Genomic DNA, 53,737 nt, shown 5'->3' with positions numbered 1-53,737 from the left:
TTCGCTCGCTTCGATCCGCTGCTGCGGACGTTCTCCGCCGAGGTCGTGCACGTGGGACCCGTGGGTGCGGGCCAGCACGCCAAACTGCTGAACAACGCCATGCTTGCCGCGCACCTCGCCCTCGCGGCGGACGCCTTCCGGATCGCCGAAGGCCACGGGCTCGATCCCGTGGCCTTCGGAAAGGTGCTCGCGGGCGGATCGGGCCGGAGCTTCGGCGTCGAAATGTACGCTCGTGTCGGCGGACTGGCGGCCGTCGCCCGGTCCCAGGCCCGGCCGACGCTCGGCAAGGACGTCGCACTGCTGGCCGACTCGATGGTGTCCGACAGCGAGGGCGGGCTTCTGCTCTCGGCAGCCCGAGCGGCGATCGCCGCGTTCGACACGGCCGCCGACGACTGAAGGACGACGCCGGCGGCCGCGTGATTGCGTGCTCAGGAGCTGAGCGTGATGGCGCGCTCCGGGCAGTTGGCGGCCCCGGCGCGCGCCGCGGCCTCCAGCTCCGGGGGCACCGCCTTGTCGGTGCCGATGCTGCAGTAGCCGTCGTCGTTCACGGTGAAGACCTGCGGGGCGACCGCGTTGCAGCGCGCGTGACCGGTGCACTTGGCTGAGTCGACGGATGCTTTCATGTGCTGTGTCCTTTCCTGGGGGCGGCCGGGCGTGTGTCGGACCCGCGCCGGGTGATATCGAGTGGATCAGGCCCCGGCGCCGACCTGCGGTGGCTGCGCCGCGACGAGCGGGGTGTCGGCGCCGACCGGACCCACGGATCGCGCTCCGCCGGGATTGCCGAGCGGCGCCCCGTCGACCAGCGGAAGGGAGAAGAAGGCGGCGTTGTCGGCGATCGACGCCTGAAGGGCCCCTGGCACTTCCTGATCGAAGTAGATGGCGTCGTTCGGGCACACCGGTGCGCAGGCGCCGCAGTCGATGCATTCCTCCGGATTGACGTACAAGGCTCGGGCGCCCTCGTAGATGCAGTCGACCGGACACTCGCGCACACACGCGCGATCCTTGAGGTCGACGCACCTGGTGGTGATGACATACGGCATGACGGACTGCCTCCTCACGTTCGTGGCGCGAGCCGCGCCGAATCCGAAACCGCGTCGGCGCGCGCCCGGTCGACGACGGCGTGCATCTGCGCGAGCGAGGTGAGCTTGACGCGCGGTCGCCCGAGCGGTTCGCCGCTCGCCCGCTCGTGACGGTCGATCGACAGCCACGCGTCCCAGCCGAAGGAGGCCGGAACACCACGGCGGATCCATGCCCGCACCTCGTCCGGCGCGGCACTTGGACGCCCGTTGAGCCGTCCCCGGCGCAGGTCGTCGAGAAGGGCCGTGACGGTGTTCTCGGCGTCCGACTTGTTCGTGCCGATCACCCCCGAAGGCCCGCGTTTGGCCCAGCCGACGACGTATTCACCGGTCAGGGCCACGCTGTCGCGGCCCACGAGCCGGCCGGCGACGTTGCGCAGGACGCCGGTGCGGGGATCCAGCGGAAGGCCCTCGACCGGGCGCGCGCGATAACCGACCGCGCGTATGACGAGGTCGCATGACTGCACCTCGTGCCGGTGGGTCGGCCGCGCGACGACGCGCCCGTCCAGATCGGCTTCCAGCACGTTGTGCGCGGTGCGGACCGCGCTCACACGCTCGCCGGCAGGATCACCCAGGAGTTCGACGGGCGAGCGCAGGAAGCGGAGTTCGATGCGCCGGTTGCCCGGCGAGGCCGGGCGCCGGGAGAACTCGGTGAGCAGCGCCAGCCGCCGTGCCGCCGGTGAGTTGGCCCCGTGAGCGGCCAGCTCCCGGGCACTGTGCGGGTCGAGCCGGAGCTCGGCCGGATCGACGACGACATCCACGCCGTCGAGCCGGCCCAGCTCCAGCAACTCCGGTGTGCTGAAGGCGGACTGGACCGGGCCGCGCCGGCCGAGCACGCTCACCCGGCGCAGCGATGAGGCGGCGAGCACGTCGATCGCCTGGTCAGAGGCGTCGGTTGTGCGAAGGGTCTTCTCGGGCAGTACGAGCATGCGTGCAACATCGAGCGCGACATTGCCGTTTCCCACGACCACGGCATGGGCGCCGCCCAGGTCGAACCTCCGGTGCGCGTGGGCCGGGTGGCCGTTGTACCAGCAGACGAAGTGCGTGGCCGGATGCGATCCGGACAGGTCCTCGCCGGGGATGCCCAGCCGTGCGTCGAGTTCGGTGCCCATCGCGTACACGACCGCCGTGAACCGTTCGAGCATCTCGGCGCGGGTGATCGCCTCGCCGAACTCGACGCCGCCGAAGAAGCGGACAGCGGGGTGTGCGGCCGTGCGCTCGAAGACGCGGGCCACAGACTTGATCTTGGGATGGTCGGGTGCGACGCCGGCTCGCACCAGCCCGTAGGGGGTCGGCAGGCAGTCGAAGAGATCGACGGCCATGCCCGCGCGCACCAGGTGGTCGGTCGCGTAGAACCCTGAAGGGCCGGCGCCTATGACGGCGATTCGGGGCGGGGGAGTCTGGGCCACGTCTCGGACCTTTCCGGCGACGACGTCGAGCGGAACCTGATCCGTTCCGGGCCTCGAAGGGGCTGTGGAGCACCATACCGTATCAATTACGGGAAGCTCCCTCGAGCGGTGGTGCGCAGTGCTGTCGGCCGAAGTTCGGGCGTGTTGACGCAGAGGGCTCCCACTCCTTGCCCCGGTTCGACGAGGTGGTTACAGTAGGGTTATCGGTATCGTCGATGAGGACGGAGGGCCGCCATGCGGAGGCCTCTCGCGGTCGAACGTCTCGGGCAGGTGAACCTGTTCGCGCAGTCCTTGGACGCGGAGCTGAATCTGCAGCAGGACGTTTTCGGCGCACGGGTTCTCCGGCGGTGGGGGGACGGGCCGGCGGGCAGCAGGCATGCCCTGGTCCTGATCCATCGCACCGGTGTCGAGACGTTCGCCCCGACCACGCCGGGCGGGGCCGTCGCACTCCGGTCCGACGGCAACGGCCCCGGCTGGGAATCGCTGCAGTGGCAGGTGTCCTCCCTGGGCGACGCCGTCACGGCGCTTCGAGAGCACGGCGTCCGGGTCGGCGAAGACGCCGCCGGCCGCGCCTTCGTGCGGCCGCAGGACATGCACGGCCTGGCGATCGGGCTCACCGACCGCCGCGCCGAGAGCCACGACCGCGATCTCGTGGACCGCAAACCCACCTTCCGGTCGGACGAACATGCCCTCGGGCTCGTGGGCGGCGCGACCGTCAAGGTGGTCGCGGCACAGCCGGAGAAGGCCGCGGCCGATCTCGCCGCGCTGGTGGGCCGGGAGGCATACGCCGTCGAGCGACGGCACCTGAACATGGCCGGGCACGGAGTGCGGTTCGACGACCATGCCGTCGAGTACGTCGGCTCGGCGACCGGCTCGCGGGCGGACCTTGCCGGTGGCCACCTCGTCGAGCGCGGGGAGCGGATCTTCTGCCTGACCTTCACTGTGCGGGATCTGCTCGCGGCGCGGACGTTCCTGGTGGGAAGGGATGTGCGGTTCCAGCAGTTCGGCCGGCACAGCCTCCTCCTCGCCCCGGTCGACGCCGGGGGAGCGCGCATCGAGATCACCGACACCGACTGAGCCGCCTCCGCGTGCGATCGCGGAGTTCCGGCGAGGTGGGCGACACCTTGCTGACTGGAATTGGAGGACCGCATGCTGCCACCTGATGCCCAGATCGTCTCCGTGGACGACCACGTCATCGAGCACCCGAACGTCTGGACCGACCGCCTGCCCAAGAAGTACCAGGAGGCCGGCCCCCGGATCGAGCACCGACCGGACGGCAGCGACGTATGGATCTACGAGGGCGAGCTCGCCGGCACCCTGGCCCTCAACGCGGTCGCCGGCAAGGATCCCAAGGACTTCGGGCTCGATCCGCGCAGCTTCGACGACATGCTTCCGGGCTGCCACGACATCCACGACCGCATCCGGGACATGGACCTTGAGGGCGTCTGGGCCCAGATGTGCTTCCCGAACATGGGCGGATTCGCCGGCAGCGGATTCGCGGGGTCGAAGGATCTCGACCTTGCGGCCGCGTGCGTCCGGGCCTACAACGACTTCATCCTGGACGAGTGGTGCGCGGCCTATCCCGAACGTCAGATTCCGCTGGTGATGGTGCCGTACTGGAACGTCGAGCAGACCGTGGCCGAGATCGAGCGGACCGCGGCCAAGGGTGCCAAGAGCGTGACCTTCCCGGAACTGCCCGACCGGCGCGATCTGCCGTCATGGCACAGCGACCACTGGGACCCGGTGCTCGCGGCCGCCGCCGCCCACGACCTGCCGCTCTCGCTGCACTTCGGGTCGGGCGGTAACCCGCAGGCCTCACCGGAGGCGATGACCACGAACTTCACCGTGGCCATCTCGCTGTTCGGCCTCAACTCGATGTCCGCGACCGCGGAACTGCTGCTCTCGCCCGTCTTCCACAAGCACCCGAACCTCAAGGTCGCGCTGTCCGAGGGCGGGATCGGCTGGATGCCGTACATGCTCGAGCGCATCGACACGGTGTGGGAGCGGCACCGCTGGTACAACGAGGTCAACAGGGACGTCCGTCCCTCGGAACTGTTCAAGGACCACGTCTACGGGTGCTTCATCTCCGACCGGGCCGGTGTGTTCACGCGCCATCTGATCGGCGTGGAGAACATCATGTTCGAGAGCGATTACCCGCACTCCGACAGCAACTGGCCCCAGAGCCGCAAGTTGCTCGAGAACGTCATGCTCGACGTTCCGGACGACGAGGTCCGCCTGATGGTGGAACTCAACGCCCGCCGTCTGTACAACTTCCCGCGCTCCGACGCCTGAGGCACAGCACAGCCCCGCCCGGCCACCGACATGTGAGGGGACAGTGTCGGTGGCCGGGCGGGGCTGCGTCTGACGCCCGCGGCTGCGCCGTACTTGAAGAGCAGCGCGGGCCGGCGGATGCGCCGTGCACGCACCGGAAAGGCACGTCCGCGAGGAGTCACAGCGTGATGCCGACCAGCTTGGTGTCGAGGTACTCGTCGATGCCCTGCGGTCCGCCCTCGCGACCCAGCCCGCTGTGCCCCGTGCCGCCGAACGGCGCGGCGGCGCTCGTCGGGTTGATGTCGTTGATCCCCACGATGCCGAAGCGCAGCGCCTCGGTGACCCGGAGGGCGCGCGAGAGGTTCTCGGTGTAGACGTACGCCGCGAGACCGTAGGCCGTGTCATTGGCCATGGCGATGGCCTCGTCCTCGTCGTCGAAGGCGATGACCGGGGCGATCGGGCCGAAGGTCTCCTCGTGGTAGATGTCCATCTCCGGTGTCACGTCGGTCAGGACGGTGGGGGCGAAGAACCGGCCGCCTGGCAGGCGCGGGTCGGTGAGCCGTTCGCCGCCGGTCAGTACCTTCGCTCCGTGGTCGACGGCGTTCGTCACCTGCCGCCGCATCTTCGTCATGGCGGCCTCGTCGATCAGCGGGCCGATGGTGACGTCCTGGTCGAGGCCGTTGCCGGCCTTCATCGCGCTCACCCGCTGGACCAGGACGTTGAGGAAGTCGTCGACCAACTCCCGCTGGACGAACACCCGGTTGGGGCAGATGCACGCCTGACCGGTGTTGAGGAATTTCACCAGGCCGAGTCCCTTCGCGGCGCGCCGCGGGTCGGCGTCGCCGAAGACCAGGAACGGGGCGTGGCCGCCGAGTTCGAGCGACACCCGCTTTACGGTGTGCGCGGCCTTGGCGCCCAGCATCATGCCGACCTCGGTCGACCCGGTGAACGTCAGCTTGCGGACGGCCGGGCTGTCCAGCAGGGCGTCGCCGACCGGCGCCGGGTCGCTCGTGGTGACCAGGTTGACGACACCCGCGGGCAGGCCTGCGTCGTGCAGCACCTGGAAGACCGCGACGGCGCAGAGCGGGGTCTGCTCCGCCGGCTTGAGCACGATCGTGCATCCGGCGGCGATCGCCGGTGCCACCTTGCGTGTGATCATGGAGACCGGATAGTTCCACGGCGTGATCGCGGCGACCACGCCGACCGGCTGACGCATCGTCATGAAGCGGTGGCCGGCCCGCGAACTCGGGATGGTCGCGCCATAGACCCGCTTGGCCTCCTCGGCGTACCAGCTCAGGAAGTCCGCGGCGTAGCGCACCTCGTTGCGGGCCGCCTTCAGCGGCTTGCCCTGCTCCTTGGTCATGAGGACGGCGAGGTCCTCCGCGCGCTCCAGCATCAACGCGTGCGCGCGCTCCAGGTACGCCGCCCGCTCGTAGGCGGTCGTGCGCGACCACCAGGCGAACGCCGCCGCGGCGGAGTCGACCGCGCTCCGCGCCTCGGACGCCGATCCGTCCGAGGCCGCGCCCAGCACGGACCCGTCGGCGGGGTTGAACACGTCGAACTCCCGGCCCAAGGCGGCTGCCCGCCACGCTCCGTCGATGTACAGCGTGGCCGCGGAGGTCGACCGGGCGGAGTTCTCGGCAGTCATGGAGCGGGCCTCCAGTTGGTAGTCGTATGGGCTTTACGGTATACCTTTCGGGATGCCTTGTCAGTGCGTTTGACCAGCATTTTCGGATGTCGCGGGTGTGACGTTTGCCGCGTTGTCGGGCGGCTCGGGAATTGAGATGGTTGGTGGACCATCAATCTGTTCGCCCGAGCCCCACGCTCGATGGCACCCCTTCGATGGGAACTCCACCATGACCGTCGAGCGCAATCATGTGTGCCTGTCCATGCCTCCGCTGACGCACGAGTGGGATGTCGATCTGGCCTCGGCGAACCCGCTCCGATTTCCCGGCTACGACGCTCCGGCCCCGCAGGACGAGTCCGTCCGTACGGGTGTCACCGAGCATCCCCGTGGTCCCCTCGTGGTGATCGAGTGCCGGTTCGACCGGCACGGCGGCACGATGGGTGTGGCCGCCGGTGAGCGCATCGTGCGCGCTTTCGACAGAGCCCGAGAGGAGCGGCTGCCGGTCGCCGCGTTCGTGGCCAGCGGCGGTGCGCGGCTGCAGGAGGGCCTGGTCTCGCTGACCCAGATGGCGCGCACCGCCGGCGCTGTCGGGCGCCTTCGCCGCGCCGGCCTGCCGTTCGCCGCGGTGCTGCGGCCGCATACGACCGGCGGCGTCTACGCGTCCTGGGCCTCCCTCGCCGACGTCCTCGCCGCCGAGCCTGGGGCCACGATCGGATTCGCCGGTCCCCGGGTGGTCGCGCAGGTGACCGGCTCCTTCCCGCCCGCCGACTCGCACACCGCGGAGGCCGCCTACACGCAGGGGCGGGTCGACGCACTCGTCGGACCCGAGGCCCACTGGGTATGGCTGGGCAACGCGCTGTACGGTCCCGGGCCGGCGCTGCGACTCCCGCCCGGGCGTCCGCTGCCGGCTCCCCGCAAGCCGGTGCCCCGCGACCCCTGGGCCGCCGTCCTGCACGCGCGGGATCCCCGCCGCCCCTCGGGGCTGGAGTGGAGTGCCCTGCTGACCGAGGGCTGGGTGGAGCTGCGGGGAGGCGACCCGGCCGTCCGGGCCGGCCTGGCCGTCATGGCGGGCGAACGCCTCGTCGTCGTGGCGATGGACCGGCACAGCCGACCTGACGCGGCCGCGCGCGTACTCCCGGCCGGATTCCGCCTGGCCCAGCGCGCGTTCGACCTCGCCGAACGGTTGCGGCTGCCGGTGCTCACCCTGATCGACACTCCCGGCGCCGAGCCCGGACCGGCGGCCGAGGCCGACGGTGTGGCCGGTGAGATCGCCCGGACGCTGCTGGCGATGTCCGGCCTGACCGTGCCCACGGTGGCCGTGTGCGTCGGGGAGGGCGGCAGCGGAGGAGCCATGGCCTTCGCGTACACCGACCGCCTGTTCCTGCTGGAGGGATCGGTGTTCTCCGTCATCGGTCCGGAGCCGGGAGCCGCGGTCCTCTTTCGCGACGCGTCCCGGGCGGCAGAGCTGGCGCGGTCGTTCCGGCTGACCGCCGTGGAGCTCGCACGGCTGGGCGTGGTCGACGACGTGCTCCCGGACGGTGACGTGGACGCGGTCCGGTCCGCGGTCCTCGCGGCCCTGCGCGAGGCGCACCCCGGCGAGCGGGACGCACGCATGGACAGGCTCGCCCGCAGCCACCTGCGAAGGCCCTCGATGATGTGCCGCCCGGAGTGAGTCCGGGCGGACAGAGCACACCCGGCACACCGTGAAAGGAATGGTGGGATGAGCACTGCGATGTTCCTGGCCTGGAGCAGCCCGGCGGGCCCCGAGGCGGAGGACGAGTTCAACGACTGGTACGTCAACACGCATGTCCCGCAGGTGCGCGAGGCCGTCCCGGCCGTCACGGCCGTGCGCCGCTATGCCGTCCTGGGCGCCGGTGAGGAGTCCGGGCCCCGGCGGTACCTGTGCTGCTACGAGCTGAGTGACGCCGATGCGGCGAGCGCGGCGCAGGCGCTGGCCGCGGCCTTCGACAACGGCCGGTTCGACATGTCCCCGGCGATGGACACGACCACCGCGCCACCCGACCTCCAGTTCCTCGTCCCGGTCGACTGACCCCTCGGTCCGATGTGCCGCGCTGACATGTCCGGGCGCTGGCAAGACGAGACTGTAAGCCTTACGATAAGTAATACGGAAGGGTTACCCGTCGGAAGGACGGTCGTGCGGAAGCAGGCGAAGAAGACCGGTGACTTCGGCATCGGCATGATGATCCACGCGGTCCACATGACCGATGACGTCACGAAGCTCAACCAGTTCTACGAGGACGTGTTCGGCGGCCTGGTCTACATGGGCGTCGACGAGCCCAACTTCCTCCCGCCGGAGGACAGGTGGGCCGGTCTGATCATGATCAGCGACCTGTGCATCGAGACGATGGCGCCCAATACACCGGTCGATGCGACCAAGCCGGTCGGGAAGTTCTACACCAAGTTCGGTCAGCACCTTCACTCGGTCGGCTACCTGGTGGACGACCTGGTCGGGCTGGGCAACCGGATGATCGACAAGGGCGTTTACATGGGCAGGCCGGGCGGCGGCAAGATCGAGGAGATGGACCCCGACACGCAGTACTTCTACCCGAGCCCACGCGACACCGCGGGCCTCATGGTCGAGCTGTGCAAGGTCCACATGCCGAACGACCCGCGCGAGCTCGGAACCTGGTCCTCACAGCGCAAGTTCTGGGAGACCAGCCACCCGCTCGGCATCAAGCGCATGCTGTACGTGACCCTCGGGGTGAAGGACCTCGAATCGGCGGTGAAGACCTACGTCGACGTCATGCAGGCCATGCCGATCGCCGAGGGCGTCGACGACGGCGGGCAGTACAAGTTCGCGACCCTCCACCTCGGCGACTGCCTGCTCCAGCTCGCCGAACCGCTCGGGCCTCACTCGCCGCTGGGCCGGCACGTCGCTCAGTGGGGCAACATGATCTACTCGATCACCTTCCGGGTCAACGACCTGGACTCGGCTCAGAAGTGGCTGAACGGCAAGGGCATCAGGACCTCCCGCCCGCGCCCCGGCCTGCTCGCCGCCGACCCCCAGGACACCTTCAACGCGCCGTACTTGTTCACCACGGACGTACTGGAGGGCGATCCGTTCGAGGAGTGATCCCGCGTATGCGTCGGGCCCGTGCGGAGTCCCTCCGCACGGGCCCGACGTGTCGGGTACGCAAGGCGCGTCATTCGGCGGTGATGAGGGCGCAGCCGGAGAACGGGCCGACGGCGTTGCTCACCACGCCGGCCGTCGGCCGGCCCGGCAGCGCGCGCTCGCCCGCGGTACCGCGCAGTTGACGGGTGACCTCGATGAAGTAGTTCGCGCCGTGCCGGCGTCCGACGTTGCAGGCGCCGCCGTCGGTGTTGGTCGGGATGACCCCGTCGGCCCGGGTGTGCCCGGACGACACGAACGGACCGCTCTCGCCGATGCCGCAGAAGCCGAGCGCCTCCAGCCACTGCAGCGCGATGAAGGAGAAGCCGTCGTACAGCCCCGCCACGCCCACGTCCGACGGCTTCAGGTCCGTGCGCGACCACACGCGCCGGGCGGCCCGGAACGGGGACGACTGCGTCATGTCCTCGACCAGGCTGAAGTCGCTCTCCTGGGTGGTGCCCATCGCCCAGGACTCGAAGAACACCGGCTTCTGGCGCAGGTCGCGCGCCCGCTCCTCGGTGGTGAAAATGAGTGCCGAGCTTGAGTCGACCGGGTAGTCGCAGTCCAGCAACCGCAGTGGCGCGGCGATGTAGCGCGCGCTCAGGTAGTCGTCGATGGTGAGCGGTTCGGTGAAGAAGGACTCGGACGGGTTGGCGATCGCGTACTCGCGCTGGGCGACGGCGAAGGCGCCGAAGTCCTCCTCCTTGGTGCCGTACATCGCCATGTGCCGCTGCATGTACAGCCCGGCCCAGTGGGAGCCGGTGAAGGAGCCGTAGGGCATGGTGAACTGGAAAGGCCCGGGCGCGCCGCGTTCCATGCCCGGGACCAGCGAACTGCCACCCGCCGCGCCCGCGCGATGCACGGTGCGCAGGGTCAGGACGGTCTCGGCGCTGCCGGAGGCGATGGCGGCGATGGCGTGCAGCGCGGCCATCGAGTAGGCGGCACCGTCGACCGACCCGGAGTAGAACGCCAGGTCGGGGATGCCCAGCATCGCCGCGGTGTGTGTCGCCGACACGTACTGGTGCGGAAAGCTGTGCACGACGACACCGTCGATGTCGGCCGGCTTGACGCCGGCATCCTCCATCGCGGCGATGGACGCCTGGGCGGTGAGGGTGTCCAGCGACAGGCCGGTGTCGCGGCCCACCGTCGAGTAGCCGACGCCGACGATCGCGACGCGCTGTTTCTTGGGCACGGGAGTCCTTTGGGGATGGTTGTCGGTCAGGCCCGTACCAGACGGAAGACGGGCAGGTCGATCGCGTCGCTGAGGGCGCGGAAGCACACCTCGACCGGATCACCCACGTTCACGCCGTCGGCCTGGAGATCGACGATGTTGGTCAGGAGCTTCAGCCCCGGTTGGTCGTCGAGTTCGACCACGGCGATGCAGAACGGGAGCTTGTCGGCGAAGGAGGGGTGGAACGCCTGCGTCGCCATCGTGTAGCTGTAGACGGTCCCGCGGCCGGACACCTCGGCCCCGCCGAGGTCGAAGGAAAGGCAAGAGTGGCACACCGGCTCGGGCGGATGCTGGTAGGTGCCGCAGGCCGAACAGCGCTGGATCATCAGCTCACGGCGACGGGCGGCCTCCCAGAAGAAGCTGGTCAGCTCGTCCGGAGCGGGCAGCAGGGGCGGTGACTCGGTCATGCCCGGTCTCCCTGTCGGTGGTGGGGAACGCATTGCTGGCGTGTCATACAGTAAGCCATGCCGTATCCTTGTCGAGGTCTCTGGTCGCCTTCTCGAGTGCCTCGCGCTCAGTCCCCCCGGTGAGGATCAGATCGTGCCGAACGAAAAGCGGCAGACGACCCGGCACCGTCGCAAGCGCGGGTCGATCAGTGCCGACGAAATAGTGGAGGGCGCCTTCGCGGTCGCTCGTCGGCGCTCCCTGGACCAACTGAGCATGCCGCGTCTCGCCGAGCATCTGAGCGTCGGTGTGACCAGCCTCTACTGGTACTTCCGGAAGAAGTCCGACCTGCTCGGCGCGATGACGGACGTCGCGGTCGACCGGTTCCTCACCCGGATGCCCGCGGTGCGTACCGAGGACAGCTGGCAGCGGGCCATGCTTGAGCATTTCACCGCGCAGCGCACCCTCCACCGGGAGGACGAGGTTCTCTCCGACCTGCTGCTGACCCGGACGTCCAGCTACGGCGCCGAGGCGACGCGGCGGACCATGGAGCTGATCGAGGCCGTGGTCGGCAAGCTCGTCGACGCCGGTTTCGACCATGACAACGCCATGCTGGCGTACAACGCCTTCTCGGTATACACGCGGGGCCACATCATCCACGACCGCATCCTGCGCCGGTCGAACACGCCCACCCTGGACCAGCGGCAACAGCGCATGACCGACTGGTCCTCCATGCCGGTCCTGGCGAGTCTGCTCGACCGGCATCCGCTCGCCGGCACCACGGACGAGGACTTCGCCTTCTCGGCCGCCCGGTTGCTGTGCGGCTTCGAGGTGCTGCTCGCCGAGCAGGGCGAGCCGGCCTGACCCGCCGGGCCGACCGGGCGTGGGTCAGAGGTTGAACCGCAGCGCGCCGTCGATGCGGATCACGGTGCCGTTGAGGTAGTCGTTCTCGGCGATGTGCACGGCGAGCCGGGCGTATTCGTCGGCGCGTCCCATGCGCTTGGGGTTGGGCACCCCGGGCCCCCATTTGGCCTGTGCCTCCTCTTCGGCCATGCCGTAGGCGGGCGTGAAGAAGGTGCCGGGGGCGATGCACATGACGCGCACCCCCGCCGGGGTGAGGTCCCGTGCCGCGGTGAGGGTGAGCCCGATGACGCCGCCCTTGGCCGCGGAGTAGTCGCTCTGCCCCACCTGGCCCTCGAAGCCGGCGATGCTCGCGGTGGAGATGACGACGCCGCGCTGGCCGGAGTCGAGCGGTTCGTTGTGGGTCATCGCCGCGGCGGCCTTGCTCATCACGCGGTAGGTGCCGGTGAGGAAGATGTCCATCGTCCGGGCGAAGACGTCGGCCGAGTACGGGGTGCCGTCCCGGCCGACCATCCGGCGCCCGGCCGCCGGACCGCCGTGGACGACGACGGCCGTGCGCAGCGGGCCCAGCTCGGTCGCGGCGGTGACCGCCTGGTCCACCGACTCGTCCTTGGTGACGTCGGTGGGCACGAAGACCACGGCGTCGCCGAGTTCGGCGGCCAGGGCCTTGCCCTTGTCCTCGGCGAGGTCGGCCACCACCACCTTCGCGCCGGCCTCCACCAGGCGGCGGGTGGTCGCCTCGCCGAAGCCGCCGGCGCCGCCGGTCACGAGTGCGGACGATCCGGAAAGATCCACAATTCCTCCTTGGGTGACGCGCTCCGGCGGCGTTCCGTCGGGCGGCGGCGGGTCGATGCCCCGACTGGAAACAGCAGGGTTCGATTCACCGAAAGTACTGTACTGTTGCGACAACAGTATTGACTACTGTTTCGCGTCGGCCATCAGGGCGCCGCAGACCCGAGGCCATCACCCCAGAAGAGGTGCACGTGTCCGCTCCAGTCATCGTCAGCGCAGTGCGCACGGCCATCGGCACCGCCCGCAAGGGCACCCTTGCCAACACCGACGGCGAGACCCTCGCCTCGGCGATCGTCGAGGAGACGGTGTGCCGATCGGGGCTCGAACCCCACCGGTTCGACGACATCCTGCTCGCGGAGAGTCAGTACGGAGGCGGTGACCTGGCGCGCTACGCCGCCGTCGTGAACGGCATGCTGGACGTGCCCGGCGTCGCGCTCAACCGGCACTGTGCCGGCAGTCTCACCTCCATCGGCCTGGCGGCCGCGTCGGTGAAGTCCGGCATGGAGTCGGCGCTCGTGGCCGGTGGTGTGCAGGCGACCTCGATGGCGCCGCGGCTCAGGCAGCGGGTCGCCGGCACGGCCGACGAGTACGCCGACTGGTATCCCGCGACGCACCCTGACTCGCCCACGGCGCCGAACCTGGACGTGTCGATCACGGTCGGCTGGAACACCGCCAAGGCCGTCGGCATCACCCGCGAGGAACAGGACGGCTGGGCCTGCCGGTCGCACCAGCGCGCGGTCGCGGCGATCGACGCCGGCAAGTTCGCCGACGAGATCGTGCCGCTCAAGTTGGACGGCCCGGGCGACGCCCCGGTCGAGTTCGCCGTGGACGAGCACCCGCGGCGCGACACCTCGCCGGCGAAGCTGGCCTCGCTGAAGGTGCTGCACCCCGAGATCCCGGGCTTCTCCATCACCGCGGGCAACTCCAGCGGCATCAACGACGCCGCTGCCGCGGTGGCCGTGACCAGCGCGGAGCTGGCCTTGGCCGAGGGGCTCACGCCACTGGCGAGGATCCTCGCCTGGGGCGCGGCCGGGGTCGACCCGGCACTGATGGGCTTCGGGGCGCTGCGCGCGGCCGACAAGGTGCTGCGGCGAGCCGGACTGACGTACGCCGATGTGACGCTGTGGGAGATCAACGAGGCGTTCGCCTCCGTCCCGATCGCCGCCTGCAAGGAGTTCGGGCTGGACGAGGAGCGGGTGAACTTCAGCGGCAGCGGGTGCAGCCTCGGCCACCCGGTGGCCGCGTCCGGTGCCCGCATGGTCGTCACGCTCGTGCACGAGTTGCGGCGGCGCGGCGGCGGTCTCGGGCTCGCGACCATGTGCGCCGGTGGTGGCCAGGGCGGCGCGGTCCTCATCGAGGTCTGAATCGGCTGAGCGGTCACCTGAATTTCCTACTGTAAGTCATACAGTATAAGAAGTGGCCGACGGTGGGTCGGCCGGTTCCAGCATCGAGGAGTCGCCCGATGGGGCTTGCCATCACCGAGGAACACCAGGCGCTCGCGGCCGTCGTCCGCTCCTTCGCCGCCGATCAGCGGGTCAGGAGCGGCGCGCGCGCCGCGCTGGACGCGGACGCTCCCGCCGTACCCGAGACGTGGAAGCGGATCGGCGACCTGGGCTGGCTGAGCCTGCACCTGTCGGAGCAGGCGGGCGGCTCCGGATTCGGCCTTCCTGAACTCGCCGTCGTCGTCGACGAACTGGGTCACGCGATCACGCCCGGCCCGCTGCTGGCCACCGCCACCGCCTCCGCGGTGCTGTCCGCGACCGGGGGTGACTCGCTGCACGAGTTCGTCACCCGGCTGGGCAACGGCTCGGCCGTCGCCGGACTCGGGCTCACGGCCGGACTGACCCGCGACGACGACGGCGCGTACAGCGGCGAGCTGACGGTGCTCGCCGGGCGATGGGCCGACGTGCTGCTCCTCGCGGCCGGCGACGACCTGCTGATGGCCCCCACCACCGACGCGGCGGTCGACGTGGTCCCGGTGAAGGGCCTGGATCCGTCGCTGGGGCTCGCCAAGGTCTCCGTCACCGGGCTGGTCCCGGCCGACGGCCATGTCCTCGCCGGCGCCCTCGGCCCGGCGGTCGCGGTGTTCCGGACGCTGGCCGCCGCCGAGGCCGCCGGCGGGGCGCGGGGCTGCCTGGACCTCGCGCTGGAATACGCCCGGGTACGAGAGCAGTTCGGCCGGAGCATCGGCAGCTTCCAGGCGGTCAAACACCACCTGGCCGACATGCTGGTCGCCGTCGAGCTGGCCACCGCGCTCGCCTGGGACGCGGCCCGAGGAGCGGCCACGCCGGCCGAAGCGGAGCTGGCGGCCGCGGCGGCGGCCGGCCTGGCCATGCGCAGCTACCAGGAGTGCGCGCAGAAGGCCGTCCAGATCTTCGGCGGCATCGGCTTCACCTGGGAGCACGACGCCCACCTCCACCTCAGGCGCGCGGCGGCGCTCCGGGCCGTGGTGGCCGCCCTGGGCTCGGCCGAGGACGACGTCTACGAAGCCACCCACGCCGGCGTACGGCGGCAGTTCGCGGTCGAACTGCCGGAGGAGGCCGACACCTATCGTGCCGAGGCCCGCGCCTTCCTCGACCGGTACCGCGCCGCCCCGGAGGAAGAACGCCGGGCGCTGCTCGTGTCCTCGGGATACCTGGTGCCGCACTGGGCCGAGCCGTTCGGACGCGGGGCGGGCGCGATCGAGCAGCTCGTCCTGGAGGAGGAGCTGGCCGGGATCGAGATGCCCTCGCTGGGCATCGGCGGATGGGTGCTGCTGACGCTCACCCAGACCGCGGACCAGGAACAGGTCGAGCGGTGGATCACCCCGAGCCTGCTCGGCGAGCTGCAGTGGTGCCAGCTGTTCAGCGAACCGGACGCCGGCTCCGACGCGGCTGCCGTGCGCACCCGCGCCGAACGCGTCGAGGGCGGCTGGCGGGTGACCGGCCAGAAGGTGTGGACCAGCAACGCGCAGGACTGCAACCGGGGCCTCGCGACGGTACGGACCGACCCGGAGGCGCCCAAGCACCGGGGCATCACGGCGATGGTCGTCGACCTCACCGCGCCCGGCGTCGAGATCCGGCCGCTGCGCGAGATCACCGGGAACGCGCTGTTCAACGAGGTCTTCTTCGACGACGTGTTCGTCCCCGACGCCGACATCGTCGGTGAGCCGGGCGGCGGCTGGAAGGTCGCCCGGGCGACTCTCGGCAACGAGCGGGTGACGATCGGCGGCGGGTCGCCCGAGCGCCTGTCGGCCTTCGAACTGACCGACCTCGCGCTGCGGCACGGCGCGCTCGACGCCGAAAGCCGGCGGGCGATCGCCCGGCTCCTCGTCGAGGCGCAGGCGATGCGGGTGATCAACCTGCGGCAGGCGACGCGTGCCGTCACCGGGGCGGGGCCGAGCGCGGAAGGCAACGTGACCAAGCTGCTGTCGGCCGAGCACGCCCAGCGCGTGAGCGAGCTGGCGCTGCGGCTGTGCGGCACGGCCGCCATCATCGGGGACGAACCGGAGATCGCCGTGGAGTACCTGTTCGACCGGTGCCTGACGATCGCCGGCGGCACCTCGGAGATCACCCGCAACGTCATCGCCGAACGCATACTCGGCCTGCCCCGCGACCCACTGGTGCGCTGAACGGGCAGGGAGCGGGACACGGCGGGCCCGTCCCCGGTCACCGGGGACGGGCCCGCCGTGTGACGACGTCAGTCGAGCTCGACGACGGCCTTCCCGGGAGCGATCTGGTTGCCGTCCTGGTCCTCGGTCCACACATCGAGGTCGACCAGGCGCACGCCGTCCTCGACGCGCACCGCGGTGACCGTGCCGCGTGCGCAGACGGTCATGCCGCGTGTGTTGACGGCCCGGAACTGGCAGCGCAGCGACACGATGCGGCCGGCGCCGCCGAGCCAGTCGCGCACCAGGTTGTGCAGGTAGGCCCACTGCAGATTGCCCATCCCGAAGGCCCCCGAGTAGCCGGCGGCCCGCCCGGCCTCCTCGTCCATGTGGATTGGGACGAACTCGTCGTTCACGGCGGCGTAACGGTTCCAGTGGGCGAAATCGGTCGTGCGGGTGAACTCCGGCAGACTGTCGCCGACGGCCGGACTGAGCATGGTGGTCATGATTCCTCGACGCGGTCAGTAGCGGATGAGAGTCGTACGGCTGCGCTTGACGAGCTCGCCGTCCTGGTTCGTCCAGGTGTCCTCGGTGACGGTGAACAGCATCAGACCGAGCCTGCCGGGGCGCTCGGCGTACGACATCAGCCGGTTCTCCGAGGTGATCACGTCACCCGGCCGCATCGGCACGCCGTAGTCGACCTCCAGGCCCCCGTTCAGCTGGAACTCCAACGGTGGCGGGGTGATACCGAGCAGGCGCTCGAGGGAGCCGGGATCGTTCTCCTTCCCCCCGGACGGAGCCGCGCTCTGCAGCGCCGCCAGCCAGGCGAAGGGGTTGAAGTCCTCCGGTGCGGTGATCCCGCCGTGGCGCGACTTCGCGGCGGTCTCCGACTCGATGAAGCGCTCGGGTGGGGCGTCGGGGTAGTAGACCGCCAGCGCCCAGCGGCGGATGTCCGACTCGGAGACGCGGAAGGAGACGCGGCGGGACAGGGTGCGGCCGATGGCCGTCAGCATCTCGCCGGAGATGTGACTCACCTCGGCCTGCGCTGGTTTCGTGGTGTCCGTCATGACTGCACTGCTCCTGTGGGGTTACGGTGCCCGTTCGGCAGGAAGGCCTTGCTGCCGGGGTACGTCGGCCGGAGCAGGCCCAGCACGTCACCTGCCATGCGGGTCACCTCTCTTCGGTCTGTGGTGTGGACGGCATGGGGTGGCTCAGGCGAGGCGCTCGACGAAGGCGCGCAGCTGCCGCAGGTTGCGGCACTCCACCACCTCGTCGCAGTACCCGGCGTACCGCCCGATCACGGAGTCGCCGCTGTCCCAGGCGGCCCGTGGCTCGGGGTTGAGCCAGAACAGGTGCCCGCAGCGGCCGGCGATCCTGCCGAGCGCGTCGGCGCGCGGTGCGTGGTAGTTGGAGCGGGCGTCGCCCAGGACCAGGACCGTGGTGCGGGCGCGCAGCTCACCGGCGTGATCCCGGCAGAAGGTCTCGATGGCGTTGCCGTAGTCCGAGCGGCCGTCCAGCCAGACGCCGAGCCCGAGCCGGTTGATCTCGCTCGCCACCTCCAGCACGTTCGCCGACCGCTCGATCAGGTCGGTCACCTCGTCGAGGCCGTCGACGAACACGAAGCACCGCACGCGGGCGAACCGGCTGCGCAGCGCGTAGGTGAGCTGGAGGGTGAAAGCGGCGAAGGCCGAGACCGATCCGGAGATGTCGGCGAGCACGACGAGTTCCGGCTTGGCCGGGCGCGGCGTGTGGTGGCGCAGGTCGACCGGTATGCCACCGGTCGACAGGGACGCGCGCATGGTCCGGCGGACGTCGATCCTGCCGCGATGGCCGTGCCGACGCCGGTGGACCATACGGGCGGCGAGCTTGCGGGACAGCGGCTGGATCGTGTCCCACAGCTCGTGCAGTTCCGCAGTGGCGGCGGTGAGGAAGCCGACGTCCTCCGGCAGCGGCCGGCGCAGGGTCTTCGCCACGGCGTCGGCGCCGCGGTCGGCCACGAGCCGGCGCCGGATCTCGGCCTCGACCTCCAGCCGGAACGCGGCGAGCCGCCGCTCGACGTCCTCCAGGAACAGACGCCGGGGGAGAGGACCGGCGAGGGTGGCCGGGGTGCGCGCCTCGGCTCGCCGCACGAGGGCGGCGGTGACGCGGTCGACGTCCAGGGCGCGCATGGCGCGGAACAGGTAGGAGGTGCCGGCGACGGCCCTGCCCGGCTGGATGCCCGCGTGCCGGTCGACGAGCAGGCCCGCGAGGTGGCGTTGCATCAGGGATCCGTTCTCACCGGCCTCGATCGACTCGGCGAGGAGGCGGCGGATCGTGGCGTCGTCCGGCTCGCCGAGGCCGACGCCGCCGGTCGCCCGGTCCGGCACGCGCTGTCCGAAACAGACGTCGAAAACCCTGTCGAAGGCGCTCAGATGGCCGGCCGACTTCACCAGGGTGACCACGAGGCCGCTTCTGACCTCCTCCCGGTCGGCGAGGTCGGCGTGGCCCAGTGCCGCGGCGGCGTCGGCTTTCTCGGACGCCGACACCGGGACCCCGAGGGCCCGCAGTTCGTCGACGAGAGCGTCGAGAGTCGTGATCAGGGACACCGCTCAACCCCCCCCGAAAGCATTACAGTAAAGGCATGCGGAAGCGTTCGGTGTTGCTGATCCACGGCATGGGTTCGTCGTACGAGCACAACTGGGTGGCCCCCGGTTGGGCCGACCTCCTGCGCGAGAGCGGGCGTGAGGTCGTCGGGGTGGAACTGCCCGGCCATGGGGCCGACGGGCGGACCGGCGACCCCACGCGCGAGGCGGCTCAGGTGGTGCTCGACGCCGCATCGGACAGCGCTCGGGTCGACGCGGTGGGATTCTCGGCGGGCGGTTACGCGCTGGTGGTCGCCGCGGCCAGGAAGCCCGAGGCCTTCGGCTCGGTGGCACTGCTCGGTGTCCCGGACAGCGGCCTGCGCGGGAACCACGCGGGACCGGCGGCGATGAACGCCGTCGCGGACGCTCTCCTCGCCGCCGAGGAACCGGCCGTCGGCGTGCCGCGCCTGATCCGCCGTCTCGTCGACGTGGCGGGCAACGACCGGGCCTCGGTCGCCGCGTTCGCCCGGTCGAGTCAGCCACGCGCCGGAACGGCCGATCTCGCGGCGATCACCGCTCGCTGCCTGGTCGTGGAGGGTGGCGCCGACCGCGGCGGCCCGTCCGAGCAGGTCGCCGCGGCGATACCGCGCTGCTCGCGGGTCATTCTGAAGGGTGTCGACCACTTCGCGATTGCGCGCGACATCGGATGCGTCGATGCCGTACTCCGCTTCCTCGACGCGGACTGACCCTGTGGGGCGGGGTGTCACTCGCCGAACTCCTTCAGGGCGAGAGCGATGTCGCTCTCGTTCTTGAGAAGCACCGGAAGGGTGTCGGCGAGCAGTTCGGTCGTGACGTCGTCGGCGCCGAGCAGGACGAGGGTGCGCGCCCAGTCCAGGGTCTCCGCCACGGAGGGCTTCTTCCGCAGTTCCAGTGAGCGCAGCGACCGCACCAGTTGGCCGACCCTGCCGGCGAGGACCGCCTCGATGCCGGGGACCTGCGCCAGCACGATGTCCCGCTCGTGCTCCGCGGTCGGATAGCCGATGTGCAGGTAGAGACAGCGGCGCTTGAGCGCCTCGGAGAGCTCACGGCTGTTGTTCGAGGTGAGGAAGACCAGGGGAGTGGTACGCGCCCGCAGAGTCCCCAGCTCGGGGATGGACACCTGATACTCCGACAGCACCTCCAGCAGCAGTGCCTCGGTCTCGATGTCGAGCCGGTCGACCTCGTCGACGAGGAGCACGACCGGTTCCTCGGAGCGGATCGCCTCCAGCAGCGGACGGGTGAGCAGAAAGCACTCGTGGAACAACTCGGTCTCCACGCCGTCCCCGCCCGCGGTCCCGGCCCGCGCGATGTGCAGGAGCTGCTTGCGGTAGTCCCACTCGTACAGCGCCTTCGCCTCGTCGAGGCCCTCGTAGCACTGCAGCCGTATCAGCCGCAGCCCGCAGGACTCGGCGACGCTCTTGGCCAGCTGCGTCTTGCCCGTGCCGGCCGGACCCTCGACGAGGACCGGCTTGCCGAGGCGTTCGGCCAGGTGGATGACGCCCGCGATGCGCGGACTCGGGACATAACCGGTGCCCCGCAGCCGGTCCGCGACCTGCTGGGAGGAGGCGAAATGCGGCGAGTCGGGCATCTGCGGCGCTCCCGTCCTGGGGTGGCGTGCCGACCCGTCAGTCCTGCGTCCGGCCGCACGTTGCTTTTACTGTATGCATTACCGTAATGGCGTGTAGACTGCCGGTCAAGGCAGCTCCGGCGCCATGGCCGTCGGCTTCGCAGTACATCGTCGGGAGGACAAGGTGCCGTCATGAGATTCGAACTGACCGCCGACCAGCGCTTGTTGCAGACGGCGACAGCGGACTACCTGGAGAAGTCCGCCCCGCTCGGCGTGATCCGCGCGTTGCACGACGAGGGCCGCACGTTCGACCGGGACACCTGGCGGCGTGGGGCGGAACTCGGGTGGACGTCGCTCGTCGTGCCGGAGGAGACGGGCGGCGGCAGCGTCTCCGGCGAGGGGGTCGTCGACGCGACGGTCATCGCCGAGCAGTTCGGACGCGGGTGCGCGCCCGGACCGCTCGCCGTGGTCAACGTCGTCGCCGCCGCCCTCGCCGAGGCGGCCGGCGCGGACCGGCACGCCGGACTCCTCGGCAGGCTGCTCGACGGCTCGATGGTCGCCGCCTGGGCCTGCTGTGCGCCGGGACGGGGCTGGGACCCCGAAGCGGGCGCGATCGAGGCACGGCCCGACGGGGACGGTTACGTCCTTGACGGCACGCACGACGGCGTCGAGCACGGCGGCGACGCGGACGCGTTCCTGGTACTCGCCCATACCCCCGAGGGCCTGAGCCAGTTCGTCGTCGAGCGCGACGCGGACGGCGTGTCCGTCCTCCCGCTGGAGAGCCTCGACATGGTGCGCGGCTTCGCACGCGTCGACTACGCCGGCGTACGCGTCCCGGCCACCGCGCTCGTGGGAGCGGCCGGCGGTGCCGCGGCCGCCGTCGAGCGCCAGTTCCAGCTCGCCGTCGTGCTGCAGTGCGCCGAACTCGTCGGTGTCGTCGAGCGCGTGCTGGAGTTCACCCGGCAGTGGATGTTCGACCGCTACTCCTTCGGCCGGCCGCTCGCCTCCTATCAGGAGCTCAAGCACCGGATGGCGGACATGACGCTGTGGTCGGAGTCCGGCCAGGCGACGATGGCCGCCGCCGCCCGCGCGGTGCAGGAGCGCCGGGCCGACGCCGGTGAGCTGGTCAGCGTCGCGAAGTCCTACCTCGGCCAGCGGGCCACCGACATCATCCAGGACTGCGTCCAGTTGCACGGCGGCCTGGGAGTCACCTGGGAGCACGACATCCACATCTACCTGCGCCGGGCGACGGTGAACCGGCTCATGTGGGGCACGCCGTCCGCGCACCGCCGCCGTATCGCCGATCTGCTGAACGTCTGAGGAGATTCGAGATGACCGCGACCACGACGGCCGTGTCAGACGCCACCGGCATGGAGAGCGTCGACAGCTTCCGCCTGCGGGCCCGCGAGTGGATCCCGGCGAACCTGCGGCGCCTGGCCGACCTGCCCGCCGACGAAGGTGCGCAAAGGAACGTGTCGAGCGACGAGAGCGCCTGGCAGCGGGCCCGTGCCCTGCAACGCACGCTGTACGAGGGTGGCTTCGCCGGAATCTGCTACCCCAAGGAGTACGGCGGTCTCGGCCTCACCTCCGCGCACCAGCGCGCCTTCAACGAGGAGGTCGCCGGCTACGAGATGCCGATGCTGCTGAATGTGCCGACGTTCACCATCTGCGGCCCGACCATCCTCGAGATGGGCAGCGAGGAGCACAAGCGTGAGCACCTGGCCGCCGCGATCCGCGGCGACGAGGTGCTCGTGCAGTTCCTGTCCGAACCGGGCAGCGGCTCCGACCTCGCCGGAGCGACGACCCGCGCCGAGCGCGACGGCGACGTGTTCGTCCTCAACGGCTCGAAGATCTGGAGCTCGGGCGCCTACGCCGCCGACTACGCGCTGTGCCTGGCCCGCACCGACTGGGACGCGCCCAAGCACCGGGGACTGACGATGTTCCTGATGAAGGTGCATCAGCCCGGCGTGCACATCGAACGCATCAAGCAGGTCAATGGCGGCGACGAGTTCTGCCAGGAGTTCTTCGACGACGTCGTCGTCCCGGCCTCCGCGGTGGTCGGCGAGGTGGGCGGCGGCTGGGCGGTCGCCTCGCGCCAGCTGTTCCACGAGCGCAACGCCGTCGGCGGCGGCTCACCGTACTTCAGCGGCGCGCGGGCCGAAGGGCGGCGCGGCACGGAGACCGATGCGCTCATCGACCTGGTCCGCCGCACCGGCCGGGCGGACGACCCCTACGCGCGGGAGCTGATCGCCGAGGCGCACGCCCTCGGCGTCATCCACGGGCACCTCGTCGACCGGGTCACCGCGGGCATGCGCACGCAGAAGATGCCTCCCACCGCCGGCTCGCTCATCCGCCTCTTCCACGGCGAGAGCGCCACCCGCCAGGCAGAGATCGCACTCGAACTCGCCGGCCCGGCCGCCGCGATGTCCGCCCCCGACGGGCCCGACACCCGCGAGGTGGGCGTGTCCTTCCTGTTCCGCCAGGCCGCCCAGCTCGGCGGCGGCAGCACCGAGATGGCACGCAACATCATCAGCGAACGGATCCTCGGAATGGCCCGCGAGTACGCCGCCGACCGCGACGTCCCCTTCAACCAGGTCCGGCACGGGCGCTGAAGGCCGAACGCACCTGAGGTCCTCAGGAAGGACATAACGGCACATGACCACAGCAGAACCCTCCCTCGCCACCACCCCGCCGGCCGCGGACGTGGTCCGGCGCATCGTGCGGGCCCTGCCCTCCGAGGAGGAACGACATGGGTGAGGCGGGCGACGCCGCTCTGCTGCTGGTACGGCTCACTGTGGGCGCGGTGATGGCCGTACACGGCTGGAACCACTGGCGCGGCGGAGGCGGGATCGAGGGCACCGCGCGCTGGTTCGCCGGACTCGGGCTGCGCCGACCGCTCCTGCAGGCGTGGCTGAGCGTGCTCACCGAGATCGGCGCGGGCGTCCTGCTGGCCGCCGGGCTGTTCACCTCGCTCGCCGGCGCCGCCGTCATCTCGGTGATGCTGGTCGCCGGTCTGCTCGCGCACCGTCGCAACGGCTTCTTCGTCTTCAAGGACGGCTACGAGTACGTCCTGGTCCTCGCCGTGCTGTCGCTGGCACTCGCGGCCTGGGGGCCCGGCGAGTACGCGGTGGACACGGCCGCCGGCATCGAGCTGACCGGCTGGCCGGGCACCGGCGTCGCGCTCGGCGCCGCGCTCCTCGGGACGGGGACCCTGCTCGCGCTCTTCTATCGCCCGCAGGCGCCGAGCGCGTCCTGACCCGCCATGTGAGGAGAAACACGAGTGAGTCTGAGGATTGTACGCCCGTCGAATCGCCGTGGGCCTGGCGGCGCTCGGTGCCGGCGCGGGCGGGGTGGTGACGGTCCAGCTTCCGGCGCGTGTCGAGACCGGGGGCGCGTACGCCGCCGTACTGCTGTGCGGGGGAGTACTGCTACCGGTGTCGCCGGAGGCCACCGCAGAGGAGGCCCGGCTGGTCCTCCGGCTCACGGGGGCCACCGCGCTGATCACTTCGGTCTGGCGGGCGCACGACGTACTCCGTACGAGAGGTTCCGAGCACGCAGTGCCGCGGCTGCGGCTGCGGGTCGCGGTGCCGGGCACATCGCCCGCGGCGGCGGTGCCGGCTGACGCGGTGGACTGGTTCACTCTGCTGAACCCCCGGCCGGTCGAGCCCGCTTCGCGCACTGATCAGGATCAGGTGTGTCTGCTGGCCTGGACGGAAGGTGTCGGCGGTACTCCCGCATGCGTCCAGCACACCCATCGCTCACCGCTGGCCGGGCTGACACTCTCGCAACCGGCCCAGACGGCACGTCGGGATCGGGTGCACCTCAATACGTTGCGGCCCGGCTGCGCGGCGGGTCCCGCCGGACTGCTGCAGGCGATGGTTCGCGGAAGACCCACGGTCTTTATGGAGCGCCTGCAGGCAGGCCGCGCTGCACCTGGTGCACCGCCACGGGGTGACGTCGGCGGAGGGGACGGCCTTCCACCTTGCCGGGCTGCTCAACGCGGCCGAACGCACCGGCTTGGCCACAGGCCCTCTCACCGACTACCTCGTGCGCGACGAGACCCCACCGCCCGCGGTCGTCGAGCGGGCCGCCCGGGCGGGGGTGGCCGTGCTGCCGGTACCCACCCGTGCCTGACCAGGCCGGGACGGGCAAGAACCCGGGCTTGTCGAGCCCCCCGCCGACCGGGGAAGACCGCCCGGCCGGCGCTCGTCAATTGTCAGTCGTATGTGTAGAAACCGCGCTTGGTCTTCCGGCCCAGCCAACCCATCCGCACGTACTGCATGAGCAGCGGCGGGGGCCAGTACTTGGGATCGTGGTACTCCTCGTACATGCGCGCGGCCATGTCGTGGACGATGTCCAGGCCGATCAGGTCGCTGAGCCCGAAGGGTCCCATCGGGTGGTTGAAGCCGAGCCTGAGGACCGAGTCGATGTCCTCCATCGAGGCCACTCCGCGTTCAAAGGCACGGATGGCGTCCAGGAGGAACGGCACGACGAGCAGGTTGCCGATGAAGCCGGGCCCGTCCTTGATGATCACCGGGGACTTGCCGAGGGCCTTCGACAGATCGACGGCGGCCCGGATGGTCTCCTCGCTCGTCGCCGGGGTGCGGATGACCTCCACCAGGTCCATGAGGGGGACCGGGTTGAAGAAGTGCAGGCCGACGACCCGCTCGGGGGCGGACGTCTCGGCCGCCATGATCACGAGCGGGATCGTCGAGGTGTTCGAGGCGAGGACCGCGGTGGGAGAGGCGTGGCGCTCGAAGTCGCGGAAGAGCTCACGCTTGAGGTCGACGTCCTCGAACGCCGCGTCGATCACGATGTCGGCTCCGGCGATGGCCGCCCGGTCCGTGGAGGTGCGCAGGCGGGCCAGTGCCTGGGCTGCCTGTTCCTCGGTGAACTTCCCCTTCTCGACGAACTTTGCCAGCCCGGCGGCGACCCGTGCCCGACCGGCCCCGACGGCCTGCTCGTCCCGCTCGATGCCGACCACGTCGAAGCCGAGGGGAACGGCCGTCTGCGCGATACCGGCCCCCATGGTGCCGAGGCCGACTATCGCGAGTGTCTTGAACTCCACGCGCACTCCTTGTCTTCAGGTGCTGCTAGAGCACGGGTGTCCTGGTGGCCTCGGGGGCCCCGGCGTCCTTGTCGATGTCTGCGACCAGCTTGCGGCGCAGTACCTTGCCCGTCGGCGTGGTCGGGAGTTCCGGCAGGAAGACGATGTCGTCGGGGGTCTTCGAACTGCGCAGCCGGCCGCGGACGAACTCGCGCAGGACGTCGGCGTCCGGCCGCACGCCGGGCTTGACGACAACGAACGCGCCGATGCGCTGCCCCCATTCGTCGTCCGGGATGCCGGCCACGGCCACGTCCGCCACCCATGCGTGCTCGGTGAGCACGCTCTCGATCTCCGAGGGGGCGATGTTCTCGCCGCCGCGGATGATGGTGTCGTCGGACCGGCCCTCGACGAAGATGAAGCCGTCCTCGTCGATATGGCCGCGGTCACGGGTGGGGAACCAGCCGGCGCTGTCCAGCCGGCTGCCGGCCTCCAGATACTCACCGGCGACCTGTGGCCCGCGTACGACGATGTCTCCCACCACGCCGGGAGGGCACGGCAGCCCGTCCGGGTCATGGACCTCGATCTCCACGCTGGGCAGCGCACGGCCCACCGACCCCAGTCTCGCGCGCACGGTGGGATCGTCGCTCGCGGCGGCCGTACGGTGGTCGTCCGGTCCCAGCACCGCGATGGAGGAGGCGGTCTCGGTGAGGCCGTAGGCGTTGACGAAACCGGTGCCGGGAAAGAGCCGCAGCGCCTCCACGAGCACGGGTACGGCGATCTTCGCGCCGCCGTACGACATCGACCGCAGCGTCGAGGGGCCCCGCACGCCGGAGTGGACGAGTTCGCTGACGATGCGCGCGAGCATCGTCGGCACCACCATCGCGTGCGTGACTGCCTGGGTCCGGACGCGATGCAGCCAGTCGGCGGCGCTGAAGTGGTCGAGATACACGATCCGGCGACCGGCGTACAGGTTGGAGAGCAGGTTCGCGACGGCGGCGATGTGGTAGGGCGGCACGCTGACGATGGTCGCGTCGCTCTCCTCGGCCGACGCGAACTCGACGGAGCCGAAGATGTAGGACGTCAGGTGCCGGTGCCGCAGTACCGCGCTCTTCGGGGCGGCGGTCGTCCCGCTCGTCATCAGCAGCACGGCGATCGAGTCGGGGTCCGGGTCGGCGGGCTCGGTCTCGTGATCGGCGGCAACCGCCGTCGGCCCGGCGAACTCCTCCAGCGTCACGGCCGCCATGCCCCGGACCCGCTCGGGCGAGTCGGTTATCACGAGCGGCTTGGCCTGGCGGCCGAGGACGTCGTCCAGCTGCTCGGCGCTCAGCCGGTAGTTGACCGGCAGGAAGGGCACGCCGACGGAGGCCGCGGCGAACAGGGCGACCGGAAACGCGGGACCGTTGCCGCCGAGGTAGACGACGGTGCCGGCATCGGCGGCCCGGACGAGATCCGAGCCCGAGCGCGCCCGCCGGGCGAGTTCGCTGGCGGTGAGGCCGTCCGCGCGGTCACCGATGAGGACCCGGTCGGGCATCCCCTCGACCACCATGTCGAGGAGCATCGTGAGGTTCATCGCGGGTGCGGTCCGTTCAGTCGGACGCCGGCAGCGCTTTGGCCGCCTTCTGCGTGAGTTGGCTGTTGCCGAAGGTCAAGGGGCCGATTCCGGCCTTGGTGCACAGCACCTCGATGCCGCTGTCGTCGTCGGTGTACCGCTTGCCGAGGTGGATAGGTGGGCCGTCGCTCACCTGTGGTGCGGTGGGATCGGGGGCCGTCGGGCGCATCTCCGCGCCGGCGCACATCAACACCGCGGGGGTGTCGGAACTCTTGACGACGATGACTTCGCACGTCGAGTTCTGTCCGCGCAGCCGAGTGCCGACCTGCAAACTCATATCGTCCTCCTCAACGACAGGCACTGCTGATGCCGTCCGTCCCGCAGAGCGGCCGGGGCCGTCTGGACGGGACATCGCAACGCAACACCCATACCGTAAGGTATATAGTACAGGGGTCAAGAGGCGCGGGGGAGGTGTGACGTTGACCCTGCGCTCAAGTGATGAAGAAGACGTCCCGGTGGGCTGCGGTGACGGTCCGTCCAGGTCGGCCCGTATGTGCCGAGGCTGTATCGCCGGCGAGGGCACGCCGGCGCCTCCGGTGGAGTGTCGCCCGACCGTCGATCAGGAGCAGGCGCTGGATTGCGCCCGACAGGGTGTCAGGGTCCTGCACGCTGCGCCGAGAGGTGCCGCGTGCGCTGATCGACGACGTGAGGGCGCTGACGCCCTGGCAGAGGAAGTGACCCGCGAGATGGGAAGGTGCACCGCATGAGCCGGACCGAGCCACTCATGAGGCGGATCCCCGCCGCCGGCGTGGAACTGGCCGCCGAGGAGTATCCGGTGGACGCGCCGAAGGGCACCGCGCTGTTCCTGCACGGCGGGGGCCAGACCCGCCATTCTTGGAAGGGCGCGGCCCGGACGCTTGCCAGGAGCGGCTGGCGCACCTTCTCGCTCGACACCCGCGGTCATGGCGACAGCGGTTGGGCGCCGGACGGGGACTACTCGATGGACGTCCTCGTGGCCGATCTCGTCGCCGTGGCCGCCCGGGCCGGTGAGGGCGATCCGCGTCCTCCCGTGCTGATCGGCGCGTCGATGGGCGGCCTGACCTCGCTGCTGGCCGTCGGGGAAGGGCTGGTGGACGCTCGCGCGCTCGTGCTTGTCGATGTCGCCCCGCGCATGGAACGGGACGGCGCCGCACGGGTCTCCGGGTTCATGCGCCGCCACGTCGACGGCTTCGCCACGCTGGAGGACGTCGCCGCCGCGGTGTCCGAGTACAACCCGCACCGTCGGCGTCCGAGGAGTCCGGACGGGTTGCGCAAGAACGTGCGCCTGGCCGAAGACGGCCGCTGGTACTGGCACTGGGACCCGGCGCTGGTGCGGCCGGACGCCGACGAGCCCAGGCGGCACCCCGACCCGGAGCGGCTGCGCGAGGCGGCCCGCGCCATCGACGTTCCCACCCTCCTGGTCCGCGGTGCCCAGTCGGACGTGCTCAGTGAGGAGGGGGTGCGCGAGCTCCTGTCGCTTGTGCCCGGCTCGCGCGCGGTCGACGTCGCCGGCACCGGGCATATGGTGGCCGGCGACGACAACGACGCGTTCATCGACCAGGTAGGGCGATTCCTCGGCACCGTGTGACCGCGCAGACCCAACGGGTCCTGGGCCTCCGCGACCCGTCCGGTCCTGCGGTGAGTCACCCCCCGGGGGGGTGACTCACCGGCCCTTCCACTGCGGTGCGCGCTTCTCCGCGAAGGCGCGAGCTCCTTCGAGCGCGTCCTCGCTCTCGAACACCTTGGAGTTTTCGGCTTCCTGTGCCGCGCGTGCCGCGGCGACGCCTTCGGTGAGCGCCACGCGCATGAGCTTCTTCGTCGCGAGGACGCCGAGCGGGCCGTTCTCGCCGATACGGCGGGCGAACTCCAACGCGGCGCCGACCACGTCTCCGGCTGGAACGACGCAGTTGACCAGCCCCAGCGCACACGCGCGCTCGGCGTCGATCAGATCTCCGGTCAGCCCGAGTTCGAGAGCGATCGCGAGGGGGATGCGGCCGGGCAGCGTGGTTCCGCCGCCGGCGGCGAACAGGCCGCGCTTGACCTCCGGGATGCCGAACCTGGCCTTGTCGGAGGCGACGACGATGTCGCAGTTGAGCAGGAGCTCGAACCCTCCGGCGACGGCGGTGGCGTTGGCGGCACCGATGACGGGCTTGGGGTACTCGCCTCGGCTGAACATCGTGAAATGCGTGTTGTCGGACTCCGGCCCGGAGGAATCGGAACCGGCGGCGAACGCCTTGAGGTCCATGCCGGCGCAGAACGCCCGGTCGCCGGCACCGGTCAGCACCACCGCGCGCACCGCGTCGTCGTCCAGGCATTCACGCAGCGCCCGCGAGAGTGCGGCGATCAGGCCGGGGCTGAGGGCGTTGCGCTGGTCCGGGCGGTTGAGCGTGATGACCTCGGCAGAGCCTTCACGACGTCGGAGCAGATCCATCTCGACCGCCTTCCGGTAAGTGTTTCGCTGAAGGGTGTCCGGCGGCCCGACCGTCTTCCGCCGGTGGTGTGGTGTCGGCACACAGTCGGTTGCGGGACTGTGGCCGCCCGGCGCGGACTCTGCCGGTATTCTGTCCGGTAAAGCTTCCGGGAACGCTTTCGGTAAGCTACCACCCGCTGATCGGAGGGACAACGGCGCGGTGCACGGCTGTCGGAGGGGCCGTGACGCGGGGCCGACACCATCGTGGTGCTGCTCGAGATCGTCGGTCGGGCGCGGGTCAGGCTGATGTTGTTCGTTCCCCGGGCGGAAGGCCGGTGCCGAGGCGGTGCGGTGACGGCTGCTCACAGGAATCGCCGACGACACGTCGAGCGTCCGCCGCGTGGTGGAACGGATCGCGGGTGAGGTGTCCGTTCCGACCCGGTTTACCAGAACCGCGCTGAGAACCAGCAGGCGGCGACGTGGTCCGGGGCGGTCGACCAGCCGTCGCGGCAGCGTTACGGTAATCCCTTACCGTATGCCATGCCGGGAGGCATTGGCTGGTACCGTGTCAGTCAGTTCGGAGCGCGGGCTCGGCCTACGCTCGGGCCGGGCCGGTGGGTGGTGACAAGGAGGAGAGGCAGCGTGACGAAGGCCGATTCCACCGGGACGCGTAAGCGTCGTCAGCGTAACTCGATCAACGCCGAGGAGATCGTCGGAGGTGCCTTCGAGGTCGCGCGGCGCACCTCGCTCGACCAGCTGAGCATGCCGATCCTCGCCGAGCATCTGGGTGTCGGCGTCACCAGCATCTACTGGTACTTCCGGAAGAAGGAAGAGCTGCTCAATGCGATGACGGACATCGCCGTCGACAAGTACCTGCGGCTGACGCCGGAGATCCGGGCGGATGACACCTGGCAGAACACGCTGTCCTCGCACTTCCGCGCGCAGCGCGAGATCCACCACGAGGACGAGGTCCTCTCCGATCTGCTCTTCATCCGCACCTCCACGTACAGCCGCGAGGCGGCCCGCCGCACCATGGAACTGGTCGAGTCCGTGGTGGCGAAGCTGGTCGCGGACGGTTTCACGCCCGACAATGCGATGATGGTGTACAGCGCGATCGGTGTGTACACCCGCGGTTCGATCATCCACGAGCGCATCCTTCGGCTGGCCGACGCGCCGACGATCGACGCCGCCCGCCAGCGTCACATGACGGACTGGTCCCACCTGCCCGTCCTGGACGGCTTGATCGACCGCCATCCGATCTCCGGGACGAGTGACGAGGACTTCGAGTTCGGCATTGCGCGCCTGATCGGCGGGTTCGAGGTCCTCCTTCGCGAGCAGAGCCAGCGGCCTCGCAAGACGTCGCGCGGATCGACGGCCGCGCGGGGCGCGATGACCGTTCGTAAGGCCCCTGCTCGCAAAAAAGCCGGATCCTGAGGGCTTCCGGGGATCGCTGCGACACCGGGATGGTCCGGTCCGATCGAGGCCGGTTCACGCGGGCGCTCGGCTGGAGTCTCCCAGGCGCAGCAGGCCGTTTGCGTTCTCGTGCGGTGCATGTCGCCAAGGGCTGGGCTGGGGCCTTGGGCACCGTACCTGAAGGGCAGGTTCAGGGCCGCTCGTTGGGCACGGTCATCAGCGTGGCGGCGCCCGGCGGCGACGAGCCTGCTGCCGGGCGCCCGTGTGCTCGTGACGTAACCGGACCCCGCCTGGGCGGGAATCGGGACCCTCGCGGTTCGGCTCGCCGGCCGCTACCTGCGGACGGCGGCAGGGTCCCATTGCAGGGGGAGGCTGCGCAGCCCCATCACCAGGCTGCGCGACTCGTCGAACGGGATGTCCGGATCGATCTCGTACACCGGAATGCGCTTGTGCCACTCCTCATAGGCGATCGCTAGCTCCTGTCGCGCGAGGTGAGACCCGAGGCACCGGTGCGGCCCCACACCGAACGCCAGATGCGAGATTTCGGTGCGGTCGAAATCGACCGTCGTGGCGTCCGGGAAGTGCTGCTCGTCGCGGTTGCCGGCCGGCAGGCTGAGGATGAAGTGCTGGCCCTTCTTCACCGGGCAGCCGTCTACTTCGGTGTCGGTCATCGCCGTCCGCGAGATGTTCACGACCGAGTAGACGCGGAGGATCTCCTCGACCGCGCTGGGGATCACCGACGGGTCGGCCGCGATCCGCTCCCGGTCGGCCGGATGGCTCGCCAGATGGTGGAAGCCGTAGCCGAGCGAGGCGGCGACGGTGTCCAGACCGGCCTGGAACAGCAGGAGATAGAAAGAGAGCAGATCCTCGTGCGGGATCGGCTCACCGTCGATCTGCCAGTCCATGGCGCGCGAGATGAGGTCGGAGCCGCGCTCCCCGGCCGGCGTCTTCCTGCGCTCGTCCAGGATCTGCGACAGGTATTCGGTGACCTCGGTCTGGGCCTGGATCGGGATCCGGAACGCCTCGGCCGGATCCGTCGACTCCGGGTGCATGATGTCGGTCTCCCATGCGATGAACTTGTCCAGTTCCTCGACCGGCAGGCCGATGATGTGCTCGAGGAAGATGGTGGTCGGGAACCTGAGCGCGAACTCCTTGGCGAAATCGCAGTGACCGCGGTCGATGAACCCGTCGATGAGTTCGTTGGCGCGCGCGCGGAGAGAGCCTTCCAGGCGGGCGACGGCGGCCGGTGAGAAGGACGAGGCGAGCAGCCTGCGCCACTTCACGTGGATCGGGCCGTCGAGCGTTTGCGGCTTGAGGACGAACGGCGCCTCCTTGCCGGTCGCCGGATCGACGGCCTTGCTGTGGAACACGTCGGCGCGCTGGCCGATCTCCTGCACCAGGTCGTAGGTGGTGTAGATGATCTGGCCGGTACCGAGCGTGTGTGCCGGTCCGGCGTCCCGCAGGGAGTCCAGTTCCGCGAAACCGGCGAGCGGTTCGCGGCTGCCGCCCGTCGTCACCAGGTCACTGTAGGGGCATCGCTGTGCGATCAGCGCATCCCGCTCATCCGCATCGCTCGTGGTCTGCTCCGTCTGCGCCATGTCGCTCCTTCGCGCTCCCGTATCCGTGCAACGCTTTTACTGTTGCAAGTCCCGTGATGCTTACGGTAACGACTCCAGTCGTCGGTCACAATGGAGGGGACGACTGTTTCGCCGGGCGGGAAAACGGTGACGGTCACCGCGGCTGCCGCAGCCGAGGCCGCAGAGCCGCAGTGGAGCGTCCCTTGATGGCGGACCACCACACACCAGCGCCGTAGGCGAGGTCGTCGAGGCGGCGTGCGATGCCGTACCTCAGTGGATCCACAGCGGCGCCCTGGTGCAGATATTCCAGAGCGACGTCGGCCACCGCGGCCAGCGCGGTGGCCCGGCGTGCCCGGCGGGAGATCGTGCAGCCGGCCACCGTGAGGGGCCACCAGTGCCGGGTCAGCAGCGCGGACGTCTGGGCGAGCGCGCCGAGCGCGCCCATGGCCGTCAGTGAGGAGGCCAGCCGTACCGGGTGCTCCGTGCCGTCCAGTTTCCGGCAGACGCGCAGGACGGTCGTCGCGCCGACGGCGCCGGCCACCGGGAGCGACCAACGGCGTTGGGCGACAAGGGCGAGGACGAAGGCGCCGCTCCAGGGGGCGAGGACCGCGGGCGCGATGAACTCGGGGTGTCGTTCGGCGAGCGGGTGCGCTCCCGTCCCGTAGGCGGCCTTGCGTCGAAACCAGTCCCCGAGGCGGCCGCGGTGCTCGTGGGCGGCGTGGACCGAGGGCTCGTAGCGCACCCGCCGGCCGCTCTTGATGGCGCGCCAGCAGATGTCGACGTCCTCGCCGATTCTCAGCCGCTCGTCGAAGCCCTCGTCCAGGGCGTCGACGCGTGCGACGGCGCAGGCCGTGGAGGCCCAGGAGACGGGTGTCCCGGGGCGTACCAGGGCGGGACGGCTGCCCAGGTCGAGTGAGGAGCGTGTGCGCTCGTACCGTCCGATCCAGGTCGAGGAGCCGGGCGTTTCGAGAGCGGTGACACGGGGGACGGCCAGGGCGACCCGGGGATCGGAGAAGTGCCGCAGCAGTGTCGGCACCGTGTCCTTGGGCAGGACGACGTCGGAGTCGACGAAGACCACATACGGCGTGCCGACCAGGCGAAGGCCCGCGTTCCGGGCTCCGGCGGGACCGACGTTGACCCTCAGGGGGACGAAGCGCGCGCCATACCGCGCGGCGGCCGCCTCGACCGGAGCGCGGTGAGTCGACGCGTCGTCGACCACGATCACCGGGGTGTCCGGCCCGATGCTCGTGAGCAGGCGGTCGAGCTCGCGCGGACGGTCGCGGACGGGGACGACGACCGTGTACCGGGGGTCGTCGGGCAGGGGGAGGGCGCGGACGACCGGGTGCGCCAGCCCCGCCTCCAGGAGCCGGTCCGCCAGGAGGGCGCCCGCCCGGTCCCGTACGTGGACCGTACGATCGGTCAGCAGTGGACGTGCCCGCCGGGTCAGGCGCAGCAGCCGCAGAGGGGAACCACCGAGGAGGGTGCGGCCGCCGTCCAGGACGCGGGTGTCACGATCGAGCGCCACGACGAATCCGAGGGGCAGCGTCATCTCCCTGCCGCCTTCGTGCCAGGTCGGTCCCGTGCCGCGGGGTCCAGGAGGCGGCCGCGCTCGTCCGTCGTTGCGGCAGTGATCAGGCCGACGAGCCGGGACACCATGGTCCGCACATGCCGGCGGCCCTCCTCGGCCGATGCGCCGGCCGGGTCGCCGAGCACGCCCGACGGCGAGACGGCTTTGACGCCGTGGGCCGTCAGCAGAGGCATCAGGACATCCAGCGGGCGGGTGTCGCCGGCGACGGCCTCGAGGATCCGTACCTCATCAGGGGCGAGATACAGCATGACCGAGGTCTCGGTCCGGCCGGCGTGCGCGTCGCCTCCCGTGATGCCGCACCCGGCCCAGGCGACGGCGTGCCCCTCGGCGCGCAGGGCGCCCAGGGCCGCGTCCAGGGTGGCGGTGTTGCCGCCGTGGCCGTTGACGAAGACGACGCGCCCGGCCCACAACGACAGTGAGCGCACGGTTTCGACGATCACGGCGTGCAGGGCCTCGTGTCCGATGGAGACGGTGCCGGGGAAGCCGGCGTGCTCGCCGCTGGCGCCGTAGGCGAGCGTGGGCGCCACCAGGGGCGGCGGGGTGAGACGGGCGGAGAGTTCCTCGGCGGCACGACCGGCTACCGACTCGGCGATGACGCTGTCGGTGTTCAGCGGCAGATGCGGCCCGTGCTGCTCGGTCGAGCCGATCGGCACCAGGACCAGACTCTTGGCGGAAACGGTGGGCCAGGCCCGGTGCGCGAGCCGGACGTGCCGTGCCGTCGTCATCCGGCGACCGGGGCGGGGACACTCGTGCCGCCGAGGGTCAGGGCGAACCCGGGAGGAATCACCAGGTCGTCGGGGGACAGCTCGTGGACGGACGAGCGGCCCAGACCCAGCACCGCGGAATCGAGGCCGCCGCGCAGGATGTCCAGCACGTTCTCGACACCGGCCTGGCCGTTCGCCGCCAGGCCCCACAGGTACGCGCGCCCGACCAGGACGGCCCGGGCGCCGAGCGCCAGCGCCTTGGCCACGTCGCTGCCGCGCCGGACGCCGCCGTCGAGCAGGACTTCGATGTCATCGCCGACGGCGTCCACGACGGAGGGGAGCACCCGGACGGTGGCGGGGGTGGTGTCGAGGTTGTTGCCGCCGTGGTTGGACACCGAGATCGCCGTCACCCCGGCGTCGACGGCCCGTTTGGCGTCGTCCACCCGGGTCACGCCCTTGAGCAGGAAGGGCCCGCCCCACTCCTTGCGGAGCCAGGCGACGTCCTCCCAGGTGGGCGGGGTGGTCTGCATCCACTCGCCGTAGGCGCCGAAGAAGGTGGGTGCTTCGCCGCCCGGGGGGCGGAGGTTGGGGACCGTGAGGTCGGGAAGCCGGCCGGAGCGCAGATACGTCCACAGCCACCGGGGGCGGGGCAGCACGTCGGGAGCGAACTTCGCCATGGTCCTCACGTCGAGCTTGTCGGGGATCTGCGGGCTTCCCCAGTCGCGGCCGTGGGAGAAGGACCAGTCGAGGGTGGCGATGAGCGCCTTGGCGCCCGCGGACCTGGCCCTGTCCATACGCTGCACCATGCTGTCCCGGGTGCCGCTCCAGTACAGCTGGAAGAAGGTGTCGGGGTTGGCCGCGACGACCTCCTCCACCGGTTTGCTCGCGAAGGAGCTCAGCCCCATGATGACGCCCCGGTTCGCCGCGGCCCGCGCCACGGCGACCTCTCCTTCCGGGTGCACGGCCTGCACACCGGTGGGAGAGATCAGCACGGGGAACGCCGTCTCGACGCCGAGGACGGTCGTGGTCAGGTCGCGTTCGGCATGATGGCCCACGACGTGCGGGGCGAAGCCGAGGTCGACGAAGGCCGCGGCGTTGTCGTCGATCGTACGGCCGTGCTCGGAGCCGGCGACGAGTGCTCCGTAGACGCTGCTGGGCAGGCGTTTCCTCGCCCGGCGCTGGGCCTCGGCGACCGTCTCGAACCAGGGGTTCTGGGGCATGCGTCAACTCTTCTCGTGCTGGGGTGACGGAGTCCGGGCGAGCCGCAGCCCGGCCAAGGGGTCCTGGGCGCAGTCGCTGACGGGAGGGCGTTCCAGGTCCGCGCGGCGGGCCGGCAGCGGCAGGTCCACCGGCCGTCGCCGGGAGTGGTCCTGGGAGGGGCGCGGCAGGTGGGCCCGGTCCGCCGGGCGTTCGGCCAGCAGATCCTCGCCGTAGCCCTGGACGCATTCGGGGTCGGGGCCGTCCAGCGGCAGCCCGGTGAAGAACTTGGCGGCCATGCAGCCGCCCTTGCACGTGTCGTAGAACCCGCAGGAGGCGCAGGCTCCGCCGGTCTGAGGCGAACGCAGGTCGCGGAACAGCGCGGACTCCCGCCACACCCCGGTGAAGCCGCCGGGATCGCGCACGTTCCCGGCAAGGAACTCGTCGTGGATCGCGAAGGGGCACGCGTACACGTCCCCGACCGGGTCGACCAGGCACACCACCCGGCCGGCGCCGCACAGGTTGAGGCCGGGCAGCGCCTGACCGTAGGCGGATAGGTGGAAGAACGAGTCACCGGTCAGCACCGACTCGCCGTGTGCCAGCAGCCAGTCGTACAGCTGGCGCTGCTGCTCCCGGGCCGGGCGCAGGTCGTCCCAGACATCGGCGCCGCGGCCGGACGGGCGCAGCCGGGTGAGCCGCAACTGGGCGCCGTAGCGGTCGGCGAGTGCCTTGAAGGCGTCCATCTGGGGGATGTTGTGCCGGGTGCACACGACGGAGAGCTTGAAGTTCTTCATCCCGGCCGCGGCGAGGTTCTCCATGGCCCGAAGCGCGGTGGCGTACGAACCGGCCCCGCGCACCGCGTCGTTGACCTCCGCGGTCGCCCCGTCGAGGGAGATCTGCACGTCCACGTAGTCGTTGCGGGCCAGCCGGCGGGCCGCCTCGGGGGTGATGCGGACGCCGTTGGTGGAGAACTTCACGCCGACGTGGTGGCTGGTGGCGTAGTCCAGGAGGTCCCAGAAGTCAGGGCGGACGGTGGGTTCGCCGCCGCCGATGTTGACATAGAAGACCTGCATGGCCTCCAGCTCGTCGATGACGGCCTTCGCCTCGCTCGTGCTCAGCTCGCGCGGGTCGCGCCGTCCGGAACTGGACAGGCAGTGCACGCAGGACAGGTTGCAGGCGTAGGTGAGTTCCCAGGTCAGGCAGATCGGCGCGGCGAGGCCGTACTCGAACAGGTCGACCAGTCGCCGGGTGCTGTGGGCGGGTAGTGCGGGTGAGGTCATGGGGCGGCCCTTTCGATGACCATGGACGACCGGGCCAGGGCGGTCAAGGCCGCGGTGAAGCGGGGGAGTTCGGCGGCGCCGACACCGGCTTGCGCGCAGGCGGCCCGGGCGGTGGGCACGTGCGGCAGGGCCCGCAGGACGGCGAGCAGGCGGAGGTCCTTGACGAACGACAGCCGACGGGTGCCGAAGTGGTACAGCAACGCGCCGAAGGGTTCCGGCCGCACCGAGACCTGCGGATGCAGGTCCCAGGCCCGGTCGATGTCCATGTCGGCGTTCACGGTGGGCACGCTGGTCCCCGCTCGCCTAGTAGACGCCGCACATGCCGTCGATCGAGACCTCCTCGATGAGGTCGTCCTCCTCGATCAGCGACTCGGGGGCCAAACCGTCCCCGGCGCCGGACTCGGCGTCGGGGACGGGGGCGGCCTGCGGGGGGAGGGAGTGGAGCGGGCTCATGCGAACCTCCTCGACGGCCGCGGCGATCCGGTCGACCGGACGGTCCCGGTGCCGCGGGTTCCTGTACCGTGAGGCTAATGGCACCCGGTGTCAAAACGGAAGGGTCGTGCGCCATGCCGAGGAACGCCCCTGGTCGGCGCCCCGATGTCGTCGTGGTGGGGGCCGGTGCCAGCGGTGCCGCGCTGGCGGCGCGGCTGAGCGAGGACCCCGGCCGCTCGGTACTGCTGCTGGAAGCCGGACCGGTGCCGCGTCAACTGTCGGACTTCCCACCGCAGTTGCTGGACGCCCGCCTCGTCCCCGGTGCGCAGGCGGAGTGCGGCGCGGTCTCGCACCACCCGGTCCGCCTCACCCCGGACCGGCCCTACTCGGTACCGCGGGGGCGCGTACTCGGCGGTTCCACCACCGTGAACGGAGGCTACTTCGTACGGGCCCGGCGCGAGGACTTCGCCCGCTGGTCGGCCGCGGGCGGGGCGGACTGGTCGTACGACCGCATGCTGCCGTTGCTTCGCGGCCTGGAGACCGACCTGGACCACGGCGCCGACGCCGTGCACGGAGACCGGGGACCGGTACGGATCCGGCGCACGGACCTGAGCCATCCGGCCGCCGCGGCGTTCGGTGACGCCGCCCGCGAACTGGGCCTGCCGCACGAGCCCGACAAGAATGCGCAGGACGTTCCGGGCTTCGGCCCGGTTCCGACGAACACGGTGGACGGCCTGCGGGTCAACACCGGCATCAGCCATCTCCTGGGCGCCCTCGGCCGGCCCAACCTCACGGTGACGGGCGACTGTCCGGTTCACCGGGTCGTCGTCCGCGAGGGCCGGGCGAGCGGAGTCGTCGTCGAACACGACGGTGGGTTCGAGGTACTGGAGGCCGGCGAGGTCGTGCTCTGCGCGGGAGCCTTCGCCTCCGCGCACCTGCTGCACCGGTCGGGAATCGGCCCGGGTGCGGTGTTGACGCGGGCGGGCATCCCCGTCGTGCTGGACGCCCCCGCGGTCGGAGCGCGGTTCAGCGATCACCCCCAGGTGGTTCTGGAGTGGGCGCCCCACGGTGACGTGGCCGAACCCGTGGGATCCTGGCTCGGAGGCGCCCTGCACGTGTCCTCGTCCGACGGCGCGCACCCGGGCGACCTGGAGATCCTGCAGTCACTCGTCCCGATGGCCGGCCTGACCACCGGACGCACGAGCGTGGCGGGTGCCCCGCTGGCGTTCCTGGTCTCCGTACAGACGCCCCGCACGAGCGGCCGCCTGCGAACGAGGTCGGCGGACGCGGCGGACCCACTGGACATCGACTACGGCTATCTGCGCACGGCCGGCGACCGGCGCCGTATGCGTGAAGCCGTCCGCGTCACCGCGGCCCTGCTCGGCACCGCCGCCTTCGGCGAGGTGGCGTCGGGCCTGGCGGACCCGGACGCCACGACCCTCGACGACGACCGTCGGCTCGACCGCTGGATCCGGGCCGGGCTCGGCACGGCTCAGCACACGTGCGGAACGGTCCCCATGGGGCCGGCGGACGATGCCCGAGCGGCCGTCGACGGCTACGGCAGGCTGTACGGGCTGAGCGGGCTCCGGGTGGCGGACACCTCGATCCTGCCCACGGCTCCGCTGCGTGGCCCGGCGGCCACCGCGGTCCTCATCGGGGAGTTCATGGCCCGTGCGATGCGGTACGGCCCGCACTGACGGGGGCGAGATCAGGAGGCGGCGTCGCCGGGCGGGGGAGGTGCCGCCCGCACCGTGCCGAGGCCCGCGCCCACCTGCTCGATGGTCCGGCCGAGCAGACACGACAGTTCGGTTCCGGGCTCGCTCAGCCAGTGCTCGTACGCCGCCATGGCCGCCGCGAGGAGGGCGTAGCCGGCCAGCCGGGGCACCATGTCCGTCGGGGGCAGGCCCGTGCGTGCCGCGACGAACTCCGTGACGACGGCCCGCCACGAGGCATAGCGGAGGGTCGAATCCGCCTGCAGCGTGGGCACCCGCAGGATGAGCTCCATGCGCTGCCGGTGCCAGGGCACCTCCACGGGATCGAAGCTGTTGAACTCGACGACCGCCTCGCGGAGCGCGTCGACCAGCGGCGCGTCCGTCGAGGTCGCCGCCAGCAGCTCGCGCAGCCTGAGCAGGTGTTCCTCGAAGTCACCCCAGACCAGGTCGTTCTTGGAGGAGAAGTAGCGGAAGAAGGTACGGCGGCCGATGCCCGCGGCCGCGGCGATGTCGTCCACCGTGGTGTCGTCGAAGCCCTGAAGGGCGAACAGCTCGAACCCGATCCGCTCCAGCTCGGCCCGTGAGGTCACGCGCGGCCTTCCGGTCCTGGCCGGCTCGACCGTGACCGTCGCGTCGCCGGGCGGTGACTTCACGGGGACTCCTTCCGGGGAACGGGGCGGTACGGCCGACCCGGAGCGTCGACCACTCCGCCTTCAAACCTACCGGCCTTGGACCGGAACCGCAGAGCCCTTCCTCCTCTGCGGGTGTCCGCTGCGCACTACACATCCGCCCAGGCGCAGAAGTGCGCGCCGGACGCCCCGCCGCCGGGCCGACCGGGACCGCTGGGCCGGCTCGGCGCCTGGACCGCCGGGCACTTCAGGCACGTACTGATCGGCTGGCTGCTCGTGGTGGGTGTGCTCGGTGTCTTCGCTCCGCAGGTCACCTCAGTGCTGTCGGGGGCGGGCTGGCAGTGCAACGGCTCGGAGTCGGTGCGGGTGCGCGAGCTGGCGCAGGAGCACTTCGGCGGGAACGCCTCGTCGGCGATCCAGGTGGTCGTCAGCTCGATGGGGCACAAGGTCACCGACGCGTCCGTGCGGAAGGTGATCGCCGAAGTCACGGGCGGCGGTCCCGTTCGGCGGCCGCGTCAGCCGTCACCCCCGCCGGAGCAGGCGGGCCGGGACCGTCGGGAACTGAGCGCCGACTGCCGGATCGGCGAGGTCGTGCCGCCGCAGCCGGGCGCCGGCGTCAGCCGGGACGGACGGACCGCCGTCGTCCTCGGCGGAGCCGACGCCAACACCGACGACATGAGGACCTCGAGGAACCCCTGCCGTGAACTGTCCTCCTTCGGGACGACCTTGATGGACGGCATCGCGGTCTGCAGGCCGAGCACAGGCACGGCCGGCGCGATCAGCGCGACGAGGGCGTCAGATCGTCGCGGCGTCCGCCGCGGCGGACGCCACAGCCGACACGCTGAAGTCCGCCGACGGCATCGCCGCGGTCAAGGGACACCTCGCCGAGCTCGTCGCGAACGGGACGTTGCGATGAGCTCATCGCCGCCCTGCAGCCCATGTTCGGGCAGGTGGAGAAGGAGCCGGGCACGTTGCTTTGCCTGATGCATGGCAGCAGCGAGGACCCGGACGTGGTCTGGATGTGCGAATGCTTCGCCGACGAGGTGGCCTTCGAGCGCGCCGTGTCGCTGGTGCACGCGGAGGTAACCAAACGCCTCCGCGAACTCTGCGTCGCGGGGACGGAGGCGTACCGGCTCGGCCTGGTCGCCGGGAAGGGGCTCCCGCGGCGCCTTGAGACAACGCACGTCCCGACGGTCAGGCGCCGCAGGCCCCGTTTCCGCCGAGGCTGATCATGGCGCGGTACAGCTGCTCCTCGGTGAGCGGCGGCGCCGGCAGCGGGTGGGCGCGGTCGGTTCGGAAGCCGTCGAGCAGAAGGTAAAGGTGGCGGCGCCAGGCGTCCGGGGCGATGGCGTGGGTGGCCTCGGTGACGCGGCTGTGCGACCAGATGACGAAGGCAAGGTCCTCGGGGGTGAGGTCGGGGCGCAGGCTGCCCTGCTCCTGCGCACGCTCGACGATGTGTACACCGAGTTCGCGGATGCGGGTCTGGGCGCCCGCCAGGCAGGCGCTCTCCGGCAACCGTATGGAGGCCAGGTCGTTGAACCCCCGGTCCTGTGACTGGAGTTCGCACATGGTCTCCAGGAAGTGGCACAGCCCCGCCCAGGCGTCGTCCATGGTGACGGCCTTCTCGGCGGCCTCCCGCCAGAGGGCCAGCTTCTCGGCGAAGGTCGCCTGCACCAGGTCCAGCCGGGTGGGGAAGTGCCGGTACAGCGTGCCGATGGCCACCCCGGCCCGCTTGGCCACCTGCTCCAGGGGTGCCTCCATGCCCTGCTCGGCGAAGCAGGAGCGGGCCGCGGTGAGCAGGGCCTCGCGATTGCGCTGCGCGTCGCGCCGCAGGGGGCGGACAGGGGCCGGGTTCCCGGCGGAGGCGGACGGAGGGTCGATGGCCATGTCACTCAGCCTACCAACCGGAGGGGTGCCTCATATTTCTCTGCTACGATCCAAGAACATGAGGCCGCCCTCGACTTACAGTCCTGACCGCTGTCGTGGCGGGAGGTGCCCCTCATCCGTCCAGCCCGTCCGACCACAGGAGCACCACCCATGCCCGTCATCGCCGTCATCGGGGCAGGCCCAGGCCTGGGCCTGTCCATCGCCCGCCGCTTCGGAAGGGAGGGTTTCCAGGTCGCCCTGGTCTCCCGGACCCAGGACAAGCTCGACGCGCTCGCCGCGCAGCTCGCCGAGGAGGGCATCGAGGCCGCGGGCTTCGCCGCGGACGTGACGCGTCCCGACTCGCTGCAGTCGGCGCTCGCCGCGGTCGCCGACCGGTTCGGGGCCGTCGACGTACTGGAGTACTCGCCCGCCGACCCCACGTTCGCCGGCGCCGCCGCCGTCGACGCCACGGCGCAGGACCTCCACAAGCAGCTCGACTACTACCTGTACGGAGCGGTTGCCGCGGTCCGTCAGGTGCTGCCCGCCATGCTCGAACGCGGCAATGGCACCCTGCTGTTCTCCACAGGCGCCTCCTCGGTCCGACCGTTCGGCGGCGCGTTCGGCAGCATCGGCGTCGCGGCGGCGGCCCTGCGCAACTACGCCATGGCCCTGGGCATCGACCTCGCCGAGCACGGGGTGCACACCGCGCACGTGGCCATCGGAGTATTCATCGGCAGCGGTCCCGGCACCGAGCCCGAGACCATCGCCGAGCACTACTGGGACGCCTACACCAAGCGCGACCAGGCCGAGATCGTCCACACCGTCCCCGGCGGCATCTGGTGAGCACATCCGGCACGCCCGCGGCGAACGCGACCAGGCCACTCTTGGTGAAGATCTTCCGAGCCGTCTTCCGAGCCGCCAACAAGGTCGTACGGCCGCTGCTCGCCTCCCGCTTCCACAAGCCGCTGAGCGGGCGCCTGATGCTGCTCACGTACAAGGGGCACAGGACGGGCCGCGAATTCACGGTCCCCATCGGCTACTTCGACTGGGATCCCGGCACGGTGCTCGCCATGTCCTCCCAGCTCGGCTGGATCCCCAGCATGCGCCAAGGGTCCGCCGTCCGGCTGCGCATCCGGGGCCAGCACCACGGCGCCGTCCCGACGGTCGTCGAGGACCCTGAGGAAGTCGCCGCCCTGCTGGGCGAGTTCGGCCGGCGCAAAGGGCCCAAGGCCGCCAAGGGGCTGATGCTCGGCCTCCCAGGCGACCGGCAGCCCACCGACGACGAGCTGCGCACGGCCGCCGCCAAGACCCGCTTGGTCTGCTTCCGGATGGAGCCCGAGCGGCCGGGCCGGTAGCACTCGACCGGCTGATGCGGTCGACGGAGTTCCCCATCCCAGACACGCATCGCAGTTCCAGGCTTTGGCCAGGTCCGGGCGCGGGGGTGCCGGTGGGCGGGCCGGGCGGATTTCCTGGGCCATGCGGCGGGAGACTTCCGTGAGCAGTGGATCTGCCTGGTCTGCCAGATTGCTTCACTTATTCCTAGTTGTTGAGGGTCGTTCCGGAGGACACGGACCAGGCTTGGGAAACCGGTCAGCGCCGCGACCGCCTCGTGCGTCAGGTGATACTGGTGGGGAGGCTTCGGACGGGGCTGCGCTGGGTGCTGTTGTCGGTGCGCCGGTCCAGCTCGGTGCGGAGTTCGTGGATGACCTGGGCGTAGACGGCGACGTGCTCGCGGAGCGAGCCAGCGGGTCGTCGACGAGCGGCCGTAGCCGCTCGATCTGGACGTGGACGCGTTGCGCTCGTGGCCGAGGAGGTCGTCCGGCGCCGCCCGGCCGGGGCGGTCGACCCGGCGAACGCGGTCGCCAGCCACACCACCAGCTCGCGGGCGATGGGGAAGGCGGCGAAGTTGTAGTCGACCGGCGGGCCGCCGCGCTCCGCAACCGGGCCGCCCGCGTTCGCAGCGACCTCACCGAGCTGACCGAGCGCCGTACCGCCGACGCCGCCCAGCGGGAGGCAGAGGAACGGGTCGTGAGTGTGCGGGACGGCTGCCGCAAAGCGCCGGTTGCGGGCATGATGAGATCTCCGTTCCCCGCCCGTGCGGGCGGACATGGGAGTGGCGCACCCCGAGCTGTCCAGGCATTGGGGGTGCGCCTCTTGCTGTGTGAGCGTCAAAACGGTGGTTCGTCCGGCCAGGGGTCGCGGACGGGCACGAGGCGTATGCGGAGTTCGCGCCGGTCGGCCCAGCAGCCGCATGCCTCCATCTCCGGGTTTGGACCGGCGGCCCACCAGCCGCCGCGTCCGTGGCAGTCGGGACAGTGGCGGCGTGGTCGGGGCAGGAGTTCGATGCGGTGCCGGTCGGCGTACAGCTGCCAGTGGCCGGCCTTGAGCGCGGCGGTGGCTACGGCGAGCGTGACGGGCACGGCGGCCGTCAGGAGCACGGCGGTTCGGGCGCGCACCGGTTCAGGGCCGGTCGAAGGGCTGGACGCTGAAGCGGGTGCCCTTGCCGGAGCTGGTGGGCGTCGCGGTGAGGAAGCCGGGGGCGGCCTGCGCGAGAGAGGCCAGCAGCGCCTTGATCCTGAGTGCCATGGGCTGGGTTCTCCTTCAGCTGCTCGTTGGGTCAGGCAACGAGCTGGTGCGTGGCCGGGGGAGCGATGTACGTGGAGGGGTCCACCGGCGTGCCGTCGAAGCACTCCAGGCAGCACCCGAGTTTTTTGGATACTGGCGGAGAGCACTTGTTTCGTTGCTGCGGTATTCCTGATGCGCTCGCCGGAAGTCCTGTGCGAGAGGGCCTGCTCCCTGTCAAAGTGCTGTGATGCCCACGGTGACGGTGGAGCCTTTCCAGCCGCGGCACGCGGCCGCCGCTGGCCTTGCCGCCTGGTGTGCGGTGTTCCGTGACGGCCAGAGGGATCTGTCCGGTAGCTCGGTCCCGCCATCTGCTCTGGCCGAGCGGCTCCTGGCTGAGGAGCCACCGGCGATGCGCTGGGCCGCCCGCAGCGGTTCTGGCGAGGCGGTCAGCGGGGTCGCGGAGCTGCGGCGGCAGCCGCACCAGCCAGGTACTGGTTTCCTCCGCTTGTTCGTTGCGCCGCGGAGCCGCCGCGGTGGCGTCGGCTCCGCGCTGCTCTTCGAGGCCATGCGGAGTGTCGATGCGTCCGGGATAGACCGGCTGCAAAGCACGGTGCTGGCTGGTCCGCCCGGAGAGTCCTTTGCTCGCGCCGTTCCCGGTTCACGCGTTGTGCTGCGCCTAGAACTTCAAGAACAGCGACTGGACCAGGAGTGGGTGCTGGCTCGCTGCCGGGAACTGGTGGCGTCCCCGCCTTCTGCCTATCGGCTGGTGCACTGGATCGGGCTGGCACCCGAGCAGCTGGCTGCCTCTTTCGGGCGGGTGATGGGCCATGTGCTGGATGCGCCAGGCGCCGTGCTGCAGATGCCGCCCCGGACGTGGAACACCGCCGCCGTACGCGCATGGGAGGCGCAGATGACCACGGGTGGTGACCAGCTTATGGTGAGCACTGCCGTGCACTCGGCCTTTGGCGAGGTAGTCGCTGCCACAGTGGCCACCGTCCCGGCGAGCGGCGGCCCCGTAGCTGACCAGCACGACACCGCCGTGCTACCCGAACATCGACGTCAAGGACTGGCTCGATGGATCAAGGCTGAACAAGCCATCCGGCTCCACGAGCACTTCCGTGGAGTGCGCGCCGTCACCTCGACCGTCAACCGGGAGAATCTGCCCATGACGGCGGTGAAACCGATCGCTGGGATACCGACCGATTCTCGGAAGGCTGCTGGTGGAGGCGCCGGTAAGGGGCAGGCGTCCCAGGCCATGAGAGGCAGATATGGAAACGCCTCCCGCATTCACTGCAGGTCGGGCGAGCAGCCATCGCCCGGTCCAAAGCCCACTCCTGAGCCAGCGTCGGAACGCGCTTGGGCTTCGCCAGATCGACACGGAGCAGGAAGCCCCGTGTGGGATGGGTGCACGACCACTGCGGCCGGTGGGAACACCACTTGCAGCGCAGGATCGCGACCGGGCCGTTGTTGCCGCCGGGGCTGAGGCCCATGTCCCGTAACTGGCGCCGGGTGACCAGCCCTTCGGGGACAGCGCCACGGCCAAACTCGGAAACCAGCGGGTTCGAGGGATCTGGACGGTGCTCCGGCGAGAACCCACTGGGGGTGTGGTGGTCCTGGGAGGGAGTACCGCGCGGGTCCGCCTTTGCCGTCTGGGACAAGATGGGGCCTCCGATCTGGAGGGGGCGTTGGGATGGGTTACGACCTGCAAGCAGTGATCGCTGAAGGGGAGGCGCTGCGGGGTGTGGCGCGGGACCTGCCTGCCGCTCGGCTGGCGTCGATCGGACAGGGCTTGTCGCTGATGCCGATGACGGACGCCCTGTTCGATTCCGTCGCAGACGGGAGCGGCGTAGGCGCGTTGGGGTTCTGGCGGTTGCCAGGAGGGTTCGAGAAGACCCTCGCTGCCTGGTCAGCCGGTGGGCCGGTGGCCTACGTGGAAGCTGAGTACTTCGGCGGCGTGGGCGAGCAGCGGGCTGCCGTGTGGGATGGCGGCACCATCGTGATGGGCCCGCTCGCTCCATGTGGAGGAGGGCCAGCCCTTCCCGCCAGCCGGCAGCCCGATCTCTCAAGCGCTGCGGCGGTTGGGCGTAGTGGCAAGCGCCGGCGAGGATGAGTTCTCAGCTGTGGGGTTGGACCGGCATCGACACGGCGAGGCGTGGATTGACTGACGCGCGACTTCCGATTCCCGCACTCAGCTCGCGGAATCTGCCCGTGAGTCACGGGACTGGCGCCCCTCTCGGTGGAGGCCTCGTCGGCCGGGGTCCAGGAAGGCGTCACAGTCCCGCGCTCGAACCGTCCGGCAGAGCTGTGAGGAGCTCAGCCGGAGCTGTTACAGAGGAATTAGGGTCCAGGCAGGCCAGGCCGATCTCGTTGAACCGATGGATCACGTCGCGGACGGTGTCCTCGTCGGCTTGCAGCAGCCTGGCGATCACGGGCACCCGGTTGCCGCCGGCCGAGGCGAGCAGCATCATCGCGCGCGGGTATCGCACCGAGCTGGTGCTGCCCCGGCGCACGATCTGCTGCAGCTTCAGCCCTTCTTGGTCGGTCAACCTGCGCACACGGACAGGTTCAGCCACCGCACCCCCAAGCTTCGGATCGGACGACACGCCATATCCAACCGCTCCGACCGTCAACCCCGTGACCTTCCTAGTCACAGCACTAGCTCTGTTCAAACGCACCGAGCCGGCCGCCTCGTAGGCCAGCTCCGGGCGGGCCGACCGGGGATGGCGGCGGGGACGTGGTGCGCCGCCGTGCCCGCGACGCTAGGAGACAGAGCCTCCTACGGTTCGCGCCATGACAACAGTGATCTTGATGTACGGCCCGGCGCACGGGCGGACTCTCACGACAGAAGGAGAGGTACTGCGTGAGGCCGGTTGGAGCTACCAGCTGACCGACGACTTGGACGATCGAGGAAGGCGCATCGCCATGGCGTACATGGACTGATAGATCATCCAGGCGGGGGCAGCGCCGTCGACTCGACGACACTGCCCCGGCGGTTCTACCGGCGGTAGAATTCTCGGCATGAGCAAGCCGACGAGCATCAAGACCAGCGAGGAAGTGCGCAACCGGCTGCGTATCCTCGCCGACGAGCGCGGCACCACCATCACCGAGCTGCTGGAAGAGCTCGCCACCCGCGAGCTCACGGAAGCCGAGCGGGAGCAGCGTGCGGTCGAGGCCGCCCGTGAGCTCGGCATTGAGTACACCGAGCAGGTTCAGCAGGTCGGCCAAGATGCCTGGGCGAAGATCCGCGCCCATCAGGGCGGCGCCGCGGCATGAACCTGACGGCCGTCCTGGACCACACGGCTCTGGCAGCCCTGTACCGCGCGGACTCCTTCTTCACGGGCCTCTACATCGAGGCCTCGCGAGGCAGCGGTCGTGTCATCATCCCTTCCCTCTCCGTGCTCGCTGCCGAACGGCAGGTTGCGGGCGCAGGCAAGCACGCGGCATCTCTGCGGTTCGCGGAGAACGTTCCGTTCACCGCAGCTCATGCTGTGGATGCAATGGACTGGAGAAACGTGTACTGGCCGGTGGCCCACGCTGCTGCGATCGCCTGGCACGCGGTGAAGGCGGGAGAGCCGCTCACGGTCCTGTCGCTGGAACCTGAGCTGTACGCGGGTACCGGCATCAGTCCGCTGAACCCCACTTGACCCGCGCCGCCTCGGACGGAGAAGGCCACCGCGGCGCAGGTACTCCTCCAGCTTCACCGGGGTGCTGGGTCTCGCAGTAACGGCGAAGGGCCATGTCGAAGGCGGGCAGTGGGCGGCCCAGTTCGGCCAGCGCCGCACGGATCGTGAGGATGACGTCCTCGAAGGACGTTCCGGCGGAGCGAGCCAGGTCGATGCGTACAGGCAGGATCCGCTGTCCGAACCAGGCGGGCTCACCCCACTGGGCAGGCCGCTGATCGGCCCCGGGGAGCGCTGCCTCCAGCTTGCGGGACAAGGTCGTCCTGCCGATTCCCCCGAGCCCGTGGAACACCATCACGTTGTGACGCTGGCGCTCCAGGTCCTCGACATCGAACGCGGACTCGGTGATCAGACGCAGATGCTCGGACAGTGCGGCCGCGACCAGCTCCCACTGCAGCTGCCGGTTCGTGAACGCCTCCACGGCCTGAAGGCCCCGGTCGTTCGTGCTGAAAAGTGCCCGCAGATCCCGACCTGCCACGTCCCACCCCCAAAAAGATGATCAGCTTGCGAGCTCCAACTTATGCCCGCCGCGCTCCACTTGGGCGGCCGCCTGGCCTTGGGGAGACCGCGGTTCTGCGTGCCAGTGGGGTACGGCATTCTTCAGCGATGAAGTCCGATCCCGAGCCGTGGTACAGCACCACCCTCAACCTCTGGACGCTGGCGGGAGTGCCGGTCGCCAGTTGGACCCTCACCAAGGCACTGACCGAGGGGTGGCGCCGTACCGTCGGCCGCCGGCGCTACGTCACCACCCGTCTCCGCAAGATCGCCCCGGGTGTCCGGCACGACTACGTCGAATCCCTGCTCGGTGAACCGAAGTGGCAGTCGACGAGGCACTGCGCACGGCTCGCCCCGATCGAGCACGAAGAGGCCGATGACAAAGAGCGGAAGGTCGAGCTCACCGTCCGGACCTGGCTTCTGTCGAGGCTCTGCTACCTGGTCACATGGTGTGAGGACGACATCGTGGTCATGTACGGGATCACCACGACCAGCTGGTGGTTCCGGCCCTGGGTGCGGATCCATGAGACGCGGATCCGGCTGGGGAAGAGCACCTTCACGGTTCTCGCCGACAGCGACGTCACCCATCGGGCCTGGCTCGGCAGCCGCCGGTTCGGGTACTTCGAGGAGCATTACTTCGGCAACGTCGGCGGGTACCGATCGTGGTACGTGGGAGTCAACGACTGTGAGTTCCCGATTTCTGTAGGGGGTCTGAAGGATCGTGACCTGGGGTCTCGGTGCTGAGCTGGATTTTCTCGGCGGTCGATGGTGTGGCATCTGACCAGTGGTACCTCTGGCCAGATGTCGTGGATGTCTTGGGAATCCCTATGGGCTTCTTGCTGTTTATGCAGGTCAGAAGGATGAAGGGGTGTGGTTGCGGAGGGGGTGTGCGGTCTGGCGTTGAGTCATCGCCCTGTTCCTGACTGCAGGATGCGCAGCAGGAGAGCGGGGACGGGGACGTCTGTGGCGGTGACGAAGTCGTGTACGGCGTCGGGCAGCTGAAGGCCTTACTGCCGGTGGAGCCGCTGGCGCAGGTTGTGCGCGACGTCCGGGGGCAGGGCGGTGGCCGCGCTGTTGAGGGAGGCGAGCTGGGCGGCCCGGGCATCGGAGGTGTCCGTGCTGGTGATGGCGGCATGCGCCCGGGTGCGTGCTTCCGGGTCACGTTCCAGGCGGCGGATGACGGCTTGAGCGAACGGTGGGTCGATGTCGTTGGTGAAGTGGCTGGAGATCCATGCGCTGTCGCGGGATACCTGATCCACGAAGTCGGCGGTCTCGACGGCTGCGTAGGCCAGCGGGTAGTACACCGACACGTCCACCTCGACGTGTCCGTGCAGGTCGCGCTCGCGCTGGAGGGCCTCCCAGGCGTCGGCGACGGCTGTGTCGTCGGGGAACCCGGCGGCCAGGGCGAGGAACGCGCCGGAGGCGGGGAGCGGGTAACCGCTGCGTCGTGGGCCCAGTTCGGCGTGCAGTGCGCGTTGCACGGTCGCCGGGTCGAGGCCGAGGACCAGGGGGTCGGCCAGGAGCAGGGGTGCGACGTCCCGGCTTCCGTTGTCGCCCGGCCGGAGGTTGTCGATCAGGGTGCGCAGCAGGTGCGCCTCGCCGCGGTGGGTGTGGGTGTACCAGGCGAGCACGGTGTCGTGGGTGAGGAGGTCGGGTTGCTGGTCGACGGCCGTTGCGAGCTCTTGCGCGAGCTGGGGGTGGCGGTCGGCGACCAGCGCAAGGTACTCCCAGGCCGTGTCCGTGGCGGGGGAGAGCATGTCACCGGTGAGGCGTTTGAGGAGGGTGCTGCCGAAGTGGGCGCGTAGGGCTGGCCAGTGGTCGGCGATCTCGCCGAGCACGAGCAGATCGAGGTCGGTGCTGATGAACTCACCCAGGGGCAGCCGGATGGGGCGGCCGTCGTGTTCGACGAGGTCGTCCAGCAGGCCGAGTTGGCCGGTCAGCAGGATGCCCACCCATGCGGCGCGCCGGCGTGCCCAGTTGTCGTACGTCGTCGGAGGTCAGCGCCTCAGCTCGGCGGCCTCCGCACGCGATTCCTCAAACCCACTTCATTCCGACGGCACTGAGCTCCTGCACCCGTTCAGCGGCCAGGCGGTGCTTGCGGGCCCGGCAGTTGGCGATGAACACTCCCAGTGCACGGTCGTCTCCGTCCACGGTTTCCACGTGCTGGCGCGGAACGTTCAGATGTCCTTCCCGCTGGCGATACTGGAGAGCGGCGGCTAGATTGTCGGCCCACATCTGCGCCCGCGTCCGGCTCACGGCTCTCTGCTCGCCTGACGCAGGTCCTGTCTGAGGCTGGTCCGGCGTCAGGCGCAGCACCTCCGTGAGCAGCCACTGCTGCGCGGGCAGCAGACCGTCCCATACGGCAACGGTGCGCTGGGCGCCGGTCCACCGCCCGAGGTCCTCGCCCTGGACGACGAGCTCCCCAGGCCCAGCGGGCAGTTCCCCGCCTCCGTTGACATAGGTGCGGGCGAGGTGGAAGCACCGCTGCCAGGCGATGTCCCAGGCGGGGCACCAAGCGGCGTCGATCTTTTCCAGTTCCCGCCACCGCCGCGTACCGTCACGCTGTCCCGGTGCCAGGCCCTCGGCAGGCCCGTTCTGAGCCGCTCGTTCCCGTCGCGCGGCGGCACGCTGGTCACGCAGCCAGATCCCCACGGGATAGCCTTGCCAGGTTGCCTCGGTGGGGGTGAGGAGGTGCCCGTGTTCCTCCGCCCAGCCGCGCGCGGCGGCCAGGCCCTCGGAGAAGGCCACCTCGAGATGAGACCACACCATCCCGGCCGCATCCAGTTCCCTCACCCGTTCTTTGGCCAGGGTGCCCTGGCGGTAGGCGACGCGCTGCTTGGCGATCCACACCCCAAGCGCGAAACCATCGGGAGCGGTATATCCGTAGGGGACCCGCAGGTGTCCGTGATCGACGGCGTAAGCGATCGCGGCCTGCAGCCCCCGCCGCCAGTACTCGCCCTCGGGCCGCAACACACGTGCCCTGATGAACGCTGCCAGCTGCGCCGGATCACGGGCCGTGGAGAACCGCAGCAGCCCCTGCGCCGCCCCGCTGACCACCCCACCCGCCGTCCTCCCGCCCGCGGCCGAGGCAGCCTGCCGGCTGGGGGACTGAGGGACGGCGAGCTGCTCGACGGCCTCGGTATCGTGAGCCCGCAGCGCGGTCAGCACCTTCACCAGATGCGTGTACGACCGCGAGGCCAGCATCTCGTCCGGCTCCTCACCCGGCTCCAGGAACACCGGAACCACCAGCGAGGCCACCTTGCTCTCTCCGGGCTGCATCCGCAGCGCCCGGCCCACCGCCTGCACCACATCGGGCGTCGAGCCCCGCGCATCCACGAACACCACCGCATCACACGCCGCGGTATCGACCCCCTCGCCGAGCACACGCGCCGACGACAGCACACACAACTCCATCACGGCATCCTGGACCACCCCCGCGGAAAAGGTCTCCAGCACCTGCCGCCGGTGTACCGCCCGATGCTCCCCGCACAGCCAGTCCGCCCACACCGCCTCCGGCTCCGCGAACGATCCCGCATCGGCCTCCCACAGCGCTGCGGCCACCTGTCCCAGCCCGCCCGCGAAAGCCTCCGCCTCACTCGTGCGGTGATGAAACGTCAGCACCCGCCGCAGCCGGTGCTCCGCAGCAGTCTTCAAAACCGCCGTCTGCAAGGCCGCCAACCGCACCCCCCGCACCTCATCCGTGAACGCTTCCGCACCCACCAACCGCACCACCGACAGCTGCGGATCAGCAATATCCACGCAGACCACCTGGTACTGCGCGATCAGCCCCCGCTCGATCGCCTCCGACATCGTCAGCCGGTACACCACCGGCCCGAAGATCTCCTCATCGTCCATCGACGCCACCAGCTGCCCCGCCCCATCGGTGCCCCCCTCCTGCCCGGGGACCTCCCACAACCGCGGAGTCGCCGTCATGTACAACCGCCGCACCGCCGGCAGCCGCCGATCGTCATGCACTACAGCCCACGGTTTCCCCAACACCCCCGCCGTCCGGTGCGCCTCATCCACCACCATCAGATCCCAACGCCCGGCACCGGCCGCATGAGCACGCTCCAGCACCCCCAGACCAGCCGCCGCATACGTGGCGAACACCGTCACCCGGCCCCCACCCGCGAGCCACCCCGCCAACTCACCCGCATCCGTAGTGCACCGCACCCCCACAGCAGCCTTCTCGCGCTCAGAGCACACCCCGAACAACCGACCACCACGCCCACCAGCACGCCATACACCCACCATCTGACCCAGCAGGTCGAGCGTGGGCACCAGAACCAACACCCGTTCGGCACGGAGCCCCTGCGCCGTAAAAACCGCGATCAGGCTCTTGCCAGCTCCCGGAGGCGCAATCACCTGCGCACGCACCGCCGCGTCCGCGAGCTCTCCGCTCACCGAAGACCCGAGCGCGCGGACCACCGCGTCAACTGCCTCGACCTGATGAGGACGGAGCCGCTGCTTCCTCGGCATGAGATCCCGCCTTTCGATCTACGGGGGCAGTGAGCCCTCAGGGTAGAGTCTCTACAGAGAAATTATGATGCAAGACCTCAAGATGCGAGGCCATCACACGCTACAACCGAGCGTGCCTCATACATGACAGCCCCTGCACCTGAACCCCGAAGACCCCCATCCCGCCACCAGCAGTATGGGACAATAGACACTCAAAAGTGACGGACCGTCAGGAATGCGTGACGATCCGTCAAGTACCTGGGAAGGAAAGAAGACAGGCACCGCACGCCGCGCCTTTGCAGCCAGCCAGGCTCGCGCCAGCGAGCCTTTTAGCAGGCTCGAAGAGCCTGCCTCAAGCAGGGGAGCGAAGCGGACCTGCGTCGAGGCGCGAAGCGGCTCGACCGGCGGCTTGCCGCCGTAACAGGACCGCAACGCGGGCCTGTTACATGTCAGTTGAAGCGAAGCGGAGACTGACAGGCGTGGCTTGCCACGCCTGCGCCCGCGGAGCGGGCGCCCAGCCGGCGCAACGCGCCGGCTTTCGCTGTCCAGCGCGCAGCGCTGG

58 protein-coding genes and 3 pseudogenes (1 of these 61 cut by a window edge) are annotated in these 53,737 nt (G+C 70.3%); 27 read left to right on the top strand and 34 right to left on the bottom strand.

Features of this window, described 5'->3' with window-relative positions:
• Nucleotides 1-396: the final stretch of an NAD(P)-dependent oxidoreductase gene (locus ACQEVY_RS41145; RefSeq protein WP_386350843.1), read on the top strand. It extends 426 nt beyond the left edge of the window; the window shows 396 of its 822 coding nt (coding positions 427-822); the start codon falls outside the window, past its left edge; it ends in the stop codon at nt 394-396.
• A 32-nt stretch (nt 397-428) separates the two neighbouring features.
• On the opposite strand, the gene ACQEVY_RS41140 is transcribed toward ACQEVY_RS41145, so the two are convergent.
• The 3 genes from ACQEVY_RS41140 to ACQEVY_RS41130 all read right to left on the bottom strand — a co-directional run bounded on the left by ACQEVY_RS41140 (nt 429) and on the right by ACQEVY_RS41130 (nt 2,485).
• The gene (locus ACQEVY_RS41140; RefSeq protein WP_432955718.1) at nt 429-623 is read right to left on the bottom strand and encodes a ferredoxin; all 195 of its coding nucleotides are present in this window, start codon (nt 621-623) and stop codon (nt 429-431) included.
• Nucleotides 624-689: 66 nt separating this feature from the next.
• Nucleotides 690-1,040: a ferredoxin gene (gene fdxA, locus ACQEVY_RS41135; protein ID WP_053744040.1), complete on the bottom strand. Its 351-nt coding sequence runs from the start codon at nt 1,038-1,040 to the stop codon at nt 690-692.
• A gap of 14 nt (nt 1,041-1,054) precedes the next feature.
• Entirely contained in the window at nt 1,055-2,485 is a 1,431-nt protein-coding gene (locus ACQEVY_RS41130; protein WP_334539042.1) for an FAD-dependent oxidoreductase, read from the bottom strand.
• Nucleotides 2,486-2,719: 234 nt separating this feature from the next.
• On the opposite strand from ACQEVY_RS41130, the gene ACQEVY_RS41125 reads away from it, so the two are divergent.
• Complete coding sequence (locus ACQEVY_RS41125) at nt 2,720-3,562, top strand: hypothetical protein (RefSeq protein ID WP_053744041.1); 843 nt, start codon at nt 2,720-2,722, stop codon at nt 3,560-3,562.
• A gap of 72 nt (nt 3,563-3,634) precedes the next feature.
• Nucleotides 3,635-4,777, top strand: a complete 1,143-nt coding sequence (locus tag ACQEVY_RS41120; protein ID WP_432955715.1) for an amidohydrolase family protein — start codon at nt 3,635-3,637, stop codon at nt 4,775-4,777.
• 157 nt (nt 4,778-4,934) lie between these two features.
• Here ACQEVY_RS41120 and ACQEVY_RS41115 read toward each other — a convergent pair whose 3' ends face one another.
• Nucleotides 4,935-6,404, bottom strand: coding sequence for an NAD-dependent succinate-semialdehyde dehydrogenase (locus tag ACQEVY_RS41115; RefSeq protein WP_328841871.1), 1,470 nt, complete (start codon nt 6,402-6,404; stop codon nt 4,935-4,937).
• A gap of 208 nt (nt 6,405-6,612) precedes the next feature.
• On the opposite strand from ACQEVY_RS41115, the gene ACQEVY_RS41110 reads away from it, so the two are divergent.
• The 3 genes from ACQEVY_RS41110 (at nt 6,613) to ACQEVY_RS41100 (ending at nt 9,477) form a co-directional block, all read left to right on the top strand.
• Complete coding sequence (locus ACQEVY_RS41110) at nt 6,613-8,055, top strand: carboxyl transferase domain-containing protein (protein ID WP_334539044.1); 1,443 nt, start codon at nt 6,613-6,615, stop codon at nt 8,053-8,055.
• A 48-nt stretch (nt 8,056-8,103) separates the two neighbouring features.
• The gene (locus tag ACQEVY_RS41105) at nt 8,104-8,433 is read left to right on the top strand and encodes a DUF4286 family protein (protein WP_053744045.1); all 330 of its coding nucleotides are present in this window, start codon (nt 8,104-8,106) and stop codon (nt 8,431-8,433) included.
• A 105-nt stretch (nt 8,434-8,538) separates the two neighbouring features.
• A complete protein-coding gene (locus ACQEVY_RS41100) occupies nt 8,539-9,477 on the top strand; it encodes a VOC family protein (protein ID WP_386350857.1) in 939 nt (312 codons plus the stop codon).
• 70 nt (nt 9,478-9,547) lie between these two features.
• Here ACQEVY_RS41100 and ACQEVY_RS41095 read toward each other — a convergent pair whose 3' ends face one another.
• Together ACQEVY_RS41095 and ACQEVY_RS41090 are read right to left on the bottom strand one after the other, a co-directional pair.
• On the bottom strand, nt 9,548-10,705 hold the full coding sequence (locus ACQEVY_RS41095; RefSeq protein ID WP_432955713.1) for a thiolase family protein: 1,158 nt from the start codon (nt 10,703-10,705) through the stop codon (nt 9,548-9,550).
• Nucleotides 10,706-10,731: 26 nt separating this feature from the next.
• Complete coding sequence (locus tag ACQEVY_RS41090) at nt 10,732-11,151, bottom strand: Zn-ribbon domain-containing OB-fold protein (protein ID WP_053744048.1); 420 nt, start codon at nt 11,149-11,151, stop codon at nt 10,732-10,734.
• Nucleotides 11,152-11,284: 133 nt separating this feature from the next.
• Here ACQEVY_RS41090 and ACQEVY_RS41085 point away from each other — a divergent pair, with 133 nt between their 5' ends.
• On the top strand, nt 11,285-11,992 hold the full coding sequence (locus tag ACQEVY_RS41085; protein ID WP_386350861.1) for a TetR/AcrR family transcriptional regulator: 708 nt from the start codon (nt 11,285-11,287) through the stop codon (nt 11,990-11,992).
• 24 nt (nt 11,993-12,016) lie between these two features.
• Here the strand turns inward: ACQEVY_RS41085 and ACQEVY_RS41080 are convergent, their stop codons facing one another.
• Nucleotides 12,017-12,784: an SDR family NAD(P)-dependent oxidoreductase gene (locus ACQEVY_RS41080; RefSeq protein ID WP_328841877.1), complete on the bottom strand. Its 768-nt coding sequence runs from the start codon at nt 12,782-12,784 to the stop codon at nt 12,017-12,019.
• Between the two features lie 188 nt (nt 12,785-12,972).
• Here ACQEVY_RS41080 and ACQEVY_RS41075 point away from each other — a divergent pair, with 188 nt between their 5' ends.
• Together ACQEVY_RS41075 and ACQEVY_RS41070 are read left to right on the top strand one after the other, a co-directional pair.
• Complete coding sequence (locus ACQEVY_RS41075; protein WP_328841878.1) at nt 12,973-14,145, top strand: thiolase family protein; 1,173 nt, start codon at nt 12,973-12,975, stop codon at nt 14,143-14,145.
• A gap of 98 nt (nt 14,146-14,243) precedes the next feature.
• Nucleotides 14,244-16,391 carry an acyl-CoA dehydrogenase gene (locus ACQEVY_RS41070; protein ID WP_432955711.1) on the top strand — a complete coding sequence of 716 codons (2,148 nt, stop codon included), beginning with the start codon at nt 14,244-14,246 and terminating at the stop codon, nt 16,389-16,391.
• Between the two features lie 68 nt (nt 16,392-16,459).
• Here the strand turns inward: ACQEVY_RS41070 and ACQEVY_RS41065 are convergent, their stop codons facing one another.
• From ACQEVY_RS41065 to ACQEVY_RS41055, 3 genes are all read right to left on the bottom strand, one after another.
• On the bottom strand, nt 16,460-16,873 hold the full coding sequence (locus ACQEVY_RS41065; RefSeq protein ID WP_053744054.1) for a MaoC/PaaZ C-terminal domain-containing protein: 414 nt from the start codon (nt 16,871-16,873) through the stop codon (nt 16,460-16,462).
• Between the two features lie 15 nt (nt 16,874-16,888).
• On the bottom strand, nt 16,889-17,434 hold the full coding sequence (locus ACQEVY_RS41060) for an FAS1-like dehydratase domain-containing protein (protein WP_063783568.1): 546 nt from the start codon (nt 17,432-17,434) through the stop codon (nt 16,889-16,891).
• Between the two features lie 144 nt (nt 17,435-17,578).
• Nucleotides 17,579-18,952 carry a VWA domain-containing protein gene (locus ACQEVY_RS41055; RefSeq protein WP_386350873.1) on the bottom strand — a complete coding sequence of 458 codons (1,374 nt, stop codon included), beginning with the start codon at nt 18,950-18,952 and terminating at the stop codon, nt 17,579-17,581.
• Between the two features lie 35 nt (nt 18,953-18,987).
• On the opposite strand from ACQEVY_RS41055, the gene ACQEVY_RS41050 reads away from it, so the two are divergent.
• Nucleotides 18,988-19,674 (top strand): alpha/beta fold hydrolase, encoded by a 687-nt coding sequence (locus tag ACQEVY_RS41050; RefSeq protein WP_386350876.1) that lies wholly within the window; start codon nt 18,988-18,990, stop codon nt 19,672-19,674.
• Between the two features lie 17 nt (nt 19,675-19,691).
• Here the strand turns inward: ACQEVY_RS41050 and ACQEVY_RS41045 are convergent, their stop codons facing one another.
• Nucleotides 19,692-20,555, bottom strand: a complete 864-nt coding sequence (locus ACQEVY_RS41045; RefSeq protein WP_053744057.1) for an AAA family ATPase — start codon at nt 20,553-20,555, stop codon at nt 19,692-19,694.
• 171 nt (nt 20,556-20,726) lie between these two features.
• Between ACQEVY_RS41045 and ACQEVY_RS41040 the strand changes: the two genes are divergently transcribed.
• The 5 genes and pseudogenes from ACQEVY_RS41040 to ACQEVY_RS41020 all read left to right on the top strand — a co-directional run bounded on the left by ACQEVY_RS41040 (nt 20,727) and on the right by ACQEVY_RS41020 (nt 24,668).
• On the top strand, nt 20,727-21,854 hold the full coding sequence (locus ACQEVY_RS41040; RefSeq protein WP_053744058.1) for an acyl-CoA dehydrogenase family protein: 1,128 nt from the start codon (nt 20,727-20,729) through the stop codon (nt 21,852-21,854).
• A gap of 11 nt (nt 21,855-21,865) precedes the next feature.
• The gene (locus tag ACQEVY_RS41035) at nt 21,866-23,146 is read left to right on the top strand and encodes an acyl-CoA dehydrogenase family protein (protein ID WP_386350880.1); all 1,281 of its coding nucleotides are present in this window, start codon (nt 21,866-21,868) and stop codon (nt 23,144-23,146) included.
• A 137-nt stretch (nt 23,147-23,283) separates the two neighbouring features.
• Complete coding sequence (locus tag ACQEVY_RS41030) at nt 23,284-23,790, top strand: DoxX family protein (protein ID WP_266529876.1); 507 nt, start codon at nt 23,284-23,286, stop codon at nt 23,788-23,790.
• 37 nt (nt 23,791-23,827) lie between these two features.
• Nucleotides 23,828-24,442 (top strand): annotated as a pseudogene (locus ACQEVY_RS41025) (AMP-binding protein); the annotation flags it as partial.
• A gap of 43 nt (nt 24,443-24,485) precedes the next feature.
• A complete protein-coding gene (locus tag ACQEVY_RS41020) occupies nt 24,486-24,668 on the top strand; it encodes a hypothetical protein (protein WP_229878598.1) in 183 nt (60 codons plus the stop codon).
• Between the two features lie 82 nt (nt 24,669-24,750).
• Here the strand turns inward: ACQEVY_RS41020 and ACQEVY_RS41015 are convergent, their stop codons facing one another.
• The 3 genes from ACQEVY_RS41015 to ACQEVY_RS41005 are packed head-to-tail and all read right to left on the bottom strand — an operon-like array spanning nt 24,751 to nt 27,467.
• Nucleotides 24,751-25,602 (bottom strand): 3-hydroxyacyl-CoA dehydrogenase family protein, encoded by an 852-nt coding sequence (locus ACQEVY_RS41015; protein ID WP_053744062.1) that lies wholly within the window; start codon nt 25,600-25,602, stop codon nt 24,751-24,753.
• Nucleotides 25,603-25,627: 25 nt separating this feature from the next.
• Entirely contained in the window at nt 25,628-27,151 is a 1,524-nt protein-coding gene (locus ACQEVY_RS41010) for a class I adenylate-forming enzyme family protein (RefSeq protein WP_266529883.1), read from the bottom strand.
• A gap of 16 nt (nt 27,152-27,167) precedes the next feature.
• Nucleotides 27,168-27,467, bottom strand: a complete 300-nt coding sequence (locus tag ACQEVY_RS41005; protein ID WP_053744064.1) for a hypothetical protein — start codon at nt 27,465-27,467, stop codon at nt 27,168-27,170.
• 426 nt (nt 27,468-27,893) lie between these two features.
• Here ACQEVY_RS41005 and ACQEVY_RS41000 point away from each other — a divergent pair, with 426 nt between their 5' ends.
• On the top strand, nt 27,894-28,757 hold the full coding sequence (locus tag ACQEVY_RS41000) for an alpha/beta fold hydrolase (RefSeq protein WP_432955708.1): 864 nt from the start codon (nt 27,894-27,896) through the stop codon (nt 28,755-28,757).
• A 75-nt stretch (nt 28,758-28,832) separates the two neighbouring features.
• On the opposite strand, the gene ACQEVY_RS40995 is transcribed toward ACQEVY_RS41000, so the two are convergent.
• Complete coding sequence (locus tag ACQEVY_RS40995; protein ID WP_053744066.1) at nt 28,833-29,600, bottom strand: enoyl-CoA hydratase-related protein; 768 nt, start codon at nt 29,598-29,600, stop codon at nt 28,833-28,835.
• A gap of 621 nt (nt 29,601-30,221) precedes the next feature.
• Here ACQEVY_RS40995 and ACQEVY_RS40990 point away from each other — a divergent pair.
• Nucleotides 30,222-31,013 carry a TetR/AcrR family transcriptional regulator gene (locus tag ACQEVY_RS40990; protein ID WP_386350892.1) on the top strand — a complete coding sequence of 264 codons (792 nt, stop codon included), beginning with the start codon at nt 30,222-30,224 and terminating at the stop codon, nt 31,011-31,013.
• Between the two features lie 311 nt (nt 31,014-31,324).
• On the opposite strand, the gene ACQEVY_RS40985 is transcribed toward ACQEVY_RS40990, so the two are convergent.
• The 7 genes from ACQEVY_RS40985 to mftA all read right to left on the bottom strand — a co-directional run bounded on the left by ACQEVY_RS40985 (nt 31,325) and on the right by mftA (nt 37,791).
• A complete protein-coding gene (locus ACQEVY_RS40985) occupies nt 31,325-32,590 on the bottom strand; it encodes a cytochrome P450 (protein ID WP_386350894.1) in 1,266 nt (421 codons plus the stop codon).
• Nucleotides 32,591-32,723: 133 nt separating this feature from the next.
• Nucleotides 32,724-34,118 carry a mycofactocin biosynthesis glycosyltransferase MftF gene (gene mftF / locus ACQEVY_RS40980; RefSeq protein ID WP_386350895.1) on the bottom strand — a complete coding sequence of 465 codons (1,395 nt, stop codon included), beginning with the start codon at nt 34,116-34,118 and terminating at the stop codon, nt 32,724-32,726.
• Nucleotides 34,115-34,882, bottom strand: a complete 768-nt coding sequence (gene mftE, locus ACQEVY_RS40975; protein ID WP_386350898.1) for a mycofactocin biosynthesis peptidyl-dipeptidase MftE — start codon at nt 34,880-34,882, stop codon at nt 34,115-34,117. The genes mftF and mftE overlap by 4 nt, the downstream gene beginning before the upstream one ends.
• Complete coding sequence (mftD, locus tag ACQEVY_RS40970; RefSeq protein ID WP_328841899.1) at nt 34,879-36,081, bottom strand: pre-mycofactocin synthase MftD; 1,203 nt, start codon at nt 36,079-36,081, stop codon at nt 34,879-34,881. Before mftD ends, mftE begins: the two co-directional genes overlap by 4 nt.
• A 3-nt stretch (nt 36,082-36,084) precedes the next feature.
• Entirely contained in the window at nt 36,085-37,338 is a 1,254-nt protein-coding gene (gene mftC / locus ACQEVY_RS40965) for a mycofactocin radical SAM maturase (RefSeq protein ID WP_053744072.1), read from the bottom strand.
• Nucleotides 37,335-37,616: a mycofactocin biosynthesis chaperone MftB gene (mftB, locus tag ACQEVY_RS40960; protein WP_229878600.1), complete on the bottom strand. Its 282-nt coding sequence runs from the start codon at nt 37,614-37,616 to the stop codon at nt 37,335-37,337. The genes mftC and mftB overlap by 4 nt, the downstream gene beginning before the upstream one ends.
• Before the next feature lie 25 nt (nt 37,617-37,641).
• Entirely contained in the window at nt 37,642-37,791 is a 150-nt protein-coding gene (gene mftA, locus ACQEVY_RS40955) for a mycofactocin precursor MftA (RefSeq protein WP_063783570.1), read from the bottom strand.
• A gap of 113 nt (nt 37,792-37,904) precedes the next feature.
• On the opposite strand from mftA, the gene mftG reads away from it, so the two are divergent.
• The gene (gene mftG, locus ACQEVY_RS40950; protein ID WP_386350902.1) at nt 37,905-39,467 is read left to right on the top strand and encodes a mycofactocin dehydrogenase MftG; all 1,563 of its coding nucleotides are present in this window, start codon (nt 37,905-37,907) and stop codon (nt 39,465-39,467) included.
• An 11-nt stretch (nt 39,468-39,478) separates the two neighbouring features.
• On the opposite strand, the gene mftR is transcribed toward mftG, so the two are convergent.
• From mftR to ACQEVY_RS40935, 3 genes are all read right to left on the bottom strand, one after another.
• On the bottom strand, nt 39,479-40,135 hold the full coding sequence (gene mftR, locus ACQEVY_RS40945) for a mycofactocin system transcriptional regulator (RefSeq protein WP_053744074.1): 657 nt from the start codon (nt 40,133-40,135) through the stop codon (nt 39,479-39,481).
• A 125-nt stretch (nt 40,136-40,260) separates the two neighbouring features.
• Nucleotides 40,261-40,599: a hypothetical protein gene (locus tag ACQEVY_RS40940; RefSeq protein WP_190153745.1), complete on the bottom strand. Its 339-nt coding sequence runs from the start codon at nt 40,597-40,599 to the stop codon at nt 40,261-40,263.
• Nucleotides 40,600-40,626: 27 nt separating this feature from the next.
• Nucleotides 40,627-40,878: a hypothetical protein gene (locus ACQEVY_RS40935; RefSeq protein ID WP_190153746.1), complete on the bottom strand. Its 252-nt coding sequence runs from the start codon at nt 40,876-40,878 to the stop codon at nt 40,627-40,629.
• Between the two features lie 171 nt (nt 40,879-41,049).
• Here ACQEVY_RS40935 and ACQEVY_RS40930 point away from each other — a divergent pair, with 171 nt between their 5' ends.
• Entirely contained in the window at nt 41,050-41,340 is a 291-nt protein-coding gene (locus ACQEVY_RS40930; RefSeq protein WP_432955703.1) for a putative quinol monooxygenase, read from the top strand.
• On the opposite strand, the gene ACQEVY_RS40925 is transcribed toward ACQEVY_RS40930, so the two are convergent.
• Entirely contained in the window at nt 41,306-41,998 is a 693-nt protein-coding gene (locus ACQEVY_RS40925) for a TetR/AcrR family transcriptional regulator (RefSeq protein ID WP_432955701.1), read from the bottom strand. The two genes, ACQEVY_RS40930 and ACQEVY_RS40925, sit on opposite strands and share 35 nt — an antisense overlap.
• 150 nt (nt 41,999-42,148) lie before the next feature.
• On the opposite strand from ACQEVY_RS40925, the gene ACQEVY_RS40920 reads away from it, so the two are divergent.
• Both ACQEVY_RS40920 and ACQEVY_RS40915 read left to right on the top strand, forming a co-directional pair.
• Nucleotides 42,149-42,820: an SDR family NAD(P)-dependent oxidoreductase gene (locus tag ACQEVY_RS40920; RefSeq protein WP_386341039.1), complete on the top strand. Its 672-nt coding sequence runs from the start codon at nt 42,149-42,151 to the stop codon at nt 42,818-42,820.
• Between the two features lie 44 nt (nt 42,821-42,864).
• Nucleotides 42,865-43,332, top strand: a complete 468-nt coding sequence (locus tag ACQEVY_RS40915; protein ID WP_386341041.1) for a hypothetical protein — start codon at nt 42,865-42,867, stop codon at nt 43,330-43,332.
• Between the two features lie 259 nt (nt 43,333-43,591).
• Here ACQEVY_RS40915 and ACQEVY_RS40910 read toward each other — a convergent pair whose 3' ends face one another.
• Genes ACQEVY_RS40910 through ACQEVY_RS40900 form a run of 3 tightly spaced genes read right to left on the bottom strand, consistent with a single transcriptional unit; the run spans nt 43,592 to nt 44,563 of the window.
• A complete protein-coding gene (locus ACQEVY_RS40910) occupies nt 43,592-44,086 on the bottom strand; it encodes a hypothetical protein (RefSeq protein WP_266529933.1) in 495 nt (164 codons plus the stop codon).
• Between the two features lie 59 nt (nt 44,087-44,145).
• Entirely contained in the window at nt 44,146-44,433 is a 288-nt protein-coding gene (locus ACQEVY_RS40905; RefSeq protein WP_386341043.1) for a hypothetical protein, read from the bottom strand.
• Between the two features lie 4 nt (nt 44,434-44,437).
• On the bottom strand, nt 44,438-44,563 hold the full coding sequence (locus tag ACQEVY_RS40900; RefSeq protein WP_266529939.1) for a hypothetical protein: 126 nt from the start codon (nt 44,561-44,563) through the stop codon (nt 44,438-44,440).
• Nucleotides 44,564-44,789: 226 nt separating this feature from the next.
• Here ACQEVY_RS40900 and ACQEVY_RS40895 point away from each other — a divergent pair.
• A pseudogene (locus ACQEVY_RS40895) lies at nt 44,790-45,137 on the top strand (GNAT family N-acetyltransferase); the annotation flags it as partial.
• A gap of 550 nt (nt 45,138-45,687) precedes the next feature.
• On the opposite strand, the gene ACQEVY_RS40890 reads toward ACQEVY_RS40895, so the two are convergent.
• Nucleotides 45,688-46,200, bottom strand: a complete 513-nt coding sequence (locus ACQEVY_RS40890) for an RRQRL motif-containing zinc-binding protein (protein ID WP_386341055.1) — start codon at nt 46,198-46,200, stop codon at nt 45,688-45,690.
• Between the two features lie 32 nt (nt 46,201-46,232).
• On the opposite strand from ACQEVY_RS40890, the gene ACQEVY_RS40885 reads away from it, so the two are divergent.
• Complete coding sequence (locus tag ACQEVY_RS40885; protein WP_229878795.1) at nt 46,233-46,652, top strand: hypothetical protein; 420 nt, start codon at nt 46,233-46,235, stop codon at nt 46,650-46,652.
• Between the two features lie 199 nt (nt 46,653-46,851).
• Here the strand turns inward: ACQEVY_RS40885 and ACQEVY_RS40880 are convergent.
• Nucleotides 46,852-47,115 (bottom strand): annotated as a pseudogene (locus ACQEVY_RS40880) (helix-turn-helix domain-containing protein); the annotation flags it as partial.
• A gap of 217 nt (nt 47,116-47,332) precedes the next feature.
• Here ACQEVY_RS40880 and ACQEVY_RS40875 point away from each other — a divergent pair.
• The 3 genes from ACQEVY_RS40875 to ACQEVY_RS40865 all read left to right on the top strand — a co-directional run bounded on the left by ACQEVY_RS40875 (nt 47,333) and on the right by ACQEVY_RS40865 (nt 48,186).
• Nucleotides 47,333-47,482, top strand: a complete 150-nt coding sequence (locus ACQEVY_RS40875) for a hypothetical protein (RefSeq protein WP_386341046.1) — start codon at nt 47,333-47,335, stop codon at nt 47,480-47,482.
• Between the two features lie 78 nt (nt 47,483-47,560).
• On the top strand, nt 47,561-47,815 hold the full coding sequence (locus ACQEVY_RS40870) for a hypothetical protein (RefSeq protein WP_101408647.1): 255 nt from the start codon (nt 47,561-47,563) through the stop codon (nt 47,813-47,815).
• Nucleotides 47,812-48,186 (top strand): PIN domain-containing protein, encoded by a 375-nt coding sequence (locus ACQEVY_RS40865; RefSeq protein ID WP_190154525.1) that lies wholly within the window; start codon nt 47,812-47,814, stop codon nt 48,184-48,186. Before ACQEVY_RS40870 ends, ACQEVY_RS40865 begins: the two co-directional genes overlap by 4 nt.
• Here ACQEVY_RS40865 and ACQEVY_RS40860 read toward each other — a convergent pair.
• The gene (locus ACQEVY_RS40860; protein ID WP_308435465.1) at nt 48,164-48,700 is read right to left on the bottom strand and encodes a hypothetical protein; all 537 of its coding nucleotides are present in this window, start codon (nt 48,698-48,700) and stop codon (nt 48,164-48,166) included. The two genes, ACQEVY_RS40865 and ACQEVY_RS40860, sit on opposite strands and share 23 nt — an antisense overlap.
• Nucleotides 48,701-48,828: 128 nt before the next feature.
• On the opposite strand from ACQEVY_RS40860, the gene ACQEVY_RS40855 reads away from it, so the two are divergent.
• Nucleotides 48,829-49,461, top strand: coding sequence for an ETEC_3214 domain-containing protein (locus ACQEVY_RS40855; protein ID WP_386341049.1), 633 nt, complete (start codon nt 48,829-48,831; stop codon nt 49,459-49,461).
• A 263-nt stretch (nt 49,462-49,724) separates the two neighbouring features.
• On the opposite strand, the gene ACQEVY_RS40850 is transcribed toward ACQEVY_RS40855, so the two are convergent.
• Both ACQEVY_RS40850 and ACQEVY_RS40845 read right to left on the bottom strand, forming a co-directional pair.
• Entirely contained in the window at nt 49,725-50,669 is a 945-nt protein-coding gene (locus tag ACQEVY_RS40850) for a hypothetical protein (protein WP_432955697.1), read from the bottom strand.
• A gap of 82 nt (nt 50,670-50,751) precedes the next feature.
• Nucleotides 50,752-53,196 (bottom strand): DEAD/DEAH box helicase, encoded by a 2,445-nt coding sequence (locus ACQEVY_RS40845; protein WP_386341053.1) that lies wholly within the window; start codon nt 53,194-53,196, stop codon nt 50,752-50,754.
• Nucleotides 53,197-53,737 lie beyond the last annotated feature (541 nt).

The organism is Streptomyces sp. CA-288835, from assembly GCF_050936385.1.
In the GTDB taxonomy this organism is placed as follows: Bacteria; Actinomycetota; Actinomycetes; order Streptomycetales; family Streptomycetaceae; genus Streptomyces.
Note: the sequence above shows the minus strand (reverse complement) of the source record. Positions and strands in the feature narration are given on the sequence as shown.

Coding starts and splice junctions, on each gene's coding strand:
- ACQEVY_RS41105 (WP_053744045.1), top strand. CDS start 8,104: ATGAGCACTGCGATGTTCCTGGCCTGGAGCAGCCCGGCGGGCCCCGAG.
- mftF (WP_386350895.1), bottom strand. CDS start 34,118: ATGACGCTGCCCCTCGGATTCGTCGTGGCGCTCGATCGTGACACCCGC.
- ACQEVY_RS41010 (WP_266529883.1), bottom strand. CDS start 27,151: ATGAACCTCACGATGCTCCTCGACATGGTGGTCGAGGGGATGCCCGAC.
- ACQEVY_RS40855 (WP_386341049.1), top strand. CDS start 48,829: ATGAAGTCCGATCCCGAGCCGTGGTACAGCACCACCCTCAACCTCTGG.
- mftE (WP_386350898.1), bottom strand. CDS start 34,882: ATGACGACGGCACGGCACGTCCGGCTCGCGCACCGGGCCTGGCCCACC.
- ACQEVY_RS40925 (WP_432955701.1), bottom strand. CDS start 41,998: ATGGCCATCGACCCTCCGTCCGCCTCCGCCGGGAACCCGGCCCCTGTC.
- ACQEVY_RS40845 (WP_386341053.1), bottom strand. CDS start 53,196: ATGCCGAGGAAGCAGCGGCTCCGTCCTCATCAGGTCGAGGCAGTTGAC.
- mftC (WP_053744072.1), bottom strand. CDS start 37,338: ATGACCTCACCCGCACTACCCGCCCACAGCACCCGGCGACTGGTCGAC.
- ACQEVY_RS41140 (WP_432955718.1), bottom strand. CDS start 623: ATGAAAGCATCCGTCGACTCAGCCAAGTGCACCGGTCACGCGCGCTGC.
- ACQEVY_RS41035 (WP_386350880.1), top strand. CDS start 21,866: ATGACCGCGACCACGACGGCCGTGTCAGACGCCACCGGCATGGAGAGC.
- ACQEVY_RS40920 (WP_386341039.1), top strand. CDS start 42,149: ATGCCCGTCATCGCCGTCATCGGGGCAGGCCCAGGCCTGGGCCTGTCC.
- ACQEVY_RS41045 (WP_053744057.1), bottom strand. CDS start 20,555: ATGCCCGACTCGCCGCATTTCGCCTCCTCCCAGCAGGTCGCGGACCGG.
- ACQEVY_RS40910 (WP_266529933.1), bottom strand. CDS start 44,086: ATGTCCGCCCGCACGGGCGGGGAACGGAGATCTCATCATGCCCGCAAC.
- ACQEVY_RS40995 (WP_053744066.1), bottom strand. CDS start 29,600: ATGGATCTGCTCCGACGTCGTGAAGGCTCTGCCGAGGTCATCACGCTC.
- ACQEVY_RS41000 (WP_432955708.1), top strand. CDS start 27,894: ATGAGCCGGACCGAGCCACTCATGAGGCGGATCCCCGCCGCCGGCGTG.
- ACQEVY_RS41005 (WP_053744064.1), bottom strand. CDS start 27,467: ATGAGTTTGCAGGTCGGCACTCGGCTGCGCGGACAGAACTCGACGTGC.
- ACQEVY_RS41050 (WP_386350876.1), top strand. CDS start 18,988: ATGCGGAAGCGTTCGGTGTTGCTGATCCACGGCATGGGTTCGTCGTAC.
- ACQEVY_RS40930 (WP_432955703.1), top strand. CDS start 41,050: ATGTTCGGGCAGGTGGAGAAGGAGCCGGGCACGTTGCTTTGCCTGATG.
- fdxA (WP_053744040.1), bottom strand. CDS start 1,040: ATGCCGTATGTCATCACCACCAGGTGCGTCGACCTCAAGGATCGCGCG.
- ACQEVY_RS40900 (WP_266529939.1), bottom strand. CDS start 44,563: ATGGCACTCAGGATCAAGGCGCTGCTGGCCTCTCTCGCGCAGGCCGCC.
- ACQEVY_RS41030 (WP_266529876.1), top strand. CDS start 23,284: ATGGGTGAGGCGGGCGACGCCGCTCTGCTGCTGGTACGGCTCACTGTG.
- ACQEVY_RS40875 (WP_386341046.1), top strand. CDS start 47,333: ATGACAACAGTGATCTTGATGTACGGCCCGGCGCACGGGCGGACTCTC.
- ACQEVY_RS40870 (WP_101408647.1), top strand. CDS start 47,561: ATGAGCAAGCCGACGAGCATCAAGACCAGCGAGGAAGTGCGCAACCGG.
- ACQEVY_RS41090 (WP_053744048.1), bottom strand. CDS start 11,151: ATGACCGAGTCACCGCCCCTGCTGCCCGCTCCGGACGAGCTGACCAGC.
- ACQEVY_RS41110 (WP_334539044.1), top strand. CDS start 6,613: ATGACCGTCGAGCGCAATCATGTGTGCCTGTCCATGCCTCCGCTGACG.
- ACQEVY_RS41115 (WP_328841871.1), bottom strand. CDS start 6,404: ATGACTGCCGAGAACTCCGCCCGGTCGACCTCCGCGGCCACGCTGTAC.
- mftG (WP_386350902.1), top strand. CDS start 37,905: ATGCCGAGGAACGCCCCTGGTCGGCGCCCCGATGTCGTCGTGGTGGGG.
- mftA (WP_063783570.1), bottom strand. CDS start 37,791: ATGAGCCCGCTCCACTCCCTCCCCCCGCAGGCCGCCCCCGTCCCCGAC.
- mftD (WP_328841899.1), bottom strand. CDS start 36,081: ATGCCCCAGAACCCCTGGTTCGAGACGGTCGCCGAGGCCCAGCGCCGG.
- ACQEVY_RS40865 (WP_190154525.1), top strand. CDS start 47,812: ATGAACCTGACGGCCGTCCTGGACCACACGGCTCTGGCAGCCCTGTAC.
- ACQEVY_RS41040 (WP_053744058.1), top strand. CDS start 20,727: ATGAGATTCGAACTGACCGCCGACCAGCGCTTGTTGCAGACGGCGACA.
- ACQEVY_RS41060 (WP_063783568.1), bottom strand. CDS start 17,434: ATGACGGACACCACGAAACCAGCGCAGGCCGAGGTGAGTCACATCTCC.
- ACQEVY_RS41125 (WP_053744041.1), top strand. CDS start 2,720: ATGCGGAGGCCTCTCGCGGTCGAACGTCTCGGGCAGGTGAACCTGTTC.
- ACQEVY_RS40885 (WP_229878795.1), top strand. CDS start 46,233: ATGGGTTACGACCTGCAAGCAGTGATCGCTGAAGGGGAGGCGCTGCGG.
- ACQEVY_RS41070 (WP_432955711.1), top strand. CDS start 14,244: ATGGGGCTTGCCATCACCGAGGAACACCAGGCGCTCGCGGCCGTCGTC.
- ACQEVY_RS41120 (WP_432955715.1), top strand. CDS start 3,635: ATGCTGCCACCTGATGCCCAGATCGTCTCCGTGGACGACCACGTCATC.
- ACQEVY_RS41065 (WP_053744054.1), bottom strand. CDS start 16,873: ATGACCACCATGCTCAGTCCGGCCGTCGGCGACAGTCTGCCGGAGTTC.
- ACQEVY_RS40985 (WP_386350894.1), bottom strand. CDS start 32,590: ATGGCGCAGACGGAGCAGACCACGAGCGATGCGGATGAGCGGGATGCG.